The 56,215-nt window shown below is 39.2% G+C and carries 72 protein-coding genes and 2 other annotated features (1 of these 74 cut by a window edge); of the genes, 70 read left to right on the top strand and 2 right to left on the bottom strand.

Annotated features, from left to right (window positions below; translation table 11 throughout):
* From mcsB to BAQ49_RS23905, 68 genes are all read left to right on the top strand, one after another.
* Positions 1-413, top strand: the 3' end of a protein-coding gene (mcsB, locus tag BAQ49_RS24245; RefSeq protein WP_071747353.1) for a protein-arginine kinase McsB. Its footprint begins 652 nt before the window's first position; the window shows 413 of its 1,065 coding nt (coding positions 653-1,065); its start codon lies off the left edge, out of view; its stop codon occupies positions 411-413.
* 22 nt (positions 414-435) lie between these two features.
* A complete protein-coding gene (gene clpC / locus BAQ49_RS24240) occupies positions 436-2,871 on the top strand; it encodes an ATP-dependent protease ATP-binding subunit ClpC (RefSeq protein WP_071747352.1) in 2,436 nt (811 codons plus the stop codon).
* Positions 2,872-2,966: 95 nt separating this feature from the next.
* On the top strand, positions 2,967-4,343 hold the full coding sequence (gene radA, locus BAQ49_RS24235) for a DNA repair protein RadA (protein ID WP_071747351.1): 1,377 nt from the start codon (positions 2,967-2,969) through the stop codon (positions 4,341-4,343).
* Positions 4,344-4,346: 3 nt separating this feature from the next.
* Positions 4,347-5,420, top strand: a complete 1,074-nt coding sequence (gene disA, locus BAQ49_RS24230) for a DNA integrity scanning diadenylate cyclase DisA (protein WP_071747350.1) — start codon at positions 4,347-4,349, stop codon at positions 5,418-5,420.
* Positions 5,421-5,580: 160 nt separating this feature from the next.
* On the top strand, positions 5,581-6,684 hold the full coding sequence (locus BAQ49_RS24225) for a PIN/TRAM domain-containing protein (RefSeq protein ID WP_071747349.1): 1,104 nt from the start codon (positions 5,581-5,583) through the stop codon (positions 6,682-6,684).
* A 16-nt stretch (positions 6,685-6,700) separates the two neighbouring features.
* A complete protein-coding gene (gene ispD / locus BAQ49_RS24220; protein ID WP_071747348.1) occupies positions 6,701-7,381 on the top strand; it encodes a 2-C-methyl-D-erythritol 4-phosphate cytidylyltransferase in 681 nt (226 codons plus the stop codon).
* Between the two features lie 113 nt (positions 7,382-7,494).
* Positions 7,495-7,971 (top strand): 2-C-methyl-D-erythritol 2,4-cyclodiphosphate synthase, encoded by a 477-nt coding sequence (gene ispF / locus BAQ49_RS24215; protein ID WP_071747347.1) that lies wholly within the window; start codon positions 7,495-7,497, stop codon positions 7,969-7,971.
* Positions 7,972-8,060: 89 nt separating this feature from the next.
* Positions 8,061-9,518 (top strand): glutamate--tRNA ligase, encoded by a 1,458-nt coding sequence (gene gltX, locus BAQ49_RS24210; protein ID WP_071747346.1) that lies wholly within the window; start codon positions 8,061-8,063, stop codon positions 9,516-9,518.
* Positions 9,519-9,565: 47 nt separating this feature from the next.
* Positions 9,566-9,811: a binding site (T-box leader), on the top strand.
* Between the two features lie 147 nt (positions 9,812-9,958).
* Complete coding sequence (gene cysE, locus BAQ49_RS24205; RefSeq protein WP_002113299.1) at positions 9,959-10,624, top strand: serine O-acetyltransferase; 666 nt, start codon at positions 9,959-9,961, stop codon at positions 10,622-10,624.
* Positions 10,605-12,002 carry a cysteine--tRNA ligase gene (cysS, locus tag BAQ49_RS24200; RefSeq protein ID WP_071747345.1) on the top strand — a complete coding sequence of 466 codons (1,398 nt, stop codon included), beginning with the start codon at positions 10,605-10,607 and terminating at the stop codon, positions 12,000-12,002. The genes cysE and cysS overlap by 20 nt, the downstream gene beginning before the upstream one ends.
* Before the next feature lie 2 nt (positions 12,003-12,004).
* Positions 12,005-12,412, top strand: coding sequence for a Mini-ribonuclease 3 (locus BAQ49_RS24195; protein WP_000564269.1), 408 nt, complete (start codon positions 12,005-12,007; stop codon positions 12,410-12,412).
* Complete coding sequence (gene rlmB, locus BAQ49_RS24190) at positions 12,409-13,152, top strand: 23S rRNA (guanosine(2251)-2'-O)-methyltransferase RlmB (RefSeq protein WP_071747344.1); 744 nt, start codon at positions 12,409-12,411, stop codon at positions 13,150-13,152. Before BAQ49_RS24195 ends, rlmB begins: the two co-directional genes overlap by 4 nt.
* 3 nt (positions 13,153-13,155) lie before the next feature.
* Positions 13,156-13,668, top strand: coding sequence for an NYN domain-containing protein (locus tag BAQ49_RS24185; protein ID WP_071747343.1), 513 nt, complete (start codon positions 13,156-13,158; stop codon positions 13,666-13,668).
* A gap of 67 nt (positions 13,669-13,735) precedes the next feature.
* Positions 13,736-14,395: an RNA polymerase factor sigma-70 gene (locus BAQ49_RS24180; RefSeq protein WP_000387197.1), complete on the top strand. Its 660-nt coding sequence runs from the start codon at positions 13,736-13,738 to the stop codon at positions 14,393-14,395.
* A 130-nt stretch (positions 14,396-14,525) separates the two neighbouring features.
* Positions 14,526-14,672, top strand: a complete 147-nt coding sequence (gene rpmG / locus BAQ49_RS24175) for a 50S ribosomal protein L33 (RefSeq protein ID WP_012260172.1) — start codon at positions 14,526-14,528, stop codon at positions 14,670-14,672.
* 32 nt (positions 14,673-14,704) lie between these two features.
* Positions 14,705-14,884 (top strand): preprotein translocase subunit SecE, encoded by a 180-nt coding sequence (gene secE / locus BAQ49_RS24170; protein ID WP_001241321.1) that lies wholly within the window; start codon positions 14,705-14,707, stop codon positions 14,882-14,884.
* Positions 14,885-15,015: 131 nt separating this feature from the next.
* A complete protein-coding gene (nusG, locus tag BAQ49_RS24165; RefSeq protein WP_000415796.1) occupies positions 15,016-15,549 on the top strand; it encodes a transcription termination/antitermination protein NusG in 534 nt (177 codons plus the stop codon).
* A 167-nt stretch (positions 15,550-15,716) separates the two neighbouring features.
* Positions 15,717-16,142 (top strand): 50S ribosomal protein L11, encoded by a 426-nt coding sequence (gene rplK, locus BAQ49_RS24160; protein ID WP_001085872.1) that lies wholly within the window; start codon positions 15,717-15,719, stop codon positions 16,140-16,142.
* A 179-nt stretch (positions 16,143-16,321) separates the two neighbouring features.
* A complete protein-coding gene (rplA, locus tag BAQ49_RS24155; RefSeq protein ID WP_002074134.1) occupies positions 16,322-17,014 on the top strand; it encodes a 50S ribosomal protein L1 in 693 nt (230 codons plus the stop codon).
* A 49-nt stretch (positions 17,015-17,063) separates the two neighbouring features.
* Positions 17,064-17,208, top strand: a sequence feature (ribosomal protein L10 leader region).
* Positions 17,209-17,247: 39 nt separating this feature from the next.
* Positions 17,248-17,748, top strand: a complete 501-nt coding sequence (gene rplJ, locus BAQ49_RS24150) for a 50S ribosomal protein L10 (RefSeq protein ID WP_000048724.1) — start codon at positions 17,248-17,250, stop codon at positions 17,746-17,748.
* Between the two features lie 67 nt (positions 17,749-17,815).
* Entirely contained in the window at positions 17,816-18,175 is a 360-nt protein-coding gene (gene rplL / locus BAQ49_RS24145) for a 50S ribosomal protein L7/L12 (protein WP_000159737.1), read from the top strand.
* A 76-nt stretch (positions 18,176-18,251) separates the two neighbouring features.
* On the top strand, positions 18,252-18,851 hold the full coding sequence (locus tag BAQ49_RS24140) for a class I SAM-dependent methyltransferase (protein WP_071747342.1): 600 nt from the start codon (positions 18,252-18,254) through the stop codon (positions 18,849-18,851).
* 290 nt (positions 18,852-19,141) lie between these two features.
* Positions 19,142-22,675 carry a DNA-directed RNA polymerase subunit beta gene (gene rpoB, locus BAQ49_RS24135; protein WP_071747341.1) on the top strand — a complete coding sequence of 1,178 codons (3,534 nt, stop codon included), beginning with the start codon at positions 19,142-19,144 and terminating at the stop codon, positions 22,673-22,675.
* A gap of 37 nt (positions 22,676-22,712) precedes the next feature.
* Entirely contained in the window at positions 22,713-26,324 is a 3,612-nt protein-coding gene (gene rpoC, locus BAQ49_RS24130) for a DNA-directed RNA polymerase subunit beta' (RefSeq protein WP_000567946.1), read from the top strand.
* A 113-nt stretch (positions 26,325-26,437) separates the two neighbouring features.
* The gene (locus tag BAQ49_RS24125; RefSeq protein WP_000121833.1) at positions 26,438-26,686 is read left to right on the top strand and encodes a 50S ribosomal protein L7ae-like protein; all 249 of its coding nucleotides are present in this window, start codon (positions 26,438-26,440) and stop codon (positions 26,684-26,686) included.
* 114 nt (positions 26,687-26,800) lie between these two features.
* Positions 26,801-27,223 carry a 30S ribosomal protein S12 gene (gene rpsL / locus BAQ49_RS24120; RefSeq protein WP_001142341.1) on the top strand — a complete coding sequence of 141 codons (423 nt, stop codon included), beginning with the start codon at positions 26,801-26,803 and terminating at the stop codon, positions 27,221-27,223.
* A 29-nt stretch (positions 27,224-27,252) separates the two neighbouring features.
* Positions 27,253-27,723: a 30S ribosomal protein S7 gene (gene rpsG / locus BAQ49_RS24115; protein ID WP_001137492.1), complete on the top strand. Its 471-nt coding sequence runs from the start codon at positions 27,253-27,255 to the stop codon at positions 27,721-27,723.
* Positions 27,724-27,929: 206 nt separating this feature from the next.
* The gene (gene fusA / locus BAQ49_RS24110) at positions 27,930-30,008 is read left to right on the top strand and encodes an elongation factor G (protein WP_000196380.1); all 2,079 of its coding nucleotides are present in this window, start codon (positions 27,930-27,932) and stop codon (positions 30,006-30,008) included.
* Between the two features lie 117 nt (positions 30,009-30,125).
* Positions 30,126-31,313 (top strand): elongation factor Tu, encoded by a 1,188-nt coding sequence (tuf, locus tag BAQ49_RS24105; RefSeq protein WP_048374300.1) that lies wholly within the window; start codon positions 30,126-30,128, stop codon positions 31,311-31,313.
* Positions 31,314-31,713: 400 nt separating this feature from the next.
* Positions 31,714-32,022: a 30S ribosomal protein S10 gene (gene rpsJ, locus BAQ49_RS24095; RefSeq protein WP_001040595.1), complete on the top strand. Its 309-nt coding sequence runs from the start codon at positions 31,714-31,716 to the stop codon at positions 32,020-32,022.
* Between the two features lie 34 nt (positions 32,023-32,056).
* Positions 32,057-32,689, top strand: a complete 633-nt coding sequence (rplC, locus tag BAQ49_RS24090) for a 50S ribosomal protein L3 (protein WP_000160209.1) — start codon at positions 32,057-32,059, stop codon at positions 32,687-32,689.
* Positions 32,690-32,714: 25 nt separating this feature from the next.
* Positions 32,715-33,338, top strand: a complete 624-nt coding sequence (rplD, locus tag BAQ49_RS24085) for a 50S ribosomal protein L4 (protein WP_001127261.1) — start codon at positions 32,715-32,717, stop codon at positions 33,336-33,338.
* The gene (gene rplW / locus BAQ49_RS24080; RefSeq protein WP_001205557.1) at positions 33,338-33,628 is read left to right on the top strand and encodes a 50S ribosomal protein L23; all 291 of its coding nucleotides are present in this window, start codon (positions 33,338-33,340) and stop codon (positions 33,626-33,628) included. The genes rplD and rplW overlap by 1 nt, the downstream gene beginning before the upstream one ends.
* 28 nt (positions 33,629-33,656) lie before the next feature.
* On the top strand, positions 33,657-34,487 hold the full coding sequence (rplB, locus tag BAQ49_RS24075) for a 50S ribosomal protein L2 (RefSeq protein ID WP_000511584.1): 831 nt from the start codon (positions 33,657-33,659) through the stop codon (positions 34,485-34,487).
* Between the two features lie 60 nt (positions 34,488-34,547).
* Positions 34,548-34,826 carry a 30S ribosomal protein S19 gene (rpsS, locus tag BAQ49_RS24070; protein WP_000124454.1) on the top strand — a complete coding sequence of 93 codons (279 nt, stop codon included), beginning with the start codon at positions 34,548-34,550 and terminating at the stop codon, positions 34,824-34,826.
* Between the two features lie 17 nt (positions 34,827-34,843).
* On the top strand, positions 34,844-35,185 hold the full coding sequence (gene rplV, locus BAQ49_RS24065; RefSeq protein WP_001148024.1) for a 50S ribosomal protein L22: 342 nt from the start codon (positions 34,844-34,846) through the stop codon (positions 35,183-35,185).
* Positions 35,186-35,188: 3 nt separating this feature from the next.
* Entirely contained in the window at positions 35,189-35,848 is a 660-nt protein-coding gene (gene rpsC, locus BAQ49_RS24060; protein WP_000529958.1) for a 30S ribosomal protein S3, read from the top strand.
* A gap of 1 nt (position 35,849) precedes the next feature.
* Entirely contained in the window at positions 35,850-36,284 is a 435-nt protein-coding gene (gene rplP, locus BAQ49_RS24055; protein ID WP_000928969.1) for a 50S ribosomal protein L16, read from the top strand.
* Positions 36,274-36,474, top strand: coding sequence for a 50S ribosomal protein L29 (rpmC, locus tag BAQ49_RS24050; protein WP_000855718.1), 201 nt, complete (start codon positions 36,274-36,276; stop codon positions 36,472-36,474). Before rplP ends, rpmC begins: the two co-directional genes overlap by 11 nt.
* Positions 36,475-36,494: 20 nt before the next feature.
* Entirely contained in the window at positions 36,495-36,758 is a 264-nt protein-coding gene (gene rpsQ / locus BAQ49_RS24045; protein ID WP_000004106.1) for a 30S ribosomal protein S17, read from the top strand.
* Between the two features lie 43 nt (positions 36,759-36,801).
* Positions 36,802-37,170 carry a 50S ribosomal protein L14 gene (rplN, locus tag BAQ49_RS24040; RefSeq protein WP_000615912.1) on the top strand — a complete coding sequence of 123 codons (369 nt, stop codon included), beginning with the start codon at positions 36,802-36,804 and terminating at the stop codon, positions 37,168-37,170.
* A 38-nt stretch (positions 37,171-37,208) separates the two neighbouring features.
* Entirely contained in the window at positions 37,209-37,520 is a 312-nt protein-coding gene (gene rplX / locus BAQ49_RS24035; protein ID WP_000558200.1) for a 50S ribosomal protein L24, read from the top strand.
* Between the two features lie 26 nt (positions 37,521-37,546).
* Entirely contained in the window at positions 37,547-38,086 is a 540-nt protein-coding gene (gene rplE / locus BAQ49_RS24030; RefSeq protein ID WP_071747340.1) for a 50S ribosomal protein L5, read from the top strand.
* Positions 38,087-38,119: 33 nt separating this feature from the next.
* A complete protein-coding gene (rpsN, locus tag BAQ49_RS24025) occupies positions 38,120-38,305 on the top strand; it encodes a 30S ribosomal protein S14 (protein ID WP_001085700.1) in 186 nt (61 codons plus the stop codon).
* A 29-nt stretch (positions 38,306-38,334) separates the two neighbouring features.
* A complete protein-coding gene (rpsH, locus tag BAQ49_RS24020) occupies positions 38,335-38,733 on the top strand; it encodes a 30S ribosomal protein S8 (RefSeq protein ID WP_000245511.1) in 399 nt (132 codons plus the stop codon).
* A 32-nt stretch (positions 38,734-38,765) separates the two neighbouring features.
* Entirely contained in the window at positions 38,766-39,305 is a 540-nt protein-coding gene (gene rplF, locus BAQ49_RS24015; RefSeq protein WP_000086551.1) for a 50S ribosomal protein L6, read from the top strand.
* Between the two features lie 31 nt (positions 39,306-39,336).
* Positions 39,337-39,699 (top strand): 50S ribosomal protein L18, encoded by a 363-nt coding sequence (gene rplR, locus BAQ49_RS24010; RefSeq protein WP_000628818.1) that lies wholly within the window; start codon positions 39,337-39,339, stop codon positions 39,697-39,699.
* Between the two features lie 21 nt (positions 39,700-39,720).
* Entirely contained in the window at positions 39,721-40,221 is a 501-nt protein-coding gene (gene rpsE, locus BAQ49_RS24005; RefSeq protein WP_000554646.1) for a 30S ribosomal protein S5, read from the top strand.
* Between the two features lie 13 nt (positions 40,222-40,234).
* Positions 40,235-40,417: a 50S ribosomal protein L30 gene (gene rpmD, locus BAQ49_RS24000; RefSeq protein WP_001085231.1), complete on the top strand. Its 183-nt coding sequence runs from the start codon at positions 40,235-40,237 to the stop codon at positions 40,415-40,417.
* Positions 40,418-40,450: 33 nt separating this feature from the next.
* Complete coding sequence (rplO, locus tag BAQ49_RS23995; protein WP_000766083.1) at positions 40,451-40,891, top strand: 50S ribosomal protein L15; 441 nt, start codon at positions 40,451-40,453, stop codon at positions 40,889-40,891.
* Positions 40,891-42,192, top strand: a complete 1,302-nt coding sequence (gene secY, locus BAQ49_RS23990; RefSeq protein ID WP_000490151.1) for a preprotein translocase subunit SecY — start codon at positions 40,891-40,893, stop codon at positions 42,190-42,192. Before rplO ends, secY begins: the two co-directional genes overlap by 1 nt.
* Positions 42,193-42,248: 56 nt before the next feature.
* On the top strand, positions 42,249-42,899 hold the full coding sequence (locus BAQ49_RS23985) for an adenylate kinase (protein ID WP_001048996.1): 651 nt from the start codon (positions 42,249-42,251) through the stop codon (positions 42,897-42,899).
* Complete coding sequence (map, locus tag BAQ49_RS23980; RefSeq protein ID WP_000582542.1) at positions 42,899-43,645, top strand: type I methionyl aminopeptidase; 747 nt, start codon at positions 42,899-42,901, stop codon at positions 43,643-43,645. Before BAQ49_RS23985 ends, map begins: the two co-directional genes overlap by 1 nt.
* A 68-nt stretch (positions 43,646-43,713) precedes the next feature.
* Positions 43,714-43,932, top strand: a complete 219-nt coding sequence (infA, locus tag BAQ49_RS23975; RefSeq protein WP_001029884.1) for a translation initiation factor IF-1 — start codon at positions 43,714-43,716, stop codon at positions 43,930-43,932.
* A gap of 35 nt (positions 43,933-43,967) precedes the next feature.
* Complete coding sequence (gene rpmJ / locus BAQ49_RS23970; RefSeq protein ID WP_000868344.1) at positions 43,968-44,081, top strand: 50S ribosomal protein L36; 114 nt, start codon at positions 43,968-43,970, stop codon at positions 44,079-44,081.
* 21 nt (positions 44,082-44,102) lie between these two features.
* On the top strand, positions 44,103-44,468 hold the full coding sequence (gene rpsM, locus BAQ49_RS23965; RefSeq protein ID WP_000090790.1) for a 30S ribosomal protein S13: 366 nt from the start codon (positions 44,103-44,105) through the stop codon (positions 44,466-44,468).
* A gap of 24 nt (positions 44,469-44,492) precedes the next feature.
* Positions 44,493-44,882, top strand: a complete 390-nt coding sequence (gene rpsK, locus BAQ49_RS23960; protein WP_000101797.1) for a 30S ribosomal protein S11 — start codon at positions 44,493-44,495, stop codon at positions 44,880-44,882.
* Positions 44,883-45,062: 180 nt separating this feature from the next.
* Positions 45,063-46,007, top strand: coding sequence for a DNA-directed RNA polymerase subunit alpha (locus tag BAQ49_RS23955; protein ID WP_000569644.1), 945 nt, complete (start codon positions 45,063-45,065; stop codon positions 46,005-46,007).
* A 35-nt stretch (positions 46,008-46,042) separates the two neighbouring features.
* On the top strand, positions 46,043-46,405 hold the full coding sequence (rplQ, locus tag BAQ49_RS23950) for a 50S ribosomal protein L17 (protein ID WP_000331490.1): 363 nt from the start codon (positions 46,043-46,045) through the stop codon (positions 46,403-46,405).
* 105 nt (positions 46,406-46,510) lie between these two features.
* Positions 46,511-47,353, top strand: a complete 843-nt coding sequence (locus BAQ49_RS23945; protein ID WP_071747339.1) for an energy-coupling factor ABC transporter ATP-binding protein — start codon at positions 46,511-46,513, stop codon at positions 47,351-47,353.
* Entirely contained in the window at positions 47,329-48,210 is an 882-nt protein-coding gene (locus BAQ49_RS23940; protein WP_071747338.1) for an energy-coupling factor ABC transporter ATP-binding protein, read from the top strand. Before BAQ49_RS23945 ends, BAQ49_RS23940 begins: the two co-directional genes overlap by 25 nt.
* Positions 48,198-48,992 (top strand): energy-coupling factor transporter transmembrane component T family protein, encoded by a 795-nt coding sequence (locus BAQ49_RS23935; protein WP_071747337.1) that lies wholly within the window; start codon positions 48,198-48,200, stop codon positions 48,990-48,992. Before BAQ49_RS23940 ends, BAQ49_RS23935 begins: the two co-directional genes overlap by 13 nt.
* 14 nt (positions 48,993-49,006) lie before the next feature.
* On the top strand, positions 49,007-49,750 hold the full coding sequence (truA, locus tag BAQ49_RS23930) for a tRNA pseudouridine(38-40) synthase TruA (protein ID WP_071747355.1): 744 nt from the start codon (positions 49,007-49,009) through the stop codon (positions 49,748-49,750).
* A gap of 152 nt (positions 49,751-49,902) precedes the next feature.
* Positions 49,903-50,340 (top strand): 50S ribosomal protein L13, encoded by a 438-nt coding sequence (gene rplM, locus BAQ49_RS23925; RefSeq protein WP_001260795.1) that lies wholly within the window; start codon positions 49,903-49,905, stop codon positions 50,338-50,340.
* A gap of 21 nt (positions 50,341-50,361) precedes the next feature.
* Complete coding sequence (gene rpsI, locus BAQ49_RS23920; RefSeq protein ID WP_000079986.1) at positions 50,362-50,754, top strand: 30S ribosomal protein S9; 393 nt, start codon at positions 50,362-50,364, stop codon at positions 50,752-50,754.
* Positions 50,755-50,916: 162 nt separating this feature from the next.
* Complete coding sequence (locus tag BAQ49_RS23915; protein WP_001101006.1) at positions 50,917-51,345, top strand: YbaK family protein; 429 nt, start codon at positions 50,917-50,919, stop codon at positions 51,343-51,345.
* 66 nt (positions 51,346-51,411) lie between these two features.
* Positions 51,412-52,125 carry an N-acetylmuramoyl-L-alanine amidase CwlD gene (gene cwlD, locus BAQ49_RS23910; protein WP_071747336.1) on the top strand — a complete coding sequence of 238 codons (714 nt, stop codon included), beginning with the start codon at positions 51,412-51,414 and terminating at the stop codon, positions 52,123-52,125.
* A gap of 143 nt (positions 52,126-52,268) precedes the next feature.
* Complete coding sequence (locus tag BAQ49_RS23905) at positions 52,269-53,336, top strand: iron-sulfur carrier protein/transcriptional regulator SalA (protein WP_071747335.1); 1,068 nt, start codon at positions 52,269-52,271, stop codon at positions 53,334-53,336.
* Positions 53,337-53,386: 50 nt separating this feature from the next.
* Here the strand turns inward: BAQ49_RS23905 and gerD are convergent, their stop codons facing one another.
* Complete coding sequence (gene gerD / locus BAQ49_RS23900) at positions 53,387-54,004, bottom strand: spore germination protein GerD (protein ID WP_071747334.1); 618 nt, start codon at positions 54,002-54,004, stop codon at positions 53,387-53,389.
* Between the two features lie 139 nt (positions 54,005-54,143).
* On the opposite strand from gerD, the gene kbaA reads away from it, so the two are divergent.
* The gene (gene kbaA / locus BAQ49_RS23895; RefSeq protein ID WP_071747333.1) at positions 54,144-54,755 is read left to right on the top strand and encodes a KinB signaling pathway activation protein KbaA; all 612 of its coding nucleotides are present in this window, start codon (positions 54,144-54,146) and stop codon (positions 54,753-54,755) included.
* Positions 54,756-54,881: 126 nt separating this feature from the next.
* Here the strand turns inward: kbaA and pdaB are convergent, their stop codons facing one another.
* Positions 54,882-55,646 carry a polysaccharide deacetylase family sporulation protein PdaB gene (gene pdaB, locus BAQ49_RS23890; protein WP_000464724.1) on the bottom strand — a complete coding sequence of 255 codons (765 nt, stop codon included), beginning with the start codon at positions 55,644-55,646 and terminating at the stop codon, positions 54,882-54,884.
* 193 nt (positions 55,647-55,839) lie between these two features.
* Between pdaB and BAQ49_RS23885 the strand changes: the two genes are divergently transcribed.
* Positions 55,840-56,058 carry a hypothetical protein gene (locus BAQ49_RS23885; RefSeq protein ID WP_033656695.1) on the top strand — a complete coding sequence of 73 codons (219 nt, stop codon included), beginning with the start codon at positions 55,840-55,842 and terminating at the stop codon, positions 56,056-56,058.
* Positions 56,059-56,215 lie beyond the last annotated feature (157 nt).

Below are 56,215 nucleotides of genomic sequence, written 5' to 3'. Positions count from 1 at the left end.
GTAATATATTTCAAGTGTCCAATCAAATGACGCTAGGTAAAGCAGAAGAAGATATTATTGCAGATTTAAAGAGTGTCATTCAACAAATTATACAACAAGAAAAAATAGCTAGAGAATTAATCGTACAAAATTCGAGCATTGAGCTTGAAGATAAAGTATATCGTTCTTACGGTATACTCTCCAATAGTCGTTTAATCCAATCAGCGGAAGCGGCTACTTGTTTATCAGATGTACGACTTGGTATTGACCTAGGATATATAAAAGGGATATCAAGAAATATTTTGACTGAGTTAATGGTCCTTACTCAGCCAGGCATTTTGCAGCAATATGCAGGAGGGCCTTTAGGGCCAGAAGAAAGAGATTACCGAAGAGCAACCTTAATCCGTGAGCGATTACGTATTGAACAAAACTAAGCGCAAGTAGGAGGCGATTTCTATGATGTTTGGAAGATTTACAGAACGAGCACAGAAAGTATTAGCTTTATCTCAAGAGGAAGCAATTCGCATTGGGCATAATAATATTGGTACAGAACATATTTTACTTGGGCTTGTACGCGAAGGCGAAGGGATTGCAGCAAAAGCGTTAATTGCTCTTGGATTAAGTCCAGAGAAAGTTCAAAAAGAGGTAGAAGCATTAATTGGGCGTGGAACAGAAGCTTCACAAACAGTACATTACACACCTCGTGCTAAAAAGGTTATTGAGTTGTCTATGGATGAAGCGCGTAAGCTGGGCCATTCCTACGTTGGAACAGAACATGTTTTACTTGGTTTAATCCGTGAAGGTGAAGGGGTAGCGGCACGTGTTTTAAACAATTTAGGTGTAAGTCTAAACAAGGCAAGGCAACAAGTACTGCAACTCCTTGGAAGTAACGAAGCTAGTTCAGGTCACCAAGGCGGTTCGTCAACAAATGCAAATACACCTACACTTGACAGTTTAGCACGCGACTTAACAGTTGTTGCACGTGAAAATCGTTTAGATCCTGTTATTGGACGTAGTAAAGAAATTCAACGTGTAATTGAAGTGTTAAGCCGTAGAACAAAAAACAATCCAGTATTAATTGGAGAACCTGGTGTAGGTAAGACAGCAATTGCAGAAGGATTAGCACAGCAAATTGTAAATAATGAAGTTCCTGAAACTTTAAGAGATAAGCGTGTTATGACATTAGATATGGGGACAGTTGTAGCTGGAACGAAATATCGTGGTGAATTTGAAGACCGTTTAAAGAAAGTGATGGATGAAATTCGTCAAGCAGGCAATATTATTCTATTTATTGATGAGCTTCATACATTAATTGGTGCAGGTGGAGCAGAGGGTGCAATTGATGCGTCAAATATTTTAAAACCATCTTTAGCTCGTGGTGAATTGCAATGTATTGGGGCGACAACTTTAGATGAATATCGTAAATATATTGAAAAAGACGCAGCTTTAGAGAGACGTTTTCAGCCAATCCATGTTGATGAGCCGAGTTTAGAGGAATCAATTCAAATTTTGAAAGGCTTACGTGATCGTTACGAGGCGCATCACCGTGTATCTATTACAGATGATGCAATCGATGCGGCTGTAAAACTTTCAGATCGTTATATTACAGATCGTTTCTTACCTGATAAAGCAATTGATTTAATTGATGAGGCTGCATCAAAAGTACGTTTACGTTCTTACACAACACCGCCGAACTTAAAAGAGCTTGAAGTGAAGCTTGAGGAAATTAGAAAAGAAAAAGATGCAGCTGTACAAAGTCAAGAATTTGAAAAAGCTGCTTCCTTACGTGATATGGAACAACGTTTACGTGAAAAGTTAGAAGATACAAAACGCCAGTGGAAAGAGCAACAAGGAAAAGAAAATTCAGAAGTAACAGTAGAAGACATTGCAAATGTCGTTTCCACATGGACACGTATCCCAGTTTCTAAACTTGCACAAACAGAGACAGATAAATTATTAAACTTAGAATCAATTTTACATGATCGTTTAATTGGTCAAGATGAAGCAGTCGTAGCTGTGGCAAAAGCTGTTCGTCGTGCAAGAGCAGGATTAAAAGATCCGAAGCGCCCAATTGGTTCATTTATTTTCTTAGGACCAACAGGTGTAGGTAAAACGGAACTTGCAAGAGCGTTAGCGGAATCTATGTTCGGTGATGAGGATGCGATGATTCGTATCGATATGTCTGAGTACATGGAGAAGCATTCTACTTCTCGTTTAGTTGGATCTCCTCCAGGATATGTTGGATATGAAGAAGGTGGACAATTAACAGAGAAAGTTCGTCGTAAGCCATATTCAGTTGTCCTATTAGATGAGGTAGAGAAAGCTCATCCTGATGTGTTTAATATTTTACTACAAGTATTAGAAGATGGTCGTTTAACGGATTCTAAAGGGCGTACAGTTGATTTCCGTAATACAATTGTTATTATGACGTCTAACGTCGGTGCAGAAGCGTTAAAACGTAATAAACATCTTGGCTTTAACGTACAAGATGAGAGCCGCGATTATTCAGATATGAAAGGTAAAGTAATGGATGAACTGAAAAAGGCATTCCGTCCAGAATTCTTAAACCGTATTGATGAAATTATCGTGTTCCATATGCTTGAGAAAAAACATATTCAAGAGATTGTAACACTTATGGTTAATCAGTTAGTGAAGCGCTTAAAAGAACAAGAGATTGAATTACACCTAACAGAAGGAGCGATTGCAGCGATTGCTGATAAAGGATTTGATCGTGAATACGGTGCTCGTCCACTTCGTAGGGCAATTCAGAAGCATGTGGAAGATAGACTGTCAGAAGAACTGTTAAAAGGCGCTATTGAGAAAGGACAAAAAGTTATCTTTGATGTAGAAGGAGAATCATTTGTCATTCATAGTGCGGAAAAGGTAAAATAAGTATAGACAAACAAAGAGGGCTACGCGATAGCCCTCTTTCTTGTACGAGAAGGATAAACGTTTATAGATGAAAGTGAAGTGAACTATAAAAAGATATGGCTAAAAAGAAAACGAAGTTTACATGTCAAGAATGTGGTTATCAGTCACCAAAATATATGGGGAAATGTCCTGGATGTGGTCAATGGAATACACTTGTTGAAGAGATGGAACCGGTTGTATCATCAAGGCGCCTTAATTATGCCAATGCAATCCAATCAGAAGTAACAAAACCAAGACGTCTAACAGAAGTAGAAACAAAGTCAGAGGCGCGTATTGAAACGAAATTCCAAGAGTTTAACCGTGTACTCGGTGGTGGGATTGTAGATGGGTCCTTAGTACTTATTGGTGGAGACCCTGGGATTGGAAAATCAACATTGTTATTACAAATTTCATCGCAATTAGCAGATTCTTCATATGATGTACTATACATATCAGGTGAGGAGTCAGCAAAGCAGATTAAACTTCGTGCAGATCGTTTGGATGTAAAGGGTAGTAATCTATTTGTTGTAGCAGAGACTGATTTACAGCGAATTGCAGCGCACATTGAAGAGATGAATCCAGCTTTTGTTGTTATTGACTCCATTCAGACGATACATTTACCTGAAGTGACGTCAGCCCCAGGGAGTGTAGCACAAGTACGTGAATGTACAGCGGAATTAATGAAACTTGCAAAGACGAAAGGGATTCCTATTTTTATCGTCGGACATGTGACAAAAGAGGGGGCAATTGCAGGACCACGTATGCTAGAACATATGGTTGATGCAGTTCTTTACTTTGAAGGAGATCGTCACCATACATATCGTATTTTGCGAGCTGTGAAGAACCGTTTTGGTTCCACAAATGAAATGGGTATCTTTGAAATGAAGGAACTAGGTCTTGCAGAAGTACTAAATCCTTCTGAAATTTTCCTTGAGGAACGACCAGTTGGAGTTGCAGGATCCACAGTGGTCGCTTCAATGGAAGGAACAAGACCGGTTTTAGTAGAAATACAAGCATTAATCTCCCCTACTAGTTTTGGGAATCCTCGAAGAATGGCGACGGGAATTGATCATAACCGCGTTTCACTTATTATGGCAGTGCTAGAAAAAAGAACAGGTTTATTGTTGCAAAATCAAGACGCATATTTAAAAGTTGCGGGTGGCTTGAAATTAGATGAACCAGCAATCGATTTAGCTGTCGCCTTAAGTATTGCTTCAAGTTTCAGAGATAAAGCTACTGCACCAACCGATGCGGTAATAGGAGAAGTAGGCCTAACTGGAGAAATAAGAAGAGTATCAAGAATTGAACAACGTGTACAAGAAGCAGCGAAATTAGGATTTCAACGTGCTATTATTCCTAGAAAAAATTTGGGAGGATGGACAATTCCAGATGGGATTGAGGTAGTAGGTGTTTCTAATTTAGGAGAAGCGCTTCGTTTGACATTAGGAGGCTAGGCTATGGAGGAAAACAAGCAACGTGTTAAAAGTATGATTAACATTCTACAGCTTGTTGCCCCGGGAACACCACTACGCGAAGGGATAGATAACGTACTTCGTGCGCAAACTGGAGGGCTAATTGTTCTTGGGTATAATGAGCAGATTAAAAGTATTGTTGATGGAGGATTTCACATTAATTGTGCATTCTCACCGGCTAGTTTATATGAATTAGCAAAAATGGATGGAGCACTTATTTTAAATGAAACTGGGAGCAAAATTTTAATTGCAAATGCACAATTAGTTCCAGATCCATCCATTGATTCTATTGAAACAGGTATGCGTCACCGAACGGCAGAGCGTGTAGCGAAGCAGACGGCTAGCCTTGTTGTTGCTATTTCACAAAGACGTAACGTAATTACACTATATCAAGGGAATTTACGTTATACACTAAAAGATATAGGTGTAATTTTAACAAAAGCAAACCAAGCTATTCAAACGTTAGAAAAATATAAAGCTGTATGGAATGATGGGATAACGAATTTGGGCATTCTAGAATTTGAAGAGGTCGTTACAATGTCCGAAGTAGTTCACGTTTTACATAGTGTTGAAATGGTACTGCGTATTAAAAATGAAATATTGAGCTACATTCATGAGTTAGGAACGGAAGGAAGGTTAATTCGTTTACAACTTACAGAATTACTGGCCGACTTAGAAGCAGAGGCAGCGTTATTAATTAAGGATTATTATCAAGAAAAAACGCAGGATCACCATCAAATTTTGAAAAAGTTACAAGATCTTGCAAATACACAGCTTTTAGAGGATAGCGATTTAGTTAAATTGCTTGGCTATCCAGGGCAAATGAGCTTAGAAGAAAGTGTGACACCGAGGGGATACCGAATCACAAGCAAAATTTCTCGTGTTCCACCACTTATCATTGAAAATTTAATTAATCGATTTAAAACATTGCAAGGTGTTTGTCGTGCAACTATTAATGAATTGGATGATGTGGAAGGAATTGGGGAAGTTAGGGCGAAGAAAATACGAGAGGGCCTAAAAAGAATTCAAGAGCATCTCTATATGAGTAGACACAATTAAGAATATTACATTGATTCCATAATATAACGACACTAGAACATTTTTGGTATATGATATGGTATATTGGTAAATAAAACTATTTACAAAAAAACACGTCCGCTTTTGCATTCGGCGTTTTGATTAGCAAAACAATGGTTAATAATGAGTAGGAGGTGGTTGGATGTTAAAACGGATCGTACAGCTCTTCTTTTTAGTGATCGGGGGAGCGTTAGGGATTTACTTAATCCCAAAAGTTATTAATGTATTAGACATCGGTGCTGTTCCTTTATTGGAGGGATCGTATGTTCGTGCAATTATTGGCGCAATTATTTTATTTTTAACAACATTTTGGCTTGTAGATTATATTGTTCAACTTATTAAGCATATTGAAGAGGCACTTGTAAAGGCGCCTGTAGCAGATGTTTTATTTGGTACATTAGGGTTGATCTCTGGTCTTATTGTTGCATATTTAATTTTAATACCAATTCGAGAATTTACAATTCCAGTTATTAGCACAGTGTTGCAAGTATTCTTTACTCTTTTACTTGGGTATTTAGGATTCCAAGTAGGATTTAAAAAGAGGAATGAATTGCTAGGGTTATTTACATTACCCCAACGCGGAGGTAAGAAGAAAAACAATAGCGAGAACGAAGAGGCAGAGGTAGAAAAATCTACAACTCATTGGAAAATTCTCGATACGAGTGTAATTATTGATGGACGTATTGCTGATATTTGCCAAACGAAATTTTTAGAAGGAACAATTGTGATTCCACAATTCGTATTAGAAGAGCTCCAGCATATTGCCGATTCTTCCGATGCTTTAAAGCGTAATCGTGGTCGCAGAGGATTAGACATTTTAAATCGTATTCAAAAAGAGATGCCAATTCCGGTAGAAATTTATGAAGGCGATTTCGAGGATATCCAAGAAGTGGATAGCAAACTTGTAAAGTTAGCGAAAGTCACTGGTGGAACTGTAGTAACGAATGATTTCAACTTAAATAAAGTTTCTGAATTACAAGGAGTAACTGTGTTAAACATTAATGATTTAGCGAATGCAATTAAACCAGTTGTACTCCCTGGTGAAGAATTAAGTGTTTATGTTGTGAAAGACGGTAAAGAACAAAATCAAGGTGTTGCATACTTAGATGATGGCACGATGATTGTAGTAGAAGACGGTAGAGAATATGTCGGCTCGCAACTTAATGTACTTGTTACGAGTGTGTTGCAAACATCGGCTGGTCGTATGATTTTCGCCAAACGTAAATTATTAGAAAAAGCATTATAAGTAGAGGATTATTAATATGTATACATTAATTATTCCAGCAGCGGGACAAGGAAAACGGATGGGTGCTGACAAAAATAAGTTATTCTTACTTATAAATGAAGTGCCGATTATTGTGCATACATTACGTGCTTTTGAAAAAGATAGAGCATGCAAAAGTATTATTATGGCAATTAACGAAGAAGAACGCCCGTATTTTGAGGAGTTAATGCAGAAGTACCCAGTTGAAAAACAGGTGCAATTTATTCAAGGCGGGGCTGAAAGGCAAGATAGCGTATATAATGCGCTTCAGCATGTGAGCGGAGTCGAGTATGTTCTCGTACACGATGGTGCGCGCCCGTTCGTAACGAATAAAATGATACAAGATGTATTAACTACAGCAGAGAAATATGGTGCTTCCATTTGTGCGGTGCCAGTGAAGGATACCATTAAGAAAGTAGAACAGGGTGTTGTTGTTGAAACGGTAGAACGTTCTCAGCTTCAAGCGGTTCAAACACCGCAAGGATTTTCTGTTCCTCTTTTATTAGAGGCCCATAGAAGTGCAAAGCAAAGTTGTTTTCTTGGTACAGATGATGCAAGTCTCGTAGAACGTGTCGGGAAGCAAGTAGGCGTAGTACAGGGGAGTTACTATAATATTAAAGTGACGACTCCAGAGGATTTACTAATTGCTGAAAGTTTCCTTCATGTTCAGAAGAAATAGAAGTGATGGTATTATAGTAAAGAAAAGCTCGGCAGTTGCCGAGCTTTTCTTTATAGGGATAGCAATATAATATAGAATTCATAAAGTAGTTTAGACTGAGGAGGATGTAAAGAATGTTTCGAATTGGACAAGGTTTTGATGTACATGAATTTGCGGAAGGTAGACCGTTAATTATCGGCGGAATTACAATTCCTTATGAAAAAGGATTAATCGGTCACTCGGATGCAGATGTATTGTTACATACGATTGCTGACGCATGTCTAGGGGCAATTGCAGCAGGAGATATTGGAAAGCATTTTCCTGATACAGATCCTGCCTTTAAAGATGCGGATTCAGCTGTATTGTTACAAAAGGTTTGGGAATTTGTGCGTGAACAAGGTTATGAGCTAGGGAACCTAGATTGTACAATTATTGCCCAAAAGCCAAAAATGGCACCGCATATTGAATGTATGCGTAAACGCATTAGTGAACTATTAGAAACGTCTATTGATAATATTAATGTAAAGGCAACAACAACAGAAAAATTAGGATTTACAGGTAGAGAAGAAGGGATTGCTTCTCAAGCGGTTGTTTTATTACAGAAAAAATAGTGGTTTTTAATTCGTAAGATGGATAATCACGTTTTTTTGGTGTACAATTATAGAATGTGTTGACATTAAGATTGGAAGGTGTACCAATTATGGAAAAGCAAGTGAGAGTGCGCTATGCGCCAAGTCCAACAGGACACTTACATATCGGAAATGCGCGTACGGCATTATTTAATTATTTATTTGCTCGTCATCAAGATGGTAAGTTTATTATTCGTATTGAAGATACTGATGTAAAACGTAATGTTGCTGGTGGAGAAGAAAGCCAATTAAAATACTTGAAATGGCTCGGTATGGACTGGGATGAAGGTGTTGATGTTGGTGGTGAATTCGGACCATATCGTCAAACAGAGCGTTTAGATCTTTATAAAAAATTATATGTAGATTTATTAGAGCGTGGTTTAGCTTACAAATGTTATATGACAGAAGAAGAGCTAGAAGCAGAGCGTGAAGGTCAAATCGCTCGTGGTGAAACACCGCGTTATGCAGGAAATCACCGTGATTTAACTGAAGAGCAAATGAAAGAGTTTGAGGCTGAAGGCCGCATTCCAAGCATTCGCTTCCGTGTACCAACTGATCGCGATTACACGTTTAAAGATATCGTAAAAGATGAAGTTGCATTCCATTCAAATGATTTTGGCGATTTCGTTATCGTGAAAAAAGATGGAATTCCAACTTATAACTTTGCGGTAGCAGTAGATGATCACTTAATGGAAATTACACACGTACTTCGTGGTGATGATCATATTTCAAACACGCCAAAACAAATGATGATTTATGAAGCTTTCGGTTGGGATATCCCGCAATTCGGTCATATGACTTTAATTGTAAATGAAAGCCGTAAAAAGCTAAGTAAGCGTGACGAATCTATTATTCAATTTATTGAGCAATATAAAGAGCTTGGGTATCTTCCAGAAGCAATCTTTAACTTTATTGCACTATTAGGTTGGTCACCAGTAGGAGAAGAAGAAATTTTCTCTCAAGATGAGTTTATCAAAATGTTTGATGCAGCTCGTTTATCAAAATCACCTGCATTATTTGATTCTCAAAAACTAAAATGGATGAACAACCAATATATGAAAAAGCAAGATTTAGATGCGGTTGTTGAACTAAGCTTACCGCATTTAGTGAAAGCGGGCCGCGTAGGTGAAAACTTAAGCGAACAAGAACAAGTTTGGGTTCGTGATGTAATTGCTTTATATCATGACCAAATGAGTTTTGGAGCTGAAATTGTAGAGCTTTCTGAAATGTTCTTTAAAGATCATGTTGATCATGAAGAAGAAGGACAAGAAGTATTGAAAGGTGAACAAGTACCTGAAGTACTTCGTACATTTGCCAATCAATTAGAAGCTCTAGAAGCAATGGAGCCAGCAGCAGTTAAGGCGGCTATTAAAGCAGTTCAAAAGGAAACAGGACATAAAGGTAAAAACTTATTTATGCCAATCCGTGTTGCTACTACTGGACAAACACATGGTCCAGAACTTCCTAATGCGATTGCTCTTCTTGGAAAAGAAAAAGTTTTAAATCGTATTCAAAAAGTAATTGGTTAACATTTTCTAGGTTTAGCAATATAATAAGTATACCTAAAATCTAATAAGGAAAAGCGACGAGAAGGAGAAGTAGAAAATCAGGCTTTTTACAGAGAGAACCACCCTTAGGCTGGAAGTGGTTTATAAGCGGATTTTTGAAATGCCCCTTCGAGTCTTCTGTTGAACAGCGAAGCATTTCGCGGAACGTCTTAGGGCGCAAAGTAAACAGAAGCGGTTTAAACCGTTATCATGGATGAGTTTGAGGCTTCTTTAGCCTAAACAGAGTGGAACCGCGCTTATAAGGCGTCTCTGTCTATATGACAGAGGCGTCTTTTTTTTATACCATGTAAATGGGTGTGAGTATAAGTTTTATCCCCTTGTATAAAGATTTAGGAGTAAGTGGGGATTTAGGGGATTTAGTTCACTCGAAAAAAGCAGCCCATAAAGGGGAGGGAACATCGATGTTTAAGAGGCTTCGGGAAGATATTGAAGTCGTTTTTGAACAGGATCCAGCGGCACGAAGTTATTTCGAAGTCATTTTAACTTACTCTGGATTACATGCAGTTTGGGCCCATCGAATTGCACATGCTTTTTATAAAAGGAATTTTTTCTTTATGGCACGTTGGATTTCGCAGGTTAGTCGTTTTTTTACTGGCATTGAGATTCATCCAGGAGCAACTATTGGTCGTCGTTTTTTCATTGATCATGGAATGGGGGTTGTGATTGGCGAAACGTGTGAAATTGGCGAAAATGTAACAATTTATCAAGGTGTCACATTAGGTGGTACAGGTAAAGAAAAAGGAAAGAGGCACCCTACAATTCAGGATAATGTATTAATTGCAACAGGTGCTAAAGTACTAGGCTCTATTACTGTTGGAGAGAATTCTAAAATTGGAGCAGGATCTGTCGTGTTAAAGGAAGTTCCTGCGCATTCTACAGTTGTAGGTATACCTGGCCGAGTCGTTATTCAAAATGGAGTAAAGATTGGTCAAGAATTAAATCATTCTGATCTTCCGGATCCGATTTTTGATAAATTAAAGGTTATGGAAGCAGAACTTGATAAATTGAGAAAGCAACTTGAAGTGAAGGTAGAAAGGAAGGATAAAAATGACTATTCACATTTATAATACGTTAACGCGTCAAAAAGAAGAGTTTATGCCATTAGAAGAAAATAAGGTAAAGATGTATGTGTGCGGACCTACAGTGTATAACTACATTCACATTGGGAATGCAAGACCACCTATGGTATTTGATACAGTACGTCGTTACTTAGAATATAAAGGATATGAAGTGCAGTATGTATCTAACTTTACTGACGTGGATGATAAATTAATTAAGGCGGCAAACGAATTAGGTGAAGATGTACCGACAATTGCTGATCGTTTTGTTGAAGCGTACTTTGAAGATGTAACAGCGCTAGGTTGCAAACATGCGACGGTTCATCCGCGTGTAACGGAAAATATGGATATCATTATCGGATTTATTCAAGAACTTGTGAATAAAGGGTATGCATATGAATCAGAAGGTGATGTGTACTTTAGAACGAAAGAATTCGAGGATTACGGTAAATTATCGCATCAACCAATCGCAGACTTACGTCACGGTGCACGTATTGAAGTAGGAGAAAAGAAACAAGACCCTCTTGACTTTGCTTTATGGAAGGCTGCGAAAGAAGGAGAAATCTTCTGGGAAAGCCCATGGGGGAAAGGACGCCCAGGATGGCATATTGAATGCTCAGCGATGGCGCGTAAATATTTGGGGGATACAATTGATATTCATGCTGGTGGTCAAGACTTGGCATTCCCTCATCATGAAAACGAAATCGCACAGTCTGAGGCGTTGACTGGAAAAACATTTGCACGTTACTGGATGCATAATGGATATATTAATATTGATAATGAGAAAATGTCTAAGTCACTTGGAAACTTTATTTTAGTTCACGATATCATTAAGCAATATGATCCGCAGTTAATTAGATTCTTTATGTTATCAGTACATTACCGTCATCCAATTAACTTTAGCGAAGAGTTATTACAAAGTACGAATAATGGGCTAGAAAGAATTAAAACAGCTTACGGTAATTTAAAGCATCGTATGGAGAGTAGTGCAGATTTAACAGATCATAATGAGAAATGGTTAGCTGAAATGGAAAAATTCCAGGCTGCATTTGAAGAAGCAATGGATGATGATTTCAATACGGCTAATGCGATTACTGAATTATATAATGTAGCAAATCACGCAAATCAATATTTATTAGAAGAACATACTTCTAAAGTTGTAATTGGAGCATACGTGAAACAACTTGAAACATTATTTGATATTTTAGGATTAGAATTAGCGCAAGAAGAATTACTTGATGAAGAAATTGAGGCGCTTATCCAAAAGCGTATTGAAGCTCGTAAAAATCGTGATTTCGCATTATCCGATCAAATTCGTGATGATTTAAAAGAACGTAATATTATTTTAGAAGATACCGCTCAAGGTACAAGATGGAAAAGAGGATAAAAATGATTGATGCAAAGCAATTGAACAGCTTAGCGTTAGCATATATGGGTGATGCGGTATACGAACAATATATCCGCTATCACCTTCTTCAAAAAGGAACAGTTCGCCCTAATCAATTACATCGCTTAGGGACGAGCTTTGTTTCGGCAAAAGCACAGGCGAAAGTTGTTTATCATTTATTAGAGACGGCATTTTTGACAGAGGAAGAAGAGGCAGTACTAAGAAGAGGGCGCAATGCGAATTCGGGTACTGTTCCGAAGAATACGGATGTACAAACATACCGATATAGTACAGCTTTGGAAGCTCTAATCGGTTATCATCACTTATTAAATAATCGTGAAAGATTAGACGAAATTGTATATAAGGCAATTGCTGTTTTAGAAGAAAAGGAAGGGAGCACATCATCATGAGTAGTGAATATATTATCGGACGTAACCCTGTAATTGAAGCGTTACGATCAGGGAGAGATATTAATAAAATTTGGATCGCAGAAGGTGCTGCCAAAGGGCAAGTACAGATTGTACTGGCATTAGCGAAAGAAAATAAAGTTATTTTGCAACATGCACCGAAGAAGAAATTAGATCAATTAGTTGAGGGGAATCATCAAGGTGTAATTGCTCAAGTAGCTGCATATCAATATGCTGAGCTAGAAGATTTATTTAAACTAGCAGAAAAACGTAATGAAGATCCGTTCTTCTTAATTTTAGATGAAATTGAAGATCCGCATAATCTAGGCTCTATTATGCGTACAGCTGATGCGACGGGAGCTCATGGAATTATTATTCCGAAAAGAAGAGCAGTAGGACTTACAGCGTCAGTTGCGAAAGCGTCGACTGGGGCAATTGAATATATTCCTGTTGCGCGTGTAACAAATTTATCTCGTACAATTGATGAATTAAAAGAACGTGGACTTTGGATTGCTGGTACAGATGCCAAAGGGAAAACAGATTACCGTAATTTAGATGGTAAAATGCCAATCGGATTAGTAATCGGTAGTGAAGGAAAAGGTATGAGTCGTATTATTGGTGAAAAATGTGATTTCCTAATTACTTTACCAATGGTTGGTAAAGTTACATCCTTAAATGCTTCAGTAGCCGCAAGTTTGTTAATGTATGAGGTATATCGTAAACGTCACGAAATTGGTAAATAAAAAATGAACGATATTTTAATCGTTGACGGTTACAACATTATCGGGGCTTGGGGAGACTTGAAGGAACTACGGGATGTAGATTTGCAATCATCAAGAGACGCGCTTATTGATAAGATGGCGGATTATCAAGGTTATACAGGAACGAAAGTAATGATAGTCTTTGATGCCTATACAGTCCATGGAATTGAAAAAAAGATGAAACAATCGCGGGTGGAAGTAATATTCACGCGTAAGAATCAAACTGCGGACGAAAAGATAGAGAAACTTGCAATCGAGCTTAGAAATATTAATACACAAATATATGTTGCGACTTCTGATTATACGGAACAATGGGTTATATTTGCGCAAGGTGCCCTTCGGAAATCTGCGCGTGAATTAGAGTTAGAAGTACAAGCGATGGAGCAACAAGTAAGAAGACGCACGAAAGACACGAAAGAAAATCAACCAGCCATGCGAAAGATATTTAGTAAGGATATTACAGAAAAGTTAGAAAAATTAAGAAGAGGAGAGCGTTGAAGCATTGACGCTCTTTATCTTTTTACTGTATAATATTGCTAAATAAATAGCGGTCGGAGGGATCAAGGTGGAAGCAGGCTTCGTAAGTGTAGGCGACGTTACATTTCGTGATTTAGAGGATGAGGCAATCGTTGAGTTAGTTCGAAAAGGTAATACTGACGCTCTAGAATATTTAATACACAAATATAAGAACTTTGTTCGCGCGAAATCAAGATCGTATTTCTTAGTGGGTGCCGATCGAGAAGATATTGTTCAAGAAGGTATGATTGGATTGTTTAAAGCTATTCGTGATTATAAAGAGGACAAGCTATCTTCGTTCAAAGCATTTGCTGAACTGTGTATCACACGACAAATTATTACCGCTATTAAAACAGCAACAAGGCAAAAACATATTCCATTAAATTCGTATGTGTCTTTAGATAAGCCGATTTACGATGAGGAATCTGATCGAACACTGTTAGATGTTATTTCGGAAGCGAAAGTAACTGATCCTGAAGAAATGATTATAAGTCAGGAAGAATATACCGACATAGAATCAAAAATATCTGAATTATTAAGCGATTTAGAAAGAAAAGTACTCTCTTTATACTTAGATGGCCGTTCCTATCAAGAAATTTCAGAACAGTTAAACAGACATGTGAAATCCATTGATAATGCATTGCAGCGTGTGAAAAGGAAGTTGGAACGATATATGGAAATGAGAGAGAGTACAAATTTAAATTCATAGAAAATACCGCAGGTGTAAATTAATTCACCTGTTTTCTTTTTGTAAAGAGAGTGAGAGTCATGACATTGACATTGTCTTTTGTTGTATGATACATTTTTAGGGACATAACGTTACAAGGCTGGTGTAACTAATGAGGAAAAAAGTTGTACTCTCATGTGAAGAGTGTAAAAATCGAAACTACTCTACGATGAAAGATACGAGCTCAGTAGAGCGACTTGAGATAAAGAAGTTTTGTAAAACATGCAATAAGCATACAGTTCACAAGGAAACAAAATAAATAATTGAAATAATAAACTGGAGGTCCCGTAGATGCGTTTAACGAACTTTTTCGGCGATGTAGGTCGCGAAATGAAAAAAGTAAGTTGGCCTAAAAAAGATGAATTACTCCGCTCAACAGCGACTGTTATCGCTACAGTTGTGTTCTTTGCGATTTTCTTCGCAGTAGTTGATATGGGCATTTCTTCTTTAATTCGGTTAATTCTTGGTTAATTCTTGAATAAGAAGCACTTATCCATGATATAATGTTATTTATAAGAACTGTGTAAAAGCCCGGTGAACGGGTTTTTTCATTTGCGCAAAAAAATGTACGTCAGGGAGGGAAGGACGCTCGTCCTAAATGAATGGAAAAAAGTTGGTATGTTGTCCATACTTATTCTGGATATGAAAATAAAGTAAAAGCAAACCTAGAGAAACGTGTAGAATCAATGGGTATGCAAGATAAAATTTTCCGTGTTGTTGTCCCGGAAGAAGTAGAAGTAGAAATGAGAAATGGTAAAGAAAAATTAATGAAAAGAAAAGTGTTCCCAGGTTACGTGTTAGTGGAACTAATCATGACTGATGACTCTTGGTATGTTGTTCGTAATACACCAGGTGTAACAGGTTTTGTTGGTTCTTCGGGTTCTGGATCTAAACCATCTCCTCTATTAGAAGAGGAAGTTGTTACCATTATGAAACATATGGGAATGGACAACGAAGTGGTTGATTTCGACTTTGAACTTCATGAGACAGTACGTGTAAATGAGGGTCCATTCGCAGATTATACAGGTGCTATTGAAGAAATTGATGTGGAGAAGAAGAAAGTTAGTGTGCTTGTAGACATGTTTGGTCGCGAGACTCCAGTTGAACTTGACTTCCATCAAATTGAAAAATTATAAAATGAAACTTGAAATGAATTGTAAAAAGTGATAATATCTTTTAAGTCAGTACGTCTTCGTTATCGGAGACGTTTTTTGAAAGATTTTATCGTTACAGATAAAATATGACGTGGGAGGGCAAATCACTGTCCAATTGACCACATCACGGACTTAAGGAGGTGTGTCTCGTGGCTAAAAAGGTAATTAAAATGGTAAAGCTTCAAATTCCTGCAGGTAAAGCTAACCCAGCTCCACCAGTTGGTCCAGCATTAGGACAAGCAGGTGTTAACATCATGGGCTTCTGTAAAGAGTTTAACGCTCGTACAGCGGATCAAGCTGGTCTTATCATCCCTGTTGAAATTACGGTATTTGAGGACCGTTCATTCACTTTCATTACTAAAACTCCTCCTGCTGCTGTTCTTCTTAAGAAAGTAGCTGGTATTGAGTCTGGTTCTGGTGAACCAAACCGTAATAAAGTGGCAACTGTTAAGCGTGATAAAGTACGCGAAATCGCTGAAACTAAAATGCCTGACCTAAACGCTGCTAGCGTAGAAGCTGCAATGCGTATGGTTGAAGGTACTGCACGCAGTATGGGCATCGTTATCGAAGACTAATTCGATTTGTTTTTAAAAAAAGGTTGCGGGTCTGGAATTCCAATTCGCAACCTTTATTATCGTAAATGATTATCGTTTTTTAAATAAAAGGATGGCGCGCATCCTCAGGTTAACCCTGAAAAAAAGGCGTAAACGTGGGAGGTTATTCCGCTAAAACCACATTCGAGGAGGAAATAAAAATGGCTAAAAGAGGTAAAAAGTACGTAGAAGCTGCGAAGCTTGTTGATCGTGCAGCTGCTTACTCTGCAACAGAAGCAGTAGAATTAGTAAAGAAAACAAACACAGCTAAATTTGATGCAACTGTAGAAGCTGCATTCCGTTTAGGCGTTGACCCTAAGAAAGCTGACCAACAAATTCGTGGCGCAGTTGTTCTTCCACACGGTACTGGTAAAGTACAACGTGTATTAGTATTCGCTAAAGGCGAAAAAGCAAAAGAAGCTGAAGCTGCTGGCGCTGAATTCGTAGGCGATGCTGATTACATCGGTAAAATCCAACAAGGTTGGTTCGATTTCGATGTAGTAGTAGCAACTCCTGACATGATGGGTGAAGTTGGTAAACTTGGTCGCGTATTAGGACCTAAAGGTTTAATGCCAAACCCTAAAACTGGAACAGTTACTTTCGATGTAACTAAAGCTGTTAACGAAATCAAAGCTGGTAAAGTTGAATACCGCGTTGATAAAGCTGGTAACATCCACGTTCCAATCGGTAAAGTATCTTTCGAAGATGCTAAACTAGTAGAAAACTTCAAAACAATTGCTGACACGCTACAAAAAGCTAAGCCAGCTGCTGCAAAAGGTACTTACATGAAGAATGCAACTGTTGCTTCTACAATGGGACCTGGCGTACGCGTAGACGTTTCTACACTTGCGTAAAAATTGGAAGTTGACTTCATAAAGAAGTTTTAATATAATTATTTATGTTGTGAATTTAAATAGTGTACCGTAGACAGTAGGTGTCATTCGACTTAATTTCCTACCTAGGTGTTAATATACGAAGCGGAATCTTTTTTCTGTGACTATATGCCTCCATGTCTACAAGTTGGGCATGGAGGTTTTTAGTGCACTTTCGGTACATCTTCTATATAATCTACAGGAGGTGTAATAACATGAGCAAAGTAATCGAAACTAAACAACAAGTTGTAACTGAAATCGCTGAAAAACTTCGTGAGAGTAAATCTACAATCGTTGTTGACTACCGTGGTTTAACAGTTTCTGAAGTAACAGAATTACGTAAAAACTTACGTGAGGCTGGCGTTGAGTTCAAAGTTTACAAAAACTCTTTAACTCGTCGTGCTGCAGAGTCTGCTGAAATGGCTGAGTTAAACGAATTCTTAACAGGACCAAACGCAATCGCGTTCAGTAACGAGGATGTAGTTGCTCCTGCGAAAGTATTAAACGACTTCGCTACAAAACATGAAGCTTTAGAAATTAAAGCGGGCGTAATCGAAGGTAAACTTGTAACACTTGATGAGGTTAAAGCTATCGCTACTCTTCCATCACGTGAAGGCTTACTTTCTATGCTTCTTAGCGTTCTTCAAGCTCCAATCCGTAACCTTGCACTTGCTACTAAAGCAGTTGCAGAGCAAAAGGAAGAGCAAGGCGCTTAATTTTTTAAAAGATAATTACTTGTTATCTATAAAACAATACAAACCTATTTAAGGGAGGATATTTACAATGACTAAAGAACAAATCATTGAAGCAGTTAAATCTATGACTGTATTAGAACTTAACGACTTAGTAAAAGCTATCGAGGAAGAATTCGGCGTAACTGCTGCTGCTCCTGTAGCTGTAGCTGGTGGCGCTGGTGAAGCTGCTGCTGAGAAAACTGAATTTGACGTAGTACTTGCAAGTGCTGGCGCTCAAAAAATCAAAGTTATCAAAGCTGTACGTGAAATCACTGGTCTTGGCTTAAAAGAAGCTAAAGAATTAGTTGACAACACTCCAAAAGCAATCAAAGAAGGCGTTTCTAAAGAGGAAGCTGAAGAAATGAAAGCTAAACTTGAAGAAGTTGGCGCTGCTGTAGAAGTTAAGTAATTAACTTTTGATGCTTTAAAAAAAGCTCGCTCTCATGCGAGCTTTTTTTTTAACTGTAAAGAAAAGAGGTGGCCATATGGCAGACCATTATTTTTCTAACGACCCTTCTAGTAAAAGTGATCGTAAACGATGGGAATTTACACTTCGTGAATCTCGATTTACTTTTTTATCTGACCACGGGGTGTTCTCGAAAAACGAAGTGGACTTTGGTTCTCGTCTTTTAATTGAAGCGTTTCAAATGCCGGATATTAAAGGTGATATATTAGACGTAGGTTGCGGATACGGTCCTATTGGTTTGTCGTTAGCGAAAGAGTTTCAAGGTCGCGACGTTCACATGGTGGATGTGAACGAAAGGGCGCTTGGGCTTGCGAAAGAAAACGCCGCTAATAACAGAATCGAGAATATACGTATTTTTCAAAGTAGCGTCTATGAAAATGTAGATGGCAAGTATGCTGCTATTCTATCTAACCCTCCAATTCGTGCTGGTAAAGATGTCGTGCACGAGATTTTAGAAAAGGCTGTGGAGTATTTGGTTTCAGGTGGAGAATTGTGGATTGTTATTCAAAAGAAACAAGGTGCACCATCTGCGCTGAAGAAACTAGAAGAAGTATTTTCTGAAGTTGAAGTTGTAGAAAAGAAAAAAGGATATTATATCATAAAATCAAAAAAGCGTTGACGGTTATTTTTGGCTATGTTAACATTATACAATGCCAATATATGATTTTCTGCGTTGAGAAAGATGTATATTTTTGTTTCTCTTGGAAAAGATAGTAAAATCAGCAGATTATGAAACAGAATGATGGTTTTCTTAAAGAAGCCATTTTTCTTTTTTGAGCAGGTAGAAAGACTCAACGTATCTATCTTTAAGAGAAAAAACTACGCTAATAGCAGTAGTTGTATTTATTTGTGATTTTGCACAAATTTTTTTGTGCATTTATAATACTCATGATTTGAGGGGTGAAGCAGTTGACAGGTCAACTAGTTCAATACGGACGCCACCGCCAACGAAGAAGTTATGCCCGTATTAGTGAAGTATTAGAGTTACCAAATCTTATCGAAATTCAAACCTCTTCTTATCAGTGGTTTCTTGATGAGGGTTTGCGAGAAATGTTCCAAGACATTTCTCCGATCGAAGACTTTACGGGAAATCTATCGCTTGAATTTATCGACTACAGCTTAGGTGAACCTAAATACTCTGTAGACGAATGCAAAGAGCGTGATGTGACGTATGCAGCACCACTTCGTGTAAAAGTGCGTCTAATCAACAAGGAAACTGGTGAAGTAAAAGAACAAGATGTGTTCATGGGAGATTTCCCACTCATGACAGAGACTGGAACATTCGTAATTAACGGTGCAGAACGTGTTATCGTTTCCCAGTTAGTTCGCTCTCCAAGCGTATACTATAGTGGCAAAGTGGATAAAAACGGAAAACGTGGTTTTACTGCTACTGTAATTCCAAACCGCGGAGCTTGGTTAGAGTATGAAACAGATGCTAAGGATGTTGTATATGTGCGTATTGACCGTACGCGTAAACTTCCTGTAACTGTTTTGTTACGCGCATTAGGGTTTGGCTCTGATCAAGAAATCACCGAGCTTTTAGGTGATAACGAATACTTAAGCAATACGTTAGAAAAAGACAATACAGATAGCACAGAAAAAGCATTGCTTGAAATTTATGAGCGTCTACGTCCTGGTGAACCACCAACAGTAGAAAATGCAAAGAGCTTACTTGTGTCTCGTTTCTTTGATCCAAAGCGCTACGATTTAGCAAATGTAGGTCGCTATAAGATCAACAAAAAGCTACACATTAAAAACAGATTGTTTAACCAACGTTTAGCTGAAACATTAGTGGATCCAGAAACTGGTGAAATTTTAGCGGCAGAAGGAACAATCTTAGATCGTCGTACACTGGATCGCATTTTACCTTACTTAGAGAAGAACATTGGATTCAAAACAGCGAAACCAATGGGTGGAGTGGTAGAAGGCGATGTTGAGCTGCAATCTATTAAGATTTATGCTCCAGAATCAGAAGGCGAACGTTCTATCAACGTAATTGGGAATGCAAATATTACTCGCGATGTAAAACACATCACACCAGGTGATATTCTGGCTTCTATTAGTTACTTCTTCAACTTACTATACAAAGTAGGGGATACAGATGATATTGACCACTTAGGAAACCGTCGTCTGCGTTCAGTAGGAGAACTATTACAAAACCAATTCCGTATCGGTCTTTCTCGTATGGAACGTGTTGTTCGTGAGAGAATGTCGATTCAAGATACAAATGCAATTACACCACAGGCATTAATCAATATTCGTCCTGTTATTGCATCTATTAAAGAGTTCTTCGGAAGTTCTCAGTTATCTCAGTTCATGGACCAAACAAACCCATTAGCAGAGTTAACTCACAAACGAAGACTATCTGCATTAGGACCCGGTGGTTTAACGCGTGAGCGCGCAGGCTTTGAAGTACGTGACGTTCACTACTCTCACTATGGTCGTATGTGTCCAATTGAAACACCAGAGGGACCAAACATCGGTTTGATTAACTCATTATCTTCGTTCGCGAAAGTAAATGAGTTTGGTTTCATCGAAACACCATACCGTCGTGTTGACCCAGAAACTGGTCTTGTAACAGGGCATGTTGATTATTTAACAGCAGATGAAGAAGATAATTATGTTGTAGCCCAAGCGAATATGAAATTATCTGAAGAAGGGGAATTCCTTGATGAAGATATCGTAGCTCGTTTCCGTGGTGAAAACATTGTCACAAATAAAGAGCGCATCGACTACATGGATGTATCTCCAAAACAAGTAGTGTCGGCAGCGACAGCTTGTATTCCGTTCTTAGAAAACGATGACTCTAACCGCGCACTTATGGGAGCGAACATGCAACGTCAGGCGGTTCCGTTAATGAATCCGGAATCTCCGATTGTAGGTACAGGTATGGAGTACGTATCAGCAAAAGACTCAGGTGCTGCAGTAATCTGTAAACACCCTGGTGTTGTTGAGCGCGTAGAAGCACGTGAAATTTGGGTACGTCGTTATGTAGAAGTTGACGGTCAAACAGTAAAAGGCGACTTAGATCGCTACAAAATGCAGAAATTCATTCGTTCTAACCAAGGAACTTGTTACAACCAACGTCCAATCGTAAGTGTTGGAAATGAAGTTGTAAAAGGTGAAATCCTTGCGGATGGTCCTTCTATGGAACTAGGCGAATTAGCACTTGGACGTAACGTGCTTGTTGGCTTCATGACATGGGACGGTTATAACTACGAGGATGCGATCATCATGAGTGAGCGCCTTGTAAAAGATGATGTGTACACTTCTATTCATATTGAAGAATATGAGTCAGAAGCTCGTGATACGAAGCTTGGACCAGAAGAAATTACACGTGATATCCCGAATGTTGGAGAAGATGCACTTCGTAACCTTGACGAGCGCGGTATTATTCGCGTCGGTGCTGAAGTAAAAGATGGAGACCTACTTGTTGGTAAAGTAACACCAAAAGGTGTAACAGAATTAACGGCAGAAGAACGTCTATTACATGCAATCTTCGGTGAAAAAGCACGTGAAGTACGTGATACATCACTACGTGTACCACACGGTGGTGGCGGTATTATCTTAGACGTAAAAGTATTCAACCGTGAAGATGGCGATGAATTGCCACCAGGCGTGAATCAACTTGTACGTGCATATATCGTTCAAAAACGTAAAATTTCTGAAGGTGACAAGATGGCCGGACGTCACGGTAACAAAGGTGTTATCTCTCGTATTTTACCAGAAGAAGATATGCCTTACTTACCAGATGGTACGCCAATCGATATCATGTTAAACCCATTAGGGGTACCATCTCGTATGAATATCGGTCAGGTATTAGAGCTTCATCTTGGTATGGCAGCAAGATATCTTGGTATTCACATTGCAACACCAGTATTCGATGGTGCTCGTGAGGAAGATGTATGGGGCACAATTGAAGAAGCTGGTATGGCAAATGACGCGAAAACAATCCTGTATGACGGACGTACTGGTGAACCATTCGATAACCGTGTATCTGTTGGTGTCATGTATATGATCAAACTTGCGCACATGGTTGACGATAAACTTCATGCTCGTTCTACTGGACCATACTCACTTGTAACGCAGCAACCTCTTGGAGGTAAAGCTCAGTTCGGTGGACAGCGTTTCGGTGAGATGGAGGTTTGGGCACTTGAAGCTTACGGTGCTGCTTATACTCTTCAAGAAATCTTAACAGTGAAGTCTGATGATGTTATTGGACGTGTTAAGACGTATGAAGCAATTGTTAAAGGCGAAAATGTTCCAGAACCAGGCGTTCCAGAATCATTCAAAGTATTGATTAAAGAACTGCAAAGTTTAGGTATGGACGTTAAAATGATGTCTAGCGACGACACAGAAATTGAAATGCGTGATACGGAAGATGACGATGATCATCAATCAGCAGATAAATTGAATGTCGAAGTTGAGACAACTAAGGAATAATTGGGATAACCTGTAGACTAAAAGGGAGGTAGGCCCCTTGATAGATGTAAATAACTTTGAATATATGAAGATTGGACTTGCTTCACCTGACAAGATTCGTTCTTGGTCATACGGTGAAGTTAAGAAACCAGAAACGATTAACTATCGTACGTTAAAGCCTGAGAAAGACGGCTTGTTCTGTGAGCGTATTTTCGGACCACAAAAGGACTGGGAATGTCATTGCGGAAAATATAAACGTGTACGTTATAAAGGTGTAGTTTGTGATCGATGTGGCGTTGAAGTAACGCGTGCAAAAGTTCGTCGTGAACGTATGGGTCATATCGAATTAGCTGCTCCTGTATCTCATATTTGGTATTTCAAAGGTATCCCGAGCCGCATGGGACTTGTCTTAGACATGTCCCCTCGCGCGCTTGAAGAAGTAATTTATTTCGCTTCTTATGTTGTAACAGAAAGTGGAGATACACCACTTGATAAGAAGCAATTACTTTCTGAAAAAGAATACCGTGCATATCGTGATCGATATGGCAGCACATTCCAAGCTGCTATGGGTGCAGAAGCAATTAAAAAGCTATTACAAGACATCGATTTAGATAAAGAAGTAGACTTCTTAAAAGAAGAATTAAAAACAGCACAAGGACAACGACGTACTCGTGCTATTAAACGTCTAGAAGTATTAGAAGCATTCCGTAACTCTGGAAATCACCCATCTTGGATGATCCTAGATGTTCTTCCAGTTATCCCACCAGAACTACGCCCAATGGTACAGTTGGATGGTGGACGTTTTGCTACTTCTGATTTAAACGACTTATACCGTCGTGTAATTAACCGTAACAACCGTTTAAAACGTCTATTGGACTTAGGTGCACCAAGCATCATCGTTCAAAACGAAAAACGTATGTTACAAGAAGCTGTAGACGCATTAATCGATAATGGTCGCCGTGGCCGTCCAGTTACTGGACCAGGTAACCGTCCATTAAAATCACTATCTCACATGCTTAAAGGTAAACAAGGACGTTTCCGTCAAAACTTATTAGGTAAACGTGTTGACTACTCTGGTCGTTCTGTAATCGTTGTAGGACCGAACTTAAAGATGTACCAATGTGGATTACCGAAAGAAATGGCACTTGAACTGTTCAAACCTTTTGTTATGAAAGAGTTAGTGGAAAAAGGATTAGCACACAACATTAAGAGTGCGAAACGTAAAATCGAGCGTGTACAACCTGAAGTTTGGGACGTTTTAGAATCTGTGATCAAAGAACATCCAGTACTTCTAAACCGCGCACCAACACTTCACCGTCTTGGTATCCAGGCGTTTGAACCTACACTAGTAGAAGGTCGTGCAATCCGTCTTCACCCACTTGTATGTACTGCATACAACGCGGACTTTGACGGTGACCAAATGGCGGTTCACGTTCCGTTATCATCAGAAGCACAAGCAGAAGCTCGTATTCTTATGTTAGCAGCACAAAACATCTTGAATCCAAAAGACGGAAAACCAGTTGTTACTCCATCTCAGGATATGGTATTAGGTAACTACTACTTAACACTTGAGCGTGAAGGTGCAATCGGTGAAGGTATGGTCTTCAAAGATGCAAACGAAGCAATACTTGCATACCAAAACGGATATGTACATCTGCACACACGTGTTGCAGTTGCTGCAAGTTCAGTAAATAATGTAACGTTTACTGAAGAGCAAAAGAGTATGCTTCTATTAACAACAGTTGGTAAATTAATATTTAACGAAATCTTACCAGAGTCGTTCCCTTATATTAATGAACCAACAAATTCAAACCTTGAAAAAGAAACACCAGCGGAATATTTCGTTGAAAAAGGTGCGAACATTAAAGAAATTATTGCTAGTCGCGAAGAAGTGGCGCCATTTAGCAAGAAGATCCTTGGTAACATCATTGCGGAAGTATTCAAGCGTTTCAAGATTACAGAGACGTCTCGCATGCTTGACCGTATGAAGAACTTAGGATTTAAATACTCTACAAAAGCTGGTATTACAGTTGGGGTATCTGACATTCTTGTATTAGGTGAAAAAGATGAAATTCTCCACGAAGCACAAGCAAAAGTAGATAATGTAATTAAACAATTCCGTCGCGGTTTAATCACGGAAGAAGAACGTTACGATCGCGTTATCTCTATTTGGAGTAATGCAAAAGATGTTATCCAAGGAAAACTGATGAAGTCCTTGAATAAACGCAACCCAATCTTCATGATGAGTGATTCCGGTGCCCGTGGTAACGCATCTAACTTTACTCAGCTTGCTGGTATGCGTGGTCTGATGGCCAATCCATCTGGTCGTATCATTGAACTTCCGATCAAATCAAGTTTCCGTGAAGGTTTAACAGTACTTGAGTACTTCATCTCTACGCATGGTGCTCGTAAAGGTCTTGCCGATACAGCACTTAAGACTGCCGATTCTGGTTACTTAACACGTCGTCTTGTAGACGTTGCACAAGATGTAATTGTTCGTGAAGATGATTGTGGAACAGATCGCGGTTTACTAATCGGTGCGATTAAAGAGGGTAATGAAGTAATTGAGTCATTATATGATCGTCTTGTTGGACGTTTTGCAAGAAAAACTGTAAAACATCCTGAAACAGGTGAAGTATTAGTTGCTGAAAATCAATTGATTACTGAAGATATCGCTCATATTGTTGAAAATTCGGGTGTTGAAACTGTAAACATTCGTTCAGCGTTTACGTGTAATACTCGCCATGGTGTATGTAAGAAGTGTTACGGTCGTAACTTAGCAACTGGTACAGACGTAGAAGTAGGAGAAGCGGTAGGTATTATCGCAGCTCAATCTATCGGTGAGCCAGGTACACAGTTAACGATGCGTACGTTCCATACAGGTGGGGTTGCCGGAGATGATATCACACAAGGTTTACCTCGTATCCAAGAGATCTTTGAAGCTCGTAATCCGAAAGGTCAGGCAGTTATCAGTGAAATCGACGGTGTTATCGCAGCGATCAACGATGTTAAAGATCGTCAAGAAGTAGTTGTACAGGGTGAGGTTGAAGCTCGTACGTATGCTATTCCTTACGGTGCTCGTCTGAAAGTAATTCTAGGACAGCCAATTAGCCACGGTAAAGAGTTAACAGAAGGTTCTATTGATCCGAAAGAATTACTAAAAGTAACGGACATTACGGCAGTTCAAGAATACCTATTACGTGAAGTTCAAAAAGTATACCGTATGCAAGGGGTAGAAATTGGTGACAAACACGTAGAAGTAATGGTACGTCAAATGCTACGTAAAGTTCGTGTAAGTGATGCGGGTGAAACAGATGTATTACCAGGAACATTACTAGATATCCATCAGTTTACTGATGCGAATGCGAAGGTGTTACTAAAAGGTAAACAGCCAGCGACAGCTAGACCTGTTTTACTTGGTATTACAAAAGCTTCACTTGAAACTGATTCATTCTTATCTGCAGCATCATTCCAAGAAACAACTCGTGTCTTAACTGATGCAGCAATTAAAGGTAAACGTGATGAGCTTCTAGGATTGAAAGAGAACGTTATTATCGGTAAACTTGTTCCTGCTGGAACAGGTATGAATCGTTATCGCAAAGTGGATCTTGTAAAAACAACACAAGATGACATGAATGTAGAAAACGATGAGATTTATGTGGAACAGTAAAATTTTCCGTCGTAAATTTTGTATAAAAACATCTAATCCTAGTTGACATTGTATGAGTCAAAATGTTACTATAATCAAGGTTGCTCCTGAACGATGCTTTGGAGGATATTTATATGTCTTATCAAAAAGTGTCAAATGCTGAAAATGTAGTCGTTGGTCATAAACGAACATTGGAAGCAATCAAAAATGGTATAGTTAAAGAAGTTGTTATTGCGGAAGATGCTGACGTGCGGTTAACCCATGTTATCATTCGTACCGCCTTGCAACATAACATACCCATAACCAAAGTTGAATCAGTTCGTAAGCTTGGAAAAGTTTCGGGGATTCAAGTGGGAGCTTCAGCAATAGGAATAATAAGTTAAAACTGTTTTTGTGAGGAGAGAGCATTTGCTCTTCCTTGCAAAAACTTTGTTTTCAACTAATAATGAACCACCTGGATATGTGGTCATACAAACATGCGAAGGGAGGATAATCAAATGCCTACTATTAACCAATTAGTGAGAAATGGTCGTACTGATAAAGTATGGAAATCTAAATCACCTGCGTTAAACAAAGGTTTTAACTCTTTAAAGAAAAAATCAACTGATATCTCTGCACCTCAAAAACGTGGTGTATGTACTCGTGTTGGTACAATGACTCCAAAGAAACCTAACTCAGCGTTACGTAAATACGCTCGTGTACGTTTAACAAACGGTATTGAAGTTACAGCTTACATCCCAGGTATCGGTCATAACCTACAAGAGCATAGCGTAGTATTAATTCGCGGTGGTCGAGTAAAGGATTTACCAGGGGTACGTTACCACATCGTTCGTGGAGCGCTTGATACAGCTGGTGTTGACAAACGTATGCAAGGACGTTCTAAATATGGTACTAAGCGACCAAAACCTGCTAAAAAATAATAAACTTATAATGAAAGGAGGAACTCAATATGCCTCGTAAAGGACCTGTTGCGAAACGTGACGTGTTACCAGATCCAATGTACAATTCGAAACTAGTAACACGCCTAATCAACAAAATGATGGTTGACGGTAAAAAAGGTAAATCTCAAACAATTCTTTATAACGCTTTCGATATCGTTCGTGAACGTTCAGATAAAGAACCAATGGAAGTATTCGAGCAAGCTCTTAAGAACATCATGCCTGTTCTTGAAGTACGCGCTCGTCGTGTTGGTGGTGCTAACTACCAAGTTCCAGTTGAGGTTCGTCCAGAACGCCGTACAACTTTAGGTCTTCGCTGGTTAGTAAACTATGCTCGTCTTCGTGGTGAAAAAACTATGGAAGAGCGTCTAGCTTACGAAATCTTAGATGCAGCTAACAATGCTGGTGCATCTGTTAAGAAACGTGAAGACACTCATAAAATGGCAGAAGCTAACAAAGCATTTGCTCATTACCGTTGGTAGGATTCAACGTAAAATAAATGTAAGCATAAACCGCTTTATTTGTCGCTTATGGAAGTGTGGAGAGGGAGAATGCCTCTCCCTTTCGTTGGGCGCTCGTTTTACATAATGAGGGTACAAGACACTGGCATATGTAACAATATAAAGTGGCTTTTTTGCTACTTAAAATAAAATAATCCAATCCATATATGGAAGGAGCAAGACACCAAATGACTAGAGAGTTCTCTTTAGAAAACACTCGTAATATTGGTATCATGGCTCACATCGATGCTGGTAAAACAACAGCAACTGAGCGTATTCTGTATTACACAGGACGTATTCATAAAATCGGTGAAACTCATGAAGGTGCATCTCAGATGGACTGGATGGAGCAAGAGCAAGAGCGTGGTATCACAATTACTTCTGCTGCAACTACAGCTCAATGGAAAGGTCACCGTGTAAACATCATTGACACTCCAGGACACGTAGACTTCACAGTAGAAGTAGAACGTTCTTTACGCGTACTTGATGGTGCGGTAGCAGTACTTGATGCACAATCTGGTGTAGAACCACAAACAGAAACTGTTTGGCGTCAGGCTACTACTTACGGTGTACCTCGTATCGTATTCGTTAACAAAATGGATAAGATCGGTGCAGATTTCTTATACTCTGTAGGAACAATCCACGATCGTTTACAAGCAAACGCACATCCAATTCAGTTACCAATCGGTGCTGAAGACGAGTTCAATGGTATCATTGACCTTGTTGAAGAGTGTGCTTACATGTACGGTAACGATTTAGGAACAGACATCGAGCGTGTCGAAATTCCTGAAGAGCACAAAGAATTAGCTGCAGAATACCGTGGAAAACTTATTGAAGCGGTAGCTGAGCTTGATGAAGAAATGATGATGAAGTACCTAGAAGGTGAAGAAATCACTATAGAAGAGCTTAAAGCTGGTATCCGTAAGGCTACAACTTCTGTAGAATTCTTCCCAGTAATCTGTGGTTCTGCATTCAAAAACAAAGGTGTTCAAATTCTGTTAGACGCAGTTATCGACTACCTACCGTCTCCATTAGATGTACCAGCTATCAAAGGTACTCTTCCGGATACAGAGGAAGAAATCGAACGTAAGTCTAGCGATGAAGAACCATTCGCAGCTTTAGCATTCAAAATCATGACTGACCCTTATGTTGGTAAGTTAACGTTCTTCCGTGTGTACTCTGGTGTGTTAAACTCTGGATCATACGTGAAAAACTCAACTAAAGGTAAGCGTGAGCGTGTAGGTCGTATCCTACAAATGCACGCTAACAGCCGTGAAGAGATATCAACAGTTTACGCTGGTGATATCGCTGCTGCTGTAGGTTTAAAAGATACTACTACTGGTGATACTCTTTGTGATGAGAAGAGTCTTGTTATCCTTGAGTCTATGGAATTCCCAGAGCCAGTTATCTCTGTAGCTATCGAACCAAAATCTAAAGCTGACCAAGATAAAATGGGTACAGCATTATCTAAGCTTTCTGAAGAAGATCCAACATTCCGTGCTCACACTGACCAAGAAACTGGCCAAACAATCATCGCGGGTATGGGTGAACTTCACCTTGATATCATCGTTGACCGTATGCGTCGTGAATTCAAAGTGGAAGCAAACGTTGGTGCTCCTCAGGTAGCATACCGTGAGACTTTCCGCGCTGCTGCGAAAGTTGAAGGTAAGTTCGCTCGTCAATCTGGTGGTCGTGGACAATTCGGTCACGTTTGGATTGAGTTTGAACCTAATGAAGAAGGTAAAGGTTTTGAATTCCAAAACAAAATCGTCGGTGGTGTAGTTCCACGTGAATACATCCCAGCTGTTGGAGCGGGTCTTGAAGACTCACTTAAAAATGGTGTACTAGCTGGTTATCCACTAGTTGACATTAAAGCTGCGTTAGTTGACGGTTCTTACCATGATGTCGATTCATCTGAGATGGCGTTCAAAATCGCTGCATCTATGGCACTTAAAGCTGCGGTTTCTAAATGTAGCCCAGTAATTCTTGAGCCAATGATGAAAGTTGAAGTTGTAATTCCTGAAGAGTACATGGGTGACATTATGGGCGACGTAACATCTCGTCGTGGACGTGTAGAAGGTATGGAAGCTCGCGGTAACGCTCAAGTTGTTCGCGCTATGGTTCCACTTTCTGAAATGTTCGGTTATGCAACGGCATTACGTTCTAACACTCAAGGACGCGGAACATTCTCAATGACATTTGATCATTATGAAGAAGTACCGAAGTCTGTTTCTGAAGAAATTATTAAAAAAAATAAAGGTGAATAATTGATTTTTATCGATTGTTCAAGTATAACTACTTATGTAAGCTTAGAAAGTGGGACGTAAGTTTCACTTTCTAGTCTAAATATAAAATAACCCATATAAACTAAGGAGGAATTTAGAATGGCTAAAGCTAAATTCGAACGTTCTAAACCCCATGTTAACATCGGTACAATCGGCCACGTTGACCATGGTAAAACTACATTAACTGCTGCGATCACTACAGTTCTTGCAAAAGCTGGTGGTGCTGAAGCACGCGGATACGATCAAATCGACGCTGCTCCAGAAGAAAGAGAGCGCGGAATCACAATCTCAACTGCACACGTTGAGTACGAAACTGAAACTCGTCACTATGCACACGTTGACTGCCCAGGTCACGCTGACTATGTTAAAAACATGATCACTGGTGCTGCTCAAATGGACGGCGGTATCTTAGTAGTATCTGCTGCTGATGGCCCAATGCCTCAAACACGTGAGCACATCCTTCTTTCTCGTCAAGTAGGTGTTCCTTACATCGTTGTATTCTTAAACAAATGCGACATGGTAGACGACGAAGAATTATTAGAATTAGTAGAAATGGAAGTTCGCGACCTATTATCTGAATACGGATTCCCAGGCGACGATATTCCTGTAATTAAAGGTTCTGCTCTTAAAGCTCTTCAAGGAGAAGCTGAGTGGGAAGAAAAAATCATCGAATTAATGACTGAAGTTGATGCTTACATCCCAACTCCAGAACGTGAAACTGACAAACCATTCTTAATGCCTATCGAGGATGTATTCTCTATCACAGGTCGTGGTACAGTTGCAACTGGTCGTGTAGAGCGCGGAATCGTTAAAGTTGGTGACGTAGTAGAAATTATCGGTCTTGCTGAAGAGAATGCTTCTACAACTGTAACTGGTGTAGAAATGTTCCGTAAGCTTCTTGACCAAGCTCAAGCTGGAGACAACATCGGTGCTCTTCTTCGTGGGGTTGCTCGTGAAGACATCCAACGTGGACAAGTTCTTGCTAAAACTGGCTCTGTAAAAGCACACGCTAAATTCAAAGCTGAAGTTTTCGTATTATCTAAAGAAGAAGGTGGACGTCATACTCCATTCTTCGCTAACTACCGTCCTCAGTTCTACTTCCGTACAACTGACGTAACTGGTATCATCCAATTACCAGAAGGTACTGAAATGGTAATGCCTGGTGACAACATCGAAATGACTATCGAACTTATCGCTCCAATCGCTATCGAAGAGGGAACTAAATTCTCTATTCGTGAAGGTGGACGTACAGTAGGTTACGGTGTAGTTGCTACTATCGTTGAGTAATCTTAACTGATATAAAAAAACCCAAGGGATTTTCCCTTGGGTTTTTTGTTTGTATTTATATAATGAATGAAATGATTTTTTTATATTTTGACGAGTTTCTTCTATAGTAATACAAAATCAATAAAACCAAAATCCAGAAACTGTAAAATGAATTCTGTGAGATGAAAACTTGAAATTCTTTAAAGTGCCATGTATAATAGCAAAAGTAGAGAAAAGCAGATGCAAACAAAAAGATGCTTGCATCTAGACGAATAACATTGTATAATAGACAATGTTGGTCTTTGACTGCGATGAAGTGGAAGGTTGCTGACACACCCGGCCGCTTTGCCATGGCATGGTGTGGGGAAATTTCCATGGAGAAGGTCTATTTTAGAAATAGGCGAACGAAGGAGGGAAAATAATGGCAAAAGAAAAAATTCGTATCCGTTTAAAAGCTTATGATCACCGTATTCTTGATCAATCAGCTGAGAAAATTGTAGAAACAGCTAAGCGTTCTGGGGCAACAGTTTCTGGTCCGATCCCATTACCAACTGAGAAGACTATTTACACAATTCTTCGTGCTGTTCATAAGTACAAAGATTCTCGTGAGCAATTCGAAATGCGCACACACAAACGTTTAATCGATATCGTGAGTCCTACTCCACAAACAGTAGATTCATTAATGCGTTTAGACTTACCGTCTGGTGTAGATATCGAAATCAAACTATAAATTATATAACTTAAAAATGTAGGAGGTGTAACTCATGACCAAAGGAATCTTAGGAAGAAAGATCGGTATGACTCAAGTATTTGCTGAGAACGGTGAGTTAATCCCAGTAACGGTAATCGCTGCTAATCCAAACGTTGTTCTTCAAAAGAAAACAACTGAAACTGATGGCTACAACGCAATTCAGTTAGGATTTGAAGACAAACGTGAAAAGTTAACTAACAAACCTGAACAAGGCCACACTGCTAAAGCATCTACAACTCCTAAGCGCTTCATTCGCGAAATCCGCGATGCAGACGTGGACGGATTAGAGGTTGGTCAAGAGGTAAAAGTTGAAGTTTTCGCTGCAGGTGAAATCGTTGACGTAACAGGAATTTCTAAAGGTAAAGGTTTCCAAGGTGTTATCAAACGCCACGGACAATCTCGCGGACCTATGTCTCATGGTTCTCGCTATCACCGTCGTCCAGGTTCAATGGGGCCAGTTGCTCCGAACCGTGTATTCAAAGGTAAAAAACTTGCTGGACGTATGGGTGGAGACCAAGTTACTATCCAAAACTTAGAAATCGTTCAAGTTGACACTGAGCGCAACTTATTACTAGTAAAAGGTAACGTTCCAGGTGCTAAGAAATCTCTTGTAGTTGTTCAAGGCGCTGTGAAGGTTAGCAAATAATTCACAATAGGAAGGAGGAATTCCAATGCCAAAAGTTACTGTATATAACCAAACTGGTTCACAGGTTGGTGAAATCGAATTAGCTGAAGCTATTTTCGGTATCGAACCAAATGAAGCTGTACTTTTCGAAGCTGTAATGATGCAACGTGCATCTTTACGTCAAGGTACACACAAAGTAAAAACTCGCTCTGAAGTTCGCGGTGGTGGTCGTAAACCATGGCGTCAAAAAGGAACTGGACGTGCTCGTCAAGGTTCTATCCGCTCTCCTCAATGGCGTGGTGGTGGTACGGTATTCGGACCTACACCAAGAAGCTATGCGTACAAACTTCCTAAGAAAGTTCGTCGTTTAGCGATCAAATCTGCATTAGCTACTAAAGTAGTTGAGAACAACATTGTAGTTCTTGAAGACCTAGTGTTAAATGCACCAAAAACAAAAGACATGGTAGCAGTACTTAAAGGATTAACTGTTGAGAAGAAAGCTCTTATCGTAACTGCTGATGCAAACGAATCTGTAGAGTTATCTGCTCGCAATATCCCTGGAGTAACAGTAATCACTGCTGATGGCGTAAATGTGCTAGATGTGCTTCATCATGATAAGCTAATCATGACAAAAGCGGCAGTGGAAAAAGTAGAGGAGGTGCTTGCATAATGAGAGATCCTCGTGATATCATTAAGCGCCCAGTTATCACTGAACGTTCTATGGAAATGATGGCTGAAAAAAAATACACGTTCGACGTGGACGTTAAATCTAATAAAACAGAGGTTAAAGACGCTATCGAAGCGATCTTTGGTGTTAATGTAGACAAAGTAAACATCATGAACTACAAGCCGAAAGCAAAACGTGTTGGTCGTCACGCTGGTTTTACTAGCCGTCGTCGTAAAGCAATCGTTAAGCTAACTGCTGACAGCAAAGAAATCGAAATCTTCCAAGGCGTTTAATTCTTACTAAAGAAGGAGGGAAATTGAGATGGGAATTAAAAAGTATAATCCAACTACTAACGGTCGTCGTAACATGACTACGAATGATTTCGCTGAAATCACGACTGACAGACCGGAAAAGTCTTTACTTGCTCCTTTAAGCAAAAAGGCTGGTCGTAATAACCAAGGTAAAATTACTGTACGTCATCAAGGTGGCGGACATAAGCGTCAATACCGTATCATCGACTTTAAGCGTAACAAAGATGGAATTCCAGGACGCGTTGCTACGATCGAATACGATCCAAACCGCTCTGCGAATATCGCATTAATTAACTACGTTGACGGTGAAAAACGTTACATTCTTGCTCCTAAAACTTTAGAAGTAGGTATGGAAGTTATGTCTGGCCCTGAAGCTGACATTAAAATCGGTAACGCATTACCATTAATCAACATTCCAGTAGGTACTGTTGTTCATAACATCGAGCTTAAGCCTGGTCGTGGCGGACAATTAGTTCGTTCTGCTGGTACATCTGCTCAAGTACTTGGTAAAGAAGGAAAATACGTACTTGTACGTTTAACTTCTGGTGAAGTACGTCTTGTATTATCTGCTTGTCGCGCTTCAATCGGTCAAGTTGGTAACGAACAACACGAACTTATCAAAATCGGTAAAGCAGGTCGCTCTCGCTGGTTAGGTAAGCGCCCAACAGTTCGTGGTTCTGTAATGAACCCGGTTGATCACCCACACGGTGGTGGTGAAGGACGCTCTCCAATCGGACGTAAGTCTCCAATGTCTCCATGGGGTAAACCAACTCTTGGATTCAAGACTCGTAAGAAAAACAAAGCGTCTGATAAATTTATCGTTCGTCGTCGTAAAAAATAATGGGATTGTAGTACGGTTCGCTTCAAGAACCGTACGCCAATCACGAAGGGAGGCACCAAAATGGCTCGTAGCTTAAAAAAAGGACCATTTGTCGATGATCACTTAATGAGCAAAATGGAAAAATTAGTTGCATCTGAGCAAAAACAAGTTGTTAAAACTTGGTCTCGCCGTTCAACTATCTTCCCTCAGTTCATCGGACACACAATCGCTGTATATGATGGTCGTAAACACGTACCTGTGTACATCACTGAGGATATGGTTGGCCATAAGTTAGGTGAATTCGCACCAACTCGTACGTATAAAGGTCACCTTGCTGACGATAAGAAAACTAGAAGATAATGAGAGGAGGCACTTCAATGCAAGCTAAAGCAGTAGCGAGAACAGTTCGTATTGCTCCTCGTAAAGTTCGTTTAGTAGTAGACTTAATCCGAGGTAAGCAAGTGGGTGAAGCGATTGCTATCCTTAACCACACACCAAAAACTGCTTCTCCAGTTGTAGAAAAAGTTTTAAAATCTGCAATCGCAAATGCAGAGCACAATTATGAGATGGATATTAACAACTTAGTTGTTGAAAAAGTTTTCGTTGACGAAGGTCCAACGTTGAAACGTTTCCGTCCACGTGCAATGGGTCGTGCAAGCCAAATTAACAAACGCACAAGCCACATCACAGTTGTGGTATCAGAAAAGAAGGAGGGATAATCGATGGGTCAGAAGGTTAATCCAATTGGTCTTCGTGTCGGTGTTATCCGTGACTGGGAATCTCGTTGGTTCGCTGAGAAAGATTACGCTACATTATTACATGAAGACATCAAAATCCGTGAGTACATTACTGTACGCTTAAAAGATTCTGCTGTTGCTAAAGTAGAAATCGAACGTGCAGCAAATCGTGTAAATGTTACAATTCACACTGCAAAACCTGGTATGGTAATTGGTAAAGGTGGTACAGAAGTTGAAGCACTTCGTAAAGCTCTTAACCAATTAACAGGCAAGCGTGTACACATCAATATTTTAGAAGTTAAGAGAGCTGATCTTAACGCTAAATTAGTAGGCGAAAACATCGCTCGTCAATTAGAAAACCGTGTATCATTCCGTCGTGCACAAAAGCAAGTTATTCAACGTGCTATGCGTGCAGGTGCTAAAGGTATTAAAACACAGGTTTCTGGTCGTCTTGGCGGAGCTGATATCGCTCGTGCAGAATCTTACAGTGAAGGAACTGTTCCACTTCATACACTTCGCGCTGATATTGACTATGCAGCAGTTGAAGCTGATACAACATACGGTAAATTAGGCGTAAAAGTATGGATCTACCGTGGAGAAGTCCTTCCTACAAAAAAGAAAGCTTCTGAGGAAGGAGGAAAATAATATGTTAATGCCAAAACGCGTAAAATATCGTAGAGAGCATCGTGGTAAAATGCGTGGTCGTGCAAAAGGTGGAACTGAAATTGCTTTCGGTGAATTCGGTTTACAAGCACAAGCTGCTTCATGGATTACAAACCGTCAAATCGAAGCTGCTCGTCGTGCAATGACTCGTTACATGAAACGTGGCGGTAAAGTATGGATTAAAATTTTCCCTTCTAAACCTTACACTGCAAAACCTCTAGAAGTACGTATGGGTTCCGGTAAAGGGGCACCAGAAGGCTGGGTAGCAGTAGTAAAACCTGGGAAAATTATGTTTGAAATCGCGGGTGTATCTGAAGAGGTAGCACGCGAAGCATTACGTCTTGCAGCTCACAAGTTACCTGTGAAATGTAAATTCGTAAAACGTGAAGAAAATGGTGGTGAATCTAATGAAAACTAATGATATTCGTGAACTAACCACTGCCGAAATCGAAACAAAAGTTAAAGCTTTAAAGGAAGAATTATTCAATCTTCGCTTCCAACTTGCTACAGGACAATTAGAGAATCCAACTCGCATCCGTGAAGTGCGTAAAGCGATTGCTCGTATGAAAACTGTAGTTCGTGAAAGAGAGATCGGAATTAATCGATAAATTGAGGGGAGGTTTGCATAGTGAGCGAACGTAACCAACGCAAAGTTTATACTGGTCGTGTTGTGTCTGATAAAATGGACAAAACGATTACAGTTTTAGTTGAAACTTACAAAACTCATTCCTTGTACGGAAAACGTGTTAAGTATTCTAAAAAGTACAAAGCCCATGATGAGCAAAACCAAGCGAAACTTGGCGATATCGTTAAAATCATGGAAACTCGCCCGCTTTCTGCTACTAAGCGTTTCCGTTTAGTTGAAATCGTTGAAGAAGCGGTTATTATCTAAATAGACGAATCGGAATTTTTAGTCCGAAGGGAGGTTTCATAACATGATCCAACAAGAATCTCGTTTGAAAGTTGCTGACAACTCTGGTGCACGTGAACTTTTAACAATTAAAGTATTAGGCGGCTCTGGTCGTAAATATGCTAACATTGGTGATATTATCGTTGCTACGGTAAAACAAGCAACACCAGGTGGCGTTGTTAAAAAAGGTGACGTTGTTAAAGCAGTAGTAGTACGTACGAAGAGCGGAGCTCGTCGTCCGGACGGTTCTTATATCAAATTTGATGAAAACGCAGCGGTTATCATTAAAGACGATAAGAGCCCACGTGGTACTCGTATCTTCGGACCAGTAGCTCGTGAATTACGTGATAGCAACTTCATGAAGATCGTTTCTTTAGCTCCAGAAGTTCTATAATTTAAGGTATTGCCTTGCTAAGGAGGTGCAGAATTAAGATGCATGTAAAAAAAGGTGATAAAGTACAGGTAATCACTGGAAAAGACAAAGGAAAACAAGGCGTTATCCTTGTGGCTTTCCCAAAGCAAAACCGTGTTATCGTTGAGGGTGTTAACATCGTTAAAAAACACTCTAAGCCATCTCAATTAAATCCACAAGGTGGAATTATTACTAAAGAAGCACCTATTCACGTTTCTAACGTTATGATTTTAGATCCGAAAACAGGTGAACCTACTCGCGTAGGCTTCAAAGTAGAAGATGGTAAAAAAGTTCGTATTGCAAAAAAATCTGGTGAATTATTAGATAAATAATTTTCTTAAGAAAGGAGGTCACTTCATTGAATCGCCTTAAAGAGAAGTTCCAAAAGGAAATTACTCCTGCTCTAGTGAGCAAGTTTAACTATAAATCTGTGATGGAAGTACCGAAAATCGAAAAGATCGTAATCAACACTGGTGTTGGTGACGCGGTATCTAACTCAAAAGCTTTAGACAATGCAGTAGAAGAATTAACACAAATCGCAGGTCAAAAGCCTGTTGTAACTCGTGCTAAAAAATCAATCGCTGGTTTCCGTCTTCGTGAAGGTATGCCAATCGGTGCGAAAGTAACTTTACGCGGCGAGCACATGTATGAGTTCTTCGACAAATTAGTATCAGTTTCTTTACCACGTGTACGTGATTTCCGTGGTGTTTCTAAGAAATCATTTGATGGTCGTGGGAACTACACATTAGGTGTTAAAGAGCAACTTATCTTCCCTGAGATCGATTATGATAAAGTAAGCAAAGTCCGCGGTATGGACATCGTAATCGTTACTACAGCGAAAACTGATGAAGAAGCTCGTGAACTTTTAACACAATTCGGTATGCCATTCCAAAAATAATGGAAGCCAACGCTAAGTAGAGGAGGCGAAAACGTGGCTAAAAAATCTATGATAGCGAAACAAAAGCGTACTCCTAAGTTTAAAGTACAAGAGTATACACGTTGCGAACGCTGCGGTCGTCCGCATTCTGTATACCGCAAATTTAAGCTTTGCCGTATTTGTTTCCGTGAACTTGCATATAAAGGTCAAATTCCTGGTGTTAAAAAAGCTAGTTGGTAAAACCCACAAATGGGAAGGAGGTAAAACACATGGTGATGACAGATCCAATTGCAGACATGCTTACTCGCATCCGTAATGCGAACATGGTACGTCATGAGAAATTAGAGGTTCCTGCTTCTAAAATCAAAAAAGAGATCGCTGAACTTTTAAAACGTGAAGGTTTCATTCGTGATGTAGAATACATCGAGGATAACAAACAAGGTATCCTTCGTATTTTCCTGAAATATGGTGCAAACAATGAACGTGTAATCACTGGATTAAAACGTATCAGTAAACCTGGCTTACGCGTTTACGCTAAAGCTGATGAAGTACCACGTGTACTTAACGGATTAGGTATCGCTCTTGTTTCTACATCTAAGGGAGTAATGACAGACAAAGACGCTCGTCAATTACAAACTGGTGGAGAAGTAGTAGCATACGTTTGGTAATATATATTTAAAACGAACGGAGGTGTGACCACATGTCTCGTATTGGTAAAAAGATTCTTGAAATCCCTGCAGGTGTTACTATTACAATTGCAGAAGACAATACTGTAACAGTAAAAGGCCCTAAAGGTGAATTAACTCGTAAATTCAATGCTGATATGTCTATCAAAATTGAAGAAAATACACTAACAGTTGAGCGTCCATCTGAACAGAAGGAACACCGTGCATTACACGGTACAACTCGTGCTTTAATCGGAAACATGGTTGAAGGTGTAACTGCAGGTTTCGCACGCGGACTTGAATTAGTCGGTGTTGGTTACCGTGCTCAAAAACAAGGAGATAAACTTGTTTTAAGCGTAGGTTATTCTCATCCAGTAGAAATGACTCCGGAAGCAGGTCTTGAAGTTGAAGTACCTGCACCAACTAAAATCGTAATCAAAGGTATCGACAAGCAACGTGTTGGCGAATTTGCTGCTAACATCCGTGCTGTACGTGCTCCTGAGCCATATAAAGGTAAAGGTATTCGTTACGAAGGCGAAGTTGTTCGTCGTAAAGAAGGTAAAACTGCTAAGTAAACCCGTTAGGTGAGAGAAAGGAGTGACAAGAATGATCACTAAAGCTGATAAAAATGCGACTCGTAAGAAAAGACATGCACGTGTACGTGCTAAGCTTACTGGTACTGCAGAACGTCCACGTTTAAACGTGTTCCGTTCTAACCAACATATTTACGCTCAAGTTATTGATGATGTAAATGGTGTAACGTTAGTAAGTGCATCTACTCTTGATAAAGACCTTGCTCTTAACGGTACTAGCAATACTGAAGCTGCTACGAAAGTTGGAGAATCAGTTGCTAAGCGTGCTGTAGAGAAAGGCGTTAAAGAAGTAGTATTCGATCGCGGTGGTTACTTATACCATGGCCGTGTTAAAGCTCTAGCTGAAGCTGCTCGTGAGGCTGGATTACAATTTTAATGGTCAAAGGAGGGAAAATTGATGCATCGCATTGACCCAAGTAAATTAGAACTTGAAGAACGTGTAGTTACGATAAATCGTGTCGCGAAAGTTGTTAAGGGTGGTCGTCGTTTCCGCTTTGCTGCACTAGTTGTAGTTGGCGATAAAAACGGTCATGTTGGATTCGGTACTGGTAAAGCACAAGAGGTACCAGACGCAATTCGCAAAGCTATCGAAGACGCTAAGAAAAACTTAATCGCTGTACCATTAGTTGGTACAACAATTCCACACACAATCAACGGTCACTTTGGAGCTGGTGAAGTATTCTTAAAACCTGCTGCTGAAGGTACTGGTGTTATTGCTGGTGGACCTGTTCGTGCGGTACTTGAATTAGCTGGTGTACAAGATATTCTTTCGAAATCTCTTGGTTCTAACACACCAATCAACATGATTCGCGCTACTGTGAACGGATTAAGCGAACTTAAGCGCGCTGAAGATGTTGCAAAATTACGCGGTAAATCTGTAGAAGAGCTACTAGGTTAAGGAGGGAAAACAAATGGCGAAAAAGTTAGAAATTACCCTCACTCGTAGTGTAATTGGTCGTCCACAAGATCAACGTGCGACGGTAGAAGCTTTAGGTCTTAAAAAGTTGAATTCAACTGTAGTTAAGGAAGAAACTCCTGCTATTCTTGGTATGATCAACAAAGTTTCTCACCTTATAACTGTAAAAGAAGCTTAAGGATAACTCATTAATATAAGGAGGTGCCTGGGAATGAAACTTCATGAATTAAAACCTGCAGAAGGTTCTCGTAAAGTACGTAACCGTGTCGGTCGTGGTATCGGTTCTGGTAACGGTAAAACTGCTGGTAAAGGTCATAAAGGACAAAACGCACGTTCTGGCGGCGGTGTTCGTCTTGGCTTCGAAGGTGGTCAAACTCCATTATTCCGTCGTTTACCAAAACGCGGCTTCACAAACATTAACCGTAAAGAGTTTACTATTGTAAACTTATCAACGTTAAATCGTTTTGAAGATGGTACAGAAGTAACACCTGAATTATTGCTGGAAACTGGCGTTATCAGCAAGTTAAACGACGGTGTTAAAATTCTTGCAAGCGGAGCAGTAGAGAAAAAATTAACTGTTAAAGCGCACAAGTTCTCTTCAAGTGCTAAAGAAGCAATTGAAGCAGCTGGCGGATCAGTTGAGGTGATCTAATGTTTCGTACAATCTCCAACTTTATGCGCGTTGCTGAGATAAGACGTAAAATATTATTCACTTTAGCGATGTTAGTCGTATTCAGGATTGGCACGTTTATCCCAGTGCCATTTACAAATGGAGACGTACTGAAAGCACAAGATCAATTAAATGCCTTAGGTATCCTAAATACATTTGGCGGTGGCGCCTTGAAAAACTTCTCCATCTTCGCGATGGGAATCATGCCGTATATTACAGCATCCATCATCGTGCAATTATTGCAGATGGATGTTGTTCCTAAATTTTCGGAATGGTCGAAGCAAGGTGAAATGGGCCGTCGTAAACTAACGCAATTCACGCGTTACTTTACAATTGTTCTTGCGTTTATTCAGGGGTTTGGTATGTCAATCGGTTTTAACGGTATGGTAGGTGGGCAATTAATTTTGAATCCTGGTTGGAGCACTTATTTATACATTGCTACGGTACTGACTGCTGGTACTGCATTTTTAATGTGGTTAGGTGAACAGATTACAGCTAAAGGTGTAGGTAATGGTATTTCCATCCTTATCTTTGGCGGTATTGCCGCAGCGATCCCAAGTGTTATATCTCAAGTGTATCAACAACAGTTTCAAAATATCGGAGATCAATTGTTCATGAGTATCGTTAAAGTTGCATTGATCTTACTAGCTGTGCTAGCAGTTATTGTTGGTGTTATTTTCATTCAACAGGCTGTTAGAAAGATCCCAATTCAATATGCGAAGCGTGTAACAGGAGGAAATGGGAATCATGCTGGAGCACAAAACACACATTTACCGCTTAAGGTAAATAGTGCGGGTGTTATTCCAGTCATTTTTGCTGTTTCATTCTTAATTACGCCTCCAACTATTGCACAGTTCTTCCCGAATCATGATGTATCGCAGTGGATCATTGCAAACTTTAACTATTCTCACCCAGTGGGAATGATCATATATGTTGCGCTCATTGTAGCCTTCACATATTTCTATGCGTTTGTTCAGGTTAATCCAGAGCAAATGTCAGAGAATCTAAACAAACAAGGTGGATATGTTCCAGGTATTCGTCCGGGTAAGAATACGGAACAATATCTAACAAAAATCTTGTATCGTTTGACCTTTGTAGGATCAATTTTCCTGGCAGCGATTGCAATCTTACCAGTTATCTTTACGAAACTGGGAAATCTTCCCCCATCTGCACAGATTGGTGGAACGAGTATGTTAATCGTTGTCGGCGTTGCTTTAGAAACAATGAAGCAGCTAGAAAGCCAACTGGTAAAACGCCATTACAAAGGGTTTATCAAGCAGTGAGTAAGTGGGAAGAATTGTCTTCCCTACATGCTCATGTACTCTGAGGGGGAACAAGGATGAACTTAATTTTAATGGGGCTTCCTGGTGCTGGTAAAGGTACACAAGCCGAACAGATTGTTGCCAAGTATAACATCCCTCACATTTCAACAGGAGATATGTTCCGTGCAGCTATGAAGGCTGAAACTGAAATGGGTCTACAAGCAAAATCTTTTATTGATAAAGGTGCGCTTGTTCCAGATGAAGTTACAATCGGAATCGTTCGTGAACGTTTAAGTCAAGAAGACTGCGTAAGAGGTTTCTTACTAGACGGTTTCCCACGAACTGTTGCACAAGCATCAGCTCTTGAAGAGATTATGAAAGATCTTGGCAAAAAAATCGACTATGTTTTAAACATTAATGTGGATTCAGGGTTGTTATTAAAACGCCTTACAGGCCGTCGCATTTGTAAAGAGTGCGGTGCGACTTACCACTTAGAATTCAATCCACCAGCAAAAGCTGATGTGTGCGATAAATGTGGTGGCGAATTATATCAACGCTCTGATGACAATGAAGAAACTGTGGCAAATCGCTTAGATGTAAATATTAAGCAAACAAAACCTTTGCTTGATTTCTACGAGGAGCTTGGTTACTTACAAAGCATTAATGGTGAGCAAGATATCAATAAAGTATTTGCTGATATCGATGTTCTCATCGGAGGCTTAGCGTAATGATAATCTGCAAAACTCCTCGCGAGATAGAAATCATGCGAGAAGCCGGCAGGATCGTTGCTTTAACTCATCAAGAGTTGAAACAGCACATTACTCCAGGAATTACAACGAAAGAGCTCGATCAAATAGCGGAAAAGACGATTCGAAAATATGGTGCTACGCCATCTTTTAAAGGATACAACGGATTTCCGGGGAGCATATGTGCTTCTGTAAATGAAGAGCTTGTACACGGAATTCCAGGGAAGCGCAAGCTCGAAGAGGGCGATATCATCAGTATCGATATTGGTGCGAAATACAATGGGTACCATGGAGATTCTGCATGGACGTATCCAGTTGGAAACATTTCTGAATCTGTTCAAAAGCTACTTGATGTCACAGAAAAATCGTTGTATCTTGGTCTAGAACAAGTAAAACCAGGCGAAAGATTATCAAATATCTCACATGCGGTTCAAACCCATGCTGAAGAGAATGGGTTCTCGATCGTTAGGGAGTATGTTGGTCACGGAATCGGGCAAGACTTACATGAGGACCCTCAAATCCCGCACTATGGTCCACCAAATAGAGGCCCTAGATTAAAGCCGGGAATGGTCATCTGTGTTGAGCCGATGGTGAATCAAGGAAGACGATATGTAAAAACACTATCTGATGACTGGACAGTGGTAACGGTAGATGGTAAATGGTGTGCCCACTTTGAGCACACGATTGCTCTTACAGAAGCAGGATACGAAATCCTTACCACTTTATAAGTAGCTGGCTCTCCGGGATTTCAGAGCAGTGTAAAATGTTACTGATTTGAAGAAGGGAGAACTATTGAATGGCTAAAGATGATGTAATTGAAGTCGAAGGTACCGTTCTTGAAACGTTGCCAAATGCTATGTTCAAAGTAGAATTAGAGAATGGGCATGTCGTATTGGCTCACGTTTCTGGTAAAATCCGTATGAACTTCATTCGTATTTTACCAGGAGACAAAGTTACGGTAGAATTATCTCCGTACGATTTAAATCGTGGTCGTATTACGTACCGTTTTAAATAATATAGCACTCCGTAATCTTTAAGGAGGTTCGAGACATGAAAGTAAGACCGTCAGTTAAACCAATCTGCGAAAAATGTAAAGTTATTCGTAGACGTGGAAAAGTAATGGTTATTTGTGAAAACCCTAAACATAAACAAAAACAAGGTTAATCAGAAGGAGGTGCATTCAGAATGGCACGTATCGCAGGTGTAGATATTCCTCGAGACAAACGCGTTGTTATTTCTTTAACTTACGTATTCGGCATTGGTCGTACAACTGCTGAAAAAATTCTTACTGAAGCTGGTATTTCTTCAGAAACACGAGTTCGTGATTTAACGGAAGACGAACTAGGACGTATCCGTGATATCATCGATCGTATTAAAGTTGAGGGAGACCTTCGTCGTGAAGTATCTCTTAACATTAAACGTCTAATGGAGATCGGTTCTTACCGTGGTCTTCGTCACCGTCGTGGTTTACCAGTTCGTGGTCAAAACTCTAAAAACAATGCTCGTACACGTAAAGGTCCACGTCGTACAGTAGCAAATAAAAAGAAATAATAAGTAAAGGAGGTTGAACTAACAATGGCACGTAAAACAAACACTCGTAAAAAACGTGTGAAAAAGAATATTGAAGCTGGTATAGCTCATATTCGTTCTACTTTCAACAACACAATCGTAACACTTACAGATACTCATGGTAACGCACTTTCTTGGTCTAGTGCTGGTGCACTTGGTTTCCGTGGATCTCGTAAGTCTACTCCATTCGCTGCGCAAATGGCTGCTGAAGCTGCTGCTAAAGTTGCAATGGAGCACGGTTTAAAAACATTAGAGGTTACTGTTAAAGGTCCTGGTGCTGGTCGTGAAGCTGCAATTCGTGCTCTTCAAGCTGCAGGTCTAGAAGTAACAGCAATTAGAGATGTTACTCCAGTTCCTCATAATGGATGTCGTCCACCAAAACGTCGTCGTGTGTAATTTTTCTGTATAGAATTTTCCCTTTTGTCTATAATGGATATGATGCATTATCGAGAAATTTCGTACAGAAACATCGCTTGTTGTGCACAATCGGGAACTGCCTAAGGGGGACTTTCGGTTAGACAGGGGGTATCCCTTTGTTTAACCGGGGTTTCGACGTTTTGAAGGAGGGTTTAGTTAATGATTGAAATCGAAAAGCCGAAAATCGAAACGGTTGAACTTAACGAAGATGCTAAATATGGTAAATTCGTAATTGAACCGCTTGAGCGTGGATATGGTACTACTTTGGGTAACTCCTTACGTCGTATTCTTTTATCCTCACTCCCTGGTGCCGCTGTTACTGCTATCCAAATCGATGGCGTATTACATGAATTTTCAACAGTTGAGGGCGTAGTAGAAGACGTTACGACGATCATCTTAAACTTGAAAAAGTTAGCTCTTAAAATCTACTCTGAAGAAGAGAAGACGTTGGAAATTGATGTGCAGGGCGAAGGTATTGTCACAGCTGCTGATATTACTCACGATAGTGATGTAGAAATCTTAAATCCAGATTTACACATTGCAACGTTAGCAAAAAATGCGCATTTCCGCATGCGTTTAACTGCAAAGCGTGGCCGTGGGTATACGCCAGCTGATGCAAATAAAAGCGAAGATCAACCAATAGGAGTAATTCCTATTGATTCTATTTATACTCCAGTATCACGTGTAACTTACCAAGTGGAAAAGACACGTGTCGGACAAGTGGCTAATTATGATAAGCTTACGCTTGATGTATGGACGGATGGAAGCATCGGGCCAAAAGAAGCTATCTCTTTAGGTGCCAAAATCTTAACTGAGCATTTAAATATCTTTGTTGGTTTAACTGATGAAGCACAAAATGCTGAGATTATGGTCGAGAAGGAAGAAGATCAAAAAGAGAAAGTTCTTGAGATGACTATCGAAGAACTAGATCTTTCTGTTCGTTCTTATAATTGCCTAAAACGTGCAGGAATTAATACTGTACAAGAGCTTGCGAACAAAACAGAAGAAGATATGATGAAAGTTCGTAACTTAGGACGTAAATCCTTAGAAGAAGTTAAACATAAACTTGAGGAATTAGGTTTAGGTTTACGTAAAGACGACTGAGGATTTAAACCCATCAACAAAGGAGGGAACTACGAATGGCATACAGAAAATTAGGCCGTACAAGTGCGCAACGTAAAGCTATGTTACGTGATTTAGCTACTGATTTAATTATCAACGAGCGCATCCAAACGACAGAAACTCGTGCAAAAGAACTTCGTTCTGTAGTGGAAAAAATGATCACTTTAGGTAAACGCGGAGATCTTCATGCTCGTCGTCAAGCAGCAGCTTTCATTCGCAATGAAGTTGCTAACGCTGAGACTGGTCAAGATGCACTTCAAAAATTATTCGCTGATGTAGCTCCACGCTATGCTGAGCGCCAAGGCGGATACACTCGTATTGCAAAAATTGGTCCACGTCGCGGAGACGCAGCACCAATGGTAATTATCGAGTTAGTATAATGATGATTAAAAGGGCAGGACAGTTCTTTTCAAGTAACTGGTCATGGCCCTTTTTTTTTAAATATAAAAAATAGGCTAACTTGGCGAAGGAAAGGGTGCCTTGTATTGAAAAAAGAGAAACTTCGGACAGAAAATATATCATTTCAATATCCTGGGGCAGCCTCTTATGCATTAAAAGGTGTTTCATTTTCCTTATATGAAGGAGAATGGGTATCTGTTATTGGACAAAATGGTTCAGGTAAATCTACACTTGCAAAATTATTGAATGGTTTGTTTTTACCGGAATCAGGGACCATTACTGTAAATGATACAGTGGTTTTATCAGAGGAAACGGTATGGGATGTTCGAAAACAAATTGGGATGGTATTTCAAAATCCTGATAATCAATTTGTTGGAACGACAGTACAAGATGACGTTGTATTTGGTCTAGAAAATATCGGAATGCCAAGGGAGCAGATGATAGAAAGACTAGAACAAGCCCTGCAACTGGTCCGTATGGAAGATTTTCTTAATGATGAACCCCATTCGTTATCTGGCGGACAAAAACAGCGAGTCGCAATAGCAGGTGTTTTAGCACTTCAGCCATCTATTTTAATACTAGATGAAGCAACTTCAATGTTAGACCCTCAGGGGAGACTTGAAGTAGTAGAAACGGTTAGACAACTTGTTAATCAAAAGGGTATTACGGTGTTATCGATTACGCACGATTTAGAAGAAGCGGCACAGTCAGACCGTATTATTATTTTGAACAAGGGAGAAATATTAGAGGAAGGTACTCCAGAGCAAATTTTCAAATCCTCTCATATGCTCCAAGAGATTGGATTAGATGTACCTTTTTCGGTGAAAATAGCAGAATTATTAAAAAGAAATGAAATTCACTTGCAAAATACGCATCTTACAATGGAAAGCTTGGTGAACGAACTTTGGAGATTACATTCCAAAAAGTAGAACATCGTTATCAATATAAAACTCCATTTGAAAGACGCGCACTTTATGATGTAGACGTGTCGTTTCCAAGTGGGGGCTATTATGCCATTATTGGTCATACTGGTTCAGGAAAGTCGACGATGATTCAACATTTAAATGGTTTATTACAGCCGACAAATGGTACGGTTCAAATTGGCGAACATTTAATTTCAGCAGGGAAGAAAGAAAAGAAACTTAAACCACTACGAAAAAAAGTAGGGGTTGTCTTTCAGTTCCCAGAACATCAGCTATTTGAAGAGACAGTTGAGAAGGATATTTGTTTTGGACCTACTAATTTTGGTGTATCTGAAGAAGAGGCAAAACAAAAGGCGAAAGATGCAATCCAGCTTGTTGGATTGGACATAGAGTTATTAGCACGTTCTCCGTTTGAGTTAAGCGGTGGGCAAATGAGGCGCGTTGCAATAGCAGGCGTACTTGCGATGGAACCCGAAGTGCTTGTATTAGATGAACCTACAGCAGGGCTTGATCCTAAAGGACAGCACGAGCTCATGGAGATGTTTTACAAGCTTCATAAGGAACAGGGGCTTACAGTCATTCTTGTCACCCACAATATGGAGGATGCTGCTAAGTATGCAGATCAAATTGTGGTCATGCATAAAGGAACGGTCTTTTTGCAAGGAAGAGCAGAGGAAGTATTTTCACATGGAGATGAATTAGAGAAAATTGGTGTGGATCTTCCGATGTCTTTAAAGTATAAACGTGCAATTGAAGAAAAGTTTGGTATTTCAATTTCGAAGGCTACCTTATCTTTAGAGGATCTTACTCATGAAGTTGTACAGGTGTTACGAAAAGGTGGTCATGAATCATGCAGCAGTTGATCATTGGGAGATACATTCCAGGTCAGTCAGTCATTCATAAACTTGATCCTCGTACGAAGCTGTTGATTGTCTTTTTATATGTATTTGTTGTTTTTTTAGCAAATAATGCGATTTCATATGGATTTTTATTTTTGTATGCACTCATTGCTTTATTTTTTGCAAAAGTGCCGATTCGTTATGTGCTTTCGGGCTTAAAACCAATTCTATGGATTTTTCTTTTTACATTTTTCCTGCATATTTTTACAAATAAAGAAGGGGAAGTACTATTCCAGCTTGGTTGGTTTTCGATACATGAAAAAGGATTAGAGCAAGGGGTATACATTTCTATACGATTCTTCGTTATTATTTTAATGACGACATTATTAACGTTAACGACGACACCTATTGAAATTACAGATGGGTTGGAGACGTTATTAAAGCCGTTGAAGCGTATAAAAGTTCCTGTTCATGAAATCGCATTAATGATGTCAATTTCACTACGTTTTATCCCGACATTAATGGATGAAACGAGTAAAATTATGAAAGCACAAGCGTCACGTGGCATTGATTTCGCCGGGGGACCGATAAAAGATAGGATGAAAGCTATTATTTCACTACTCGTTCCGTTATTTATTAGTGCTTTTAAGCGTGCAGAGGACTTAGCGATTGCGATGGAAGCGCGTGGATATCAAAGTGGCGAAGGACGTACTAAATTTAGGCAACTACGCTGGAAAACAAGTGATACAGTAACGATTATAAGCTTACTTTGTTTAGCTTGTATTTTGGCATGGGTGCGATCGTAATGGAGAATAAAGAAATGGATAGAATAAAATGTACGGTTGCATATGATGGCATGCATTTTTGTGGTTATCAAATTCAGCCGCAGCATCGTACTGTTCAACAAGAGATAGAGAAAGCATTGCAGAAATTGCATAAAGGAGAACTTGTTCGTGTTCAAGCATCGGGCAGAACAGATTCTACGGTTCATGCAAAAGGACAAGTGATACACTTTGATACCACTTTGTCTCTTGCAGAGTGGCAATGGAGTAATGCTTTAAACACAATGTTGCCAGATGATATTGTTATCAGACAGGTAGAGAAAAAAACAGAAGAATTTCATGCGCGTTACGGTGTCGAGAAAAAAGAATATCGTTATCGTGTATTATTATCAAAGACTGCGGATGTATTCCGTAGAAATTACGTATATCAATATCCATATCCACTTGAAATAAACTCTATAAGAAAAGCGATTCCTTATTTTATTGGAACGCATGATTTCACTTCTTTTTGTTCGGCAAAAACTGACAAAAAAGATAAAGTGCGAACAATTTATGAAATTGAGTTAATTGAGCAAGACGATGAATTAATTTTTCGTTTTGTAGGTAATGGATTTTTATATAATATGGTCAGAATTATTGTTGGTACGTTACTTAACGTAGGGCAAGGAAAGCTTGATCCTGATAGCATTCCAGAGATTTTAGCGAAACAAAATCGCCAGTTTGCTGGAAAGATGGCTCCAGGCCATGGACTTTACTTATGGCAGGTAAACTATAACAACTAATCCTGGTGTAACATTTGCTTGACATTAGAAACTCAAAAGTATATCATAACATATGGTATTGTTTCTAAAACCACGATTAGCCCCGGAAGGAAATCGTGTTTAAGATAAACAATAGATTTTTTCTATGGAAAAGATAACGAGGAGGGAAACACATGCGTACGACTTTTATGGCAAAAGCTAACGAAGTTGAGCGTAAATGGTATGTGGTTGATGCTGAAGGTCAAACTTTAGGTCGCCTATCTACTGAAGTAGCATCCATTTTACGTGGTAAAAACAAACCTACATTTACACCACACGTTGACACGGGTGATCATGTAATTATTATTAACGCTGAGAAAATTCATTTAACAGGTAATAAATTAAACGATAAAATTTACTACCGTCACACTAACCACCCAGGTGGACTTAAGCAAAGAACAGCTCTAGAAATGCGTACAAACTACCCTGTACAAATGTTAGAGCTTGCAATTAAAGGGATGCTTCCAAAAGGACGTTTAGGACGTCAAGTATCTAAGAAATTAAACGTGTATGCTGGAGCAGAGCATCCACACCAAGCACAAAAACCAGAAGTTTACGAACTTCGCGGATAATTAATTAAAGGAGGGCTTACTTTGGCACAGGTTCAATACTATGGCACTGGACGTCGTAAGAGTTCAGTAGCGCGCGTGCGCCTAGTTCCAGGCGAAGGACGCGTTATCATTAACGGTCGTGATTTTGAAAACTATATCCCATTTGCTGCATTACGTGAAGTAGTGAAACAACCTCTAGTTGCAACAGAAACTTTAGGTAACTACGATGTACTTGTAAACGTAAATGGTGGTGGATACACTGGTCAAGCTGGTGCTATTCGTCACGGTATTTCTCGCGCTTTATTAAAAGCTGATCCAGAATACCGTCTAACATTAAAACGTGCAGGTCTATTAACTCGTGACGCACGTATGAAAGAGCGTAAAAAATACGGTCTTAAAGGCGCACGTCGTGCACCTCAGTTCTCAAAACGTTAATTTTTGCGAACTAAAAACCCCAACCATTTTGGTTGGGGTTTTTTTATGTTTAATTCCTCTTTTGTAATTTTTGTAGTTTGGAATATTTTAGTGTCACCGCCTTGCGTATGCTTCTTCTTTAGAAGTTTAGACTAATACGTATTAGGGAGGTTTATAAGTACTATGAATGTCATTGTCAGCTTACAAGAAAAACAAAAAGAAAAGCAGTTGAAATACGAGCGGAAGATGCTGCGAGAATTATCATTAAAAACATTGCGCTCAAATATTCGTGATGCCTTTCAGATGCAAGAACTTCATCGTCAGTATGAAGATTATTGTATTGAACTAGGGATAGAATCTTATTTATTAGGAGCGAGATACAGTAAATTTGGTTATTATGGTGAATCATTCTTTGATGTGAAATATAGAGCCTTGGAAGAAGAGCAACAATTAACTGAAACATTATTTCAATTTTTAACAAGTATGACTATGCGTGAAATTAAACTGCAAGACGAGGAATTACTTTTTGAATCTTGCCAGCAGTTTATCGGCCTGTGGTGGCAGGAAGGGTATGAAAAAGGTGAACGAAGATATCGATTAAAGCTACACTAAGACAAGCATAAACTTTCCTCTTGTCCCATATAAGTAATTAGAGGGACTAGCTGGAGGAGGAAAGGTATGAAGAGAATTCGAATTATCTCTTTTGCGCTCGCTGCGGTTGTTTTGTTTTTTTTAGTCAAACAAGAATTTCAAATTACAAAATCGTGGCGAGCCTGGAATTTGCCCTTATCAGGGAAAGTGATCGTACTAGACGCTGGGCATGGTGGTCCAGACGGAGGGGCTGTTGGTGGAAAGGATATTGTAGAAAAAGATATTACGCTTGAAATTACAAAAAAAGTACAAGATTATTTACAAGAACAAGGTGCGTTAGTTATTTTAACTCGTGAAGGAGATTATGATTTAGCTAACAAAGATACAAAGTCATATAGTAGGCGTAAAGCAGAGGACTTAAAAAGGCGTGTAGAGATTATTAATAAGCCTGATGTAGACTTTTTTGCAAGCATTCATTTAAACGCTCTAACTAGCGGTGGATCTAAAGGCGCACAAACGTTCTATTACCGTTCTTTAATTGAAAATGAACGGGCTGCGAAATTTATACAGGCTGAATTGAGAACGAGCTTAGAAAATACGAATCGTTCTGCTAAAACAATTCCTCACGTGTACTTATTGAAGTATGCTAAAAAACCGGGTGCTTTAATTGAGGCTGGCTTTTTGTCGAATGTGAATGAAAGGTATATGCTAAATTCGGAGAAGTATCAGCAAAAAGTAGCAGCTGCAATATATCGTGGTATATTACGTTATTTCACAGAAAAAGGAAATCCTCCGGAATAAGGAGGATTTTTCGAGTTTCTCTCGTTAACGAAGTTTTCCGAAAATATGTTATACTGGAAATGTAAACGCATTTATTTCAAAAATAAAGAGAGATAAATTTAATTAACATTACGTTATTTTTCATACAGGGGGCTGGGCTAATTATGGTAACAAAAGAGCAGGTAGTGGAAGCGTTGGAAGGGATTGTAGATCCGTTTTTACATAAAACGTTAAAAGAAACAAATGCAATTAAAGAGGTAACAGTCAAGCCTGAGAAGGAACATGTAAGTGTTAAAATTGCAATTGTAAAAACAGGTACAGCGGAACAAATGCAGTTGCAGTCTGGAATTGTAAAGTTAGTAAAAGAACTTGGGGCAACAACAGTTGGACTTCGTTTTGCAGAATTTACAGAAGAGGAATTAGCTCAGTTTGCACCACCGCAAGAGGAAGAGAAAAGTGAATCTTTATTATCACCGAACTCACATACAACATTTTTAGCAGTGGCAAGTGGAAAAGGTGGAGTAGGGAAATCGACTGTTTCCGTTAACCTTGCAATTGCTTTAGCTCGTTTAGGGAAAAAGGTCGGTATCATTGATGCGGATATTTACGGTTTTAGTGTACCGGATATGATGGGTATAGAGAAACGTCCAATCGTAAGAGGGGATAAGATAATACCAGTGGAGCGTCTAGGTGTGAAGGTGATCTCAATGGGATTCTTTGTAGAAGATAATGCACCAGTTATTTGGAGAGGACCGATGCTTGGGAAAATGTTAAATCACTTTTTCACTGAAGTAGAATGGGGTGATTTAGATTACTTAGTATTGGATTTACCACCAGGTACGGGTGATGTTGCTTTAGATCTGCATTCGATGTTGCCGGCTTGCAAAGAGATTATTGTAACAACGCCGCATCCAACAGCAGCATTTGTAGCAGCGCGTGCTGGGGCTATGGCTTTACGTACAGAACATAGTATTCTTGGCGTTGTTGAAAATATGGCGTATTTTGAAAGTAAAGCAACTGGTGAAAAAGAGTATGTGTTTGGAAGAGGTGGAGGAGATAAATTAGCTACGGAACTCCAAACAGATGTGCTTGGTCGAATTCCACTTCAACAACCGGATTGGAATAAAGAGGACTTTGCGCCGTCAGTATATGAAGATACACATACAACTGGTCTTATTTATCGTTCGATAGCTGAGACAGTTATTGATAAAACAGCTGTCACGCAAAAATAAAGTAGTAATGAGTGGACAATATATACATTGTCCACTCATTACTATAATTTTTATTGTTGTTCTTTGTTCCCACCTTGAGAACCACCTTCACCGCCTGCGCCTTTTTTATCAGACCCGCCTTTTTCGGCTTTTTGTACACCTTTACTAATGATGTCAATCATCTTAGCCTGGAAGAGTGGACTTTCGGCAGTTTCGGTTAGTACTTGTTGTAAATATAGACGATACTCTTTACTCTTCATTGTTTGTAACATCATTTTTTCTACTTCAGGATTTTTCATAATCTCTATAACACCTGATTGGTATTCAGGGTCTTTTAGTAAAGTTTTCATTAAGTTTGTTTGTTCTTTTCCCATACTTTTAGCAAACTTCGATGAGAACTCAGGGTCTTTAAAGAGCTTTTCCCAGAATTGTTGCCCTTTTTCGGATACCATTGCATCTTCAATCGTTTTCTTTACTACTGTTTCATCTAGTATGAGTGCTTGTTTCATTTTTTCATCAGTTAATACATCTTGGATCGCTTTTTTTCCTTGGTCTGTTTTTAAAATATCAACAATCATTTTTTTTGTTTGATCATAATCAAGTTCGGATTTTGCTTCTTTTTCTTGTGCACATGCCACTAGTGCGATAAATAGAAAAGAAGAAATCAAAACGAGCAGCAGCCGTTTCATAAATTGGAGCTCCTTTCAGCACAGTTCTCTTTTTTTAATATAAATCTCTTTAAGGAATTTATACATTAACATGGCTAGCTTTTTGAAATTGTCATTGATACAATTTAATTAGAAATATAAGAATAATGGGGGATGTGTTGTGAATAGCCGCAAGTGGGTACGACTATTTTTTACGACGTTGTTTCTGGGTGGGATTAGCACAGTCTTTATTGGATTTGTTTTAGAATGGGACAAGTACGCTAAATTTTTTCAAAATTTCGACGGAAAAGAGATTTTAGCAATTTCTTTTTGGTTGATGGGCGTAGGATTTATTTTTAGTGTTATAAGTCAAATGGGATTCTTTGCGTATTTAACGATCCATCGTTTTGGATTAGGGATGTTTCGGTCATCGTCTTTATGGAATGCGGTGCAACTCTTCTTTATTGCGTTCGTATTGTTTGATTTCGTTTATTTAAGGTCAGTACTTATTGCAAATGGGGAAGCTTCATTAGGGAATAACATACTTGTTGCGGGGATATTATTTGTGTTTGGGGCAATTGTCGCATACATAAAGAGTAAAGAAACGAATAAAAAAGCATTTGTGCCCGCTCTGTTCTTTATGGTTGTTGTAACAATTCTTGAATGGGTACCAGCGCTCCGGATTAATGATACAGATTGGTTATATTTAATGGTGATACCACTCCTATTATGTAATTCATATCAGTTACTTGTATTGCATCGTTTAATTGGACAAAAGAGTAAGTCAGCTTAATGAGGAGAGAGTGGATTTGTAATTAGCCAGATTCTTATTGTTTGTAAATGCGAGGATAAAAAAGCTCTGCTATTTTTCATTAAAATAGCAGAGCTTTTTATGTGTGAAGAATCGTGTAGAAAAGAATTACTTAATATCTTCGCTTTTCGTACTTGTGTTGGAAATAAGTTGTGATACAGATGTTTGTTCATATCCGTCGCTCTTTAATTTTTGTAAGAGTAATGGTAAAGCCTTATTTGTTTGAAGAGCAGAATCAGAAGCGTGTAATAAGACAATATCTCCACCCTTTAAATTGCTAGAGACTGTGGAAACGATTTTATTTACGCCGGGATTTTTCCAGTCATTTGAATTGTTACTCCAATGAACGATGGTGTATCCGAGTGATTCGGCTATTTTAAGGGTTGTTTTGTTAAAGTCGCCACTAGGTGGGCGTAATAGCTTGACTTGTTTTACGCCAAGTTTCGTAAAAACATCTTGCGCTCGCAAAAGATCTCTTCGTATTTCATTTGCTTCTAGTGAATTGTAGGATGTGTAATTATAGCCCATACTACCAATTTCATGTCCATCTTTCATGATTCGTTCGACAATATCAGGGTGTCTTTCGGCCCATGCAGCAGAGAGAAAGAAGGTTGCATTCTTAATTTCTCTTTCTTTGAGTGTATTAAGGATTGGAATAGCTTTTTTATCTCCCCAACTAATGTCAAACGTGAATGCAACTTGTTTTTTTGCGGTGTCCCCTTTGTAAATCACCTTAGGGCCAGTAGCGGTTGAAAAAGCAGATTCATGTGAATATGTTTTTAAAAAGAGTAGCCATGCTGTAAATAAGGAAAGTACGACTATTAAGCTAATGTGTTTAAATGTTCTTTTACTCGTAATAAAAAAGAAAAACATAATATTACGCCCCTTTGTCCAATCCTTTTCAGTTACATATATGCTTTAAATTTAAAAAAGAGAACAAGGGATTAACATCGTAGGTGGTGGATATAATGAATGATAGAATTTTATTTTTTGATGATACATTATTGGTAACTGAAAATGAGTGGGGCGTTTATTGATATATGTAAGGAACTATTGGGGTGATAATTTGCTTGGGATTATGTTAACGAAGGAAGAGAGAAAAGAAATGGAATACATACTGAAGAGAGAGTTAGAGGAACTTTTATTTGATTTTGAAGATGAGCGTATACATAGCGTTGTGAAAAAGGCGATGGAAGAAAGATATAAAATCATTTTTTGTTTATTTCGGAGAGTTGCTAATAGAGAAGAATGTATTCGGTATGTAAGAAAAAGAATTTTTTATTAAAAAGTGTTGACGTTAAGAGTGAGTATATGATAAATTAATAAACGTCGCTGATGCGGAAACGCAGAAAACGACAAAAAAGAAATTAAAAAACTTAGTTGACATCGAAAAACGAAGATGTTAACATAAGGAAGTCGCAAATGAGCGACCAAGTAGTTCT

It is taken from the genome of Bacillus proteolyticus (genome assembly GCF_001884065.1).
GTDB classification, from domain to species: Bacteria; Bacillota; Bacilli; order Bacillales; family Bacillaceae_G; genus Bacillus_A; species Bacillus_A proteolyticus.
Note: the sequence above shows the minus strand (reverse complement) of the source record. Positions and strands in the feature narration are given on the sequence as shown.

Bases quoted from the DNA above. Each gene is read 5' to 3' on its own strand.
- rpsK (WP_000101797.1), top strand. From the start codon at position 44,493: ATGGCACGTAAAACAAACACTCGTAAAAAACGTGTGAAAAAGAATATT.
- rpsG (WP_001137492.1), top strand. From the start codon at position 27,253: ATGCCTCGTAAAGGACCTGTTGCGAAACGTGACGTGTTACCAGATCCA.
- clpC (WP_071747352.1), top strand. From the start codon at position 436: ATGATGTTTGGAAGATTTACAGAACGAGCACAGAAAGTATTAGCTTTA.
- rplF (WP_000086551.1), top strand. From the start codon at position 38,766: ATGTCTCGTATTGGTAAAAAGATTCTTGAAATCCCTGCAGGTGTTACT.
- cysS (WP_071747345.1), top strand. From the start codon at position 10,605: ATGACTATTCACATTTATAATACGTTAACGCGTCAAAAAGAAGAGTTT.
- BAQ49_RS23985 (WP_001048996.1), top strand. From the start codon at position 42,249: ATGAACTTAATTTTAATGGGGCTTCCTGGTGCTGGTAAAGGTACACAA.
- BAQ49_RS24195 (WP_000564269.1), top strand. From the start codon at position 12,005: ATGATTGATGCAAAGCAATTGAACAGCTTAGCGTTAGCATATATGGGT.
- rlmB (WP_071747344.1), top strand. From the start codon at position 12,409: ATGAGTAGTGAATATATTATCGGACGTAACCCTGTAATTGAAGCGTTA.
- rpsM (WP_000090790.1), top strand. From the start codon at position 44,103: ATGGCACGTATCGCAGGTGTAGATATTCCTCGAGACAAACGCGTTGTT.
- BAQ49_RS24185 (WP_071747343.1), top strand. From the start codon at position 13,156: ATGAACGATATTTTAATCGTTGACGGTTACAACATTATCGGGGCTTGG.
- rpsS (WP_000124454.1), top strand. From the start codon at position 34,548: ATGGCTCGTAGCTTAAAAAAAGGACCATTTGTCGATGATCACTTAATG.
- rpsE (WP_000554646.1), top strand. From the start codon at position 39,721: ATGCATCGCATTGACCCAAGTAAATTAGAACTTGAAGAACGTGTAGTT.
- rplV (WP_001148024.1), top strand. From the start codon at position 34,844: ATGCAAGCTAAAGCAGTAGCGAGAACAGTTCGTATTGCTCCTCGTAAA.
- cwlD (WP_071747336.1), top strand. From the start codon at position 51,412: ATGAAGAGAATTCGAATTATCTCTTTTGCGCTCGCTGCGGTTGTTTTG.
- rpsJ (WP_001040595.1), top strand. From the start codon at position 31,714: ATGGCAAAAGAAAAAATTCGTATCCGTTTAAAAGCTTATGATCACCGT.
- rplW (WP_001205557.1), top strand. From the start codon at position 33,338: ATGAGAGATCCTCGTGATATCATTAAGCGCCCAGTTATCACTGAACGT.
- rplJ (WP_000048724.1), top strand. From the start codon at position 17,248: ATGAGCAAAGTAATCGAAACTAAACAACAAGTTGTAACTGAAATCGCT.
- fusA (WP_000196380.1), top strand. From the start codon at position 27,930: ATGACTAGAGAGTTCTCTTTAGAAAACACTCGTAATATTGGTATCATG.
- rplP (WP_000928969.1), top strand. From the start codon at position 35,850: ATGTTAATGCCAAAACGCGTAAAATATCGTAGAGAGCATCGTGGTAAA.
- secY (WP_000490151.1), top strand. From the start codon at position 40,891: ATGTTTCGTACAATCTCCAACTTTATGCGCGTTGCTGAGATAAGACGT.
- BAQ49_RS23955 (WP_000569644.1), top strand. From the start codon at position 45,063: ATGATTGAAATCGAAAAGCCGAAAATCGAAACGGTTGAACTTAACGAA.
- rpsL (WP_001142341.1), top strand. From the start codon at position 26,801: ATGCCTACTATTAACCAATTAGTGAGAAATGGTCGTACTGATAAAGTA.
- rplA (WP_002074134.1), top strand. From the start codon at position 16,322: ATGGCTAAAAGAGGTAAAAAGTACGTAGAAGCTGCGAAGCTTGTTGAT.
- map (WP_000582542.1), top strand. From the start codon at position 42,899: ATGATAATCTGCAAAACTCCTCGCGAGATAGAAATCATGCGAGAAGCC.
- rplM (WP_001260795.1), top strand. From the start codon at position 49,903: ATGCGTACGACTTTTATGGCAAAAGCTAACGAAGTTGAGCGTAAATGG.
- rpmD (WP_001085231.1), top strand. From the start codon at position 40,235: ATGGCGAAAAAGTTAGAAATTACCCTCACTCGTAGTGTAATTGGTCGT.
- BAQ49_RS23905 (WP_071747335.1), top strand. From the start codon at position 52,269: ATGGTAACAAAAGAGCAGGTAGTGGAAGCGTTGGAAGGGATTGTAGAT.
- rplX (WP_000558200.1), top strand. From the start codon at position 37,209: ATGCATGTAAAAAAAGGTGATAAAGTACAGGTAATCACTGGAAAAGAC.
- rplL (WP_000159737.1), top strand. From the start codon at position 17,816: ATGACTAAAGAACAAATCATTGAAGCAGTTAAATCTATGACTGTATTA.
- rpmC (WP_000855718.1), top strand. From the start codon at position 36,274: ATGAAAACTAATGATATTCGTGAACTAACCACTGCCGAAATCGAAACA.
- rpmJ (WP_000868344.1), top strand. From the start codon at position 43,968: ATGAAAGTAAGACCGTCAGTTAAACCAATCTGCGAAAAATGTAAAGTT.
- rplO (WP_000766083.1), top strand. From the start codon at position 40,451: ATGAAACTTCATGAATTAAAACCTGCAGAAGGTTCTCGTAAAGTACGT.
- ispF (WP_071747347.1), top strand. From the start codon at position 7,495: ATGTTTCGAATTGGACAAGGTTTTGATGTACATGAATTTGCGGAAGGT.
- rpsC (WP_000529958.1), top strand. From the start codon at position 35,189: ATGGGTCAGAAGGTTAATCCAATTGGTCTTCGTGTCGGTGTTATCCGT.
- secE (WP_001241321.1), top strand. From the start codon at position 14,705: ATGCGTTTAACGAACTTTTTCGGCGATGTAGGTCGCGAAATGAAAAAA.
- BAQ49_RS23915 (WP_001101006.1), top strand. From the start codon at position 50,917: ATGAATGTCATTGTCAGCTTACAAGAAAAACAAAAAGAAAAGCAGTTG.
- pdaB (WP_000464724.1), bottom strand. From the start codon at position 55,646: ATGTTTTTCTTTTTTATTACGAGTAAAAGAACATTTAAACACATTAGC.
- truA (WP_071747355.1), top strand. From the start codon at position 49,007: ATGGATAGAATAAAATGTACGGTTGCATATGATGGCATGCATTTTTGT.
- gerD (WP_071747334.1), bottom strand. From the start codon at position 54,004: ATGAAACGGCTGCTGCTCGTTTTGATTTCTTCTTTTCTATTTATCGCA.
- rplD (WP_001127261.1), top strand. From the start codon at position 32,715: ATGCCAAAAGTTACTGTATATAACCAAACTGGTTCACAGGTTGGTGAA.
- BAQ49_RS24225 (WP_071747349.1), top strand. From the start codon at position 5,581: ATGTTAAAACGGATCGTACAGCTCTTCTTTTTAGTGATCGGGGGAGCG.
- rplN (WP_000615912.1), top strand. From the start codon at position 36,802: ATGATCCAACAAGAATCTCGTTTGAAAGTTGCTGACAACTCTGGTGCA.
- rplQ (WP_000331490.1), top strand. From the start codon at position 46,043: ATGGCATACAGAAAATTAGGCCGTACAAGTGCGCAACGTAAAGCTATG.
- tuf (WP_048374300.1), top strand. From the start codon at position 30,126: ATGGCTAAAGCTAAATTCGAACGTTCTAAACCCCATGTTAACATCGGT.
- BAQ49_RS24140 (WP_071747342.1), top strand. From the start codon at position 18,252: ATGGCAGACCATTATTTTTCTAACGACCCTTCTAGTAAAAGTGATCGT.
- BAQ49_RS23935 (WP_071747337.1), top strand. From the start codon at position 48,198: ATGCAGCAGTTGATCATTGGGAGATACATTCCAGGTCAGTCAGTCATT.
- radA (WP_071747351.1), top strand. From the start codon at position 2,967: ATGGCTAAAAAGAAAACGAAGTTTACATGTCAAGAATGTGGTTATCAG.
- ispD (WP_071747348.1), top strand. From the start codon at position 6,701: ATGTATACATTAATTATTCCAGCAGCGGGACAAGGAAAACGGATGGGT.
- nusG (WP_000415796.1), top strand. From the start codon at position 15,016: ATGGAAAAAAGTTGGTATGTTGTCCATACTTATTCTGGATATGAAAAT.
- rplR (WP_000628818.1), top strand. From the start codon at position 39,337: ATGATCACTAAAGCTGATAAAAATGCGACTCGTAAGAAAAGACATGCA.
- rpmG (WP_012260172.1), top strand. From the start codon at position 14,526: ATGAGGAAAAAAGTTGTACTCTCATGTGAAGAGTGTAAAAATCGAAAC.
- rplC (WP_000160209.1), top strand. From the start codon at position 32,057: ATGACCAAAGGAATCTTAGGAAGAAAGATCGGTATGACTCAAGTATTT.
- disA (WP_071747350.1), top strand. From the start codon at position 4,347: ATGGAGGAAAACAAGCAACGTGTTAAAAGTATGATTAACATTCTACAG.
- gltX (WP_071747346.1), top strand. From the start codon at position 8,061: ATGGAAAAGCAAGTGAGAGTGCGCTATGCGCCAAGTCCAACAGGACAC.
- infA (WP_001029884.1), top strand. From the start codon at position 43,714: ATGGCTAAAGATGATGTAATTGAAGTCGAAGGTACCGTTCTTGAAACG.
- cysE (WP_002113299.1), top strand. From the start codon at position 9,959: ATGTTTAAGAGGCTTCGGGAAGATATTGAAGTCGTTTTTGAACAGGAT.
- rpsH (WP_000245511.1), top strand. From the start codon at position 38,335: ATGGTGATGACAGATCCAATTGCAGACATGCTTACTCGCATCCGTAAT.
- rplB (WP_000511584.1), top strand. From the start codon at position 33,657: ATGGGAATTAAAAAGTATAATCCAACTACTAACGGTCGTCGTAACATG.
- BAQ49_RS24125 (WP_000121833.1), top strand. From the start codon at position 26,438: ATGTCTTATCAAAAAGTGTCAAATGCTGAAAATGTAGTCGTTGGTCAT.